The 51,121-nt window shown below is 65.3% G+C and carries 44 protein-coding genes and 3 pseudogenes; 22 read left to right on the forward strand and 25 right to left on the reverse strand.

Annotation, left to right across the window (positions count from 1 at the left end; all coding sequences use genetic code 11):
• Positions 1 to 147: 147 nt before the first annotated feature.
• The 3 genes from PQR02_RS27780 to PQR02_RS27790 all read right to left on the reverse strand — a co-directional run bounded on the left by PQR02_RS27780 (position 148) and on the right by PQR02_RS27790 (position 2,163).
• Positions 148 to 357, reverse strand: a complete 210-nt coding sequence (locus PQR02_RS27780) for a 4-oxalocrotonate tautomerase (RefSeq protein ID WP_408239055.1) — start codon at positions 355 to 357, stop codon at positions 148 to 150.
• Positions 358 to 381: 24 nt separating this feature from the next.
• Positions 382 to 1,158, reverse strand: coding sequence for a class II aldolase/adducin family protein (locus tag PQR02_RS27785; RefSeq protein WP_408238934.1), 777 nt, complete (start codon positions 1,156 to 1,158; stop codon positions 382 to 384).
• Positions 1,159 to 1,224: 66 nt separating this feature from the next.
• Positions 1,225 to 2,163, reverse strand: a complete 939-nt coding sequence (locus tag PQR02_RS27790; protein WP_408238937.1) for an urea transporter — start codon at positions 2,161 to 2,163, stop codon at positions 1,225 to 1,227.
• A gap of 260 nt (positions 2,164 to 2,423) precedes the next feature.
• Between PQR02_RS27790 and PQR02_RS27795 the strand changes: the two genes are divergently transcribed.
• Complete coding sequence (locus PQR02_RS27795; protein WP_408238940.1) at positions 2,424 to 2,978, forward strand: putative glycolipid-binding domain-containing protein; 555 nt, start codon at positions 2,424 to 2,426, stop codon at positions 2,976 to 2,978.
• 202 nt (positions 2,979 to 3,180) lie between these two features.
• On the opposite strand, the gene PQR02_RS27800 is transcribed toward PQR02_RS27795, so the two are convergent.
• The 3 genes and pseudogenes from PQR02_RS27800 to PQR02_RS27810 all read right to left on the reverse strand — a co-directional run bounded on the left by PQR02_RS27800 (position 3,181) and on the right by PQR02_RS27810 (position 4,993).
• The gene (locus tag PQR02_RS27800; protein ID WP_408238943.1) at positions 3,181 to 3,828 is read right to left on the reverse strand and encodes a GNAT family N-acetyltransferase; all 648 of its coding nucleotides are present in this window, start codon (positions 3,826 to 3,828) and stop codon (positions 3,181 to 3,183) included.
• A gap of 145 nt (positions 3,829 to 3,973) precedes the next feature.
• Positions 3,974 to 4,078, reverse strand: a pseudogene (locus PQR02_RS27805) (MurR/RpiR family transcriptional regulator); the annotation flags it as partial.
• A gap of 27 nt (positions 4,079 to 4,105) precedes the next feature.
• Positions 4,106 to 4,993 (reverse strand): DMT family transporter, encoded by an 888-nt coding sequence (locus tag PQR02_RS27810; protein ID WP_408238946.1) that lies wholly within the window; start codon positions 4,991 to 4,993, stop codon positions 4,106 to 4,108.
• A gap of 114 nt (positions 4,994 to 5,107) precedes the next feature.
• Here PQR02_RS27810 and PQR02_RS27815 point away from each other — a divergent pair, with 114 nt between their 5' ends.
• Positions 5,108 to 6,565, forward strand: a complete 1,458-nt coding sequence (locus tag PQR02_RS27815) for an aminotransferase-like domain-containing protein (RefSeq protein WP_408238949.1) — start codon at positions 5,108 to 5,110, stop codon at positions 6,563 to 6,565.
• A 30-nt stretch (positions 6,566 to 6,595) separates the two neighbouring features.
• Here PQR02_RS27815 and PQR02_RS27820 read toward each other — a convergent pair whose 3' ends face one another.
• The 3 genes from PQR02_RS27820 to PQR02_RS27830 all read right to left on the reverse strand — a co-directional run bounded on the left by PQR02_RS27820 (position 6,596) and on the right by PQR02_RS27830 (position 11,170).
• Positions 6,596 to 7,675: a TAXI family TRAP transporter solute-binding subunit gene (locus PQR02_RS27820; protein ID WP_408238952.1), complete on the reverse strand. Its 1,080-nt coding sequence runs from the start codon at positions 7,673 to 7,675 to the stop codon at positions 6,596 to 6,598.
• A gap of 192 nt (positions 7,676 to 7,867) precedes the next feature.
• On the reverse strand, positions 7,868 to 9,241 hold the full coding sequence (locus tag PQR02_RS27825) for a hypothetical protein (protein ID WP_408238955.1): 1,374 nt from the start codon (positions 9,239 to 9,241) through the stop codon (positions 7,868 to 7,870).
• 393 nt (positions 9,242 to 9,634) lie between these two features.
• Positions 9,635 to 11,170, reverse strand: a complete 1,536-nt coding sequence (locus tag PQR02_RS27830) for an MDR family MFS transporter (protein WP_408238958.1) — start codon at positions 11,168 to 11,170, stop codon at positions 9,635 to 9,637.
• 101 nt (positions 11,171 to 11,271) lie between these two features.
• On the opposite strand from PQR02_RS27830, the gene PQR02_RS27835 reads away from it, so the two are divergent.
• Entirely contained in the window at positions 11,272 to 12,024 is a 753-nt protein-coding gene (locus PQR02_RS27835) for a TetR/AcrR family transcriptional regulator (RefSeq protein ID WP_408238961.1), read from the forward strand.
• A 126-nt stretch (positions 12,025 to 12,150) separates the two neighbouring features.
• On the opposite strand, the gene PQR02_RS27840 is transcribed toward PQR02_RS27835, so the two are convergent.
• Positions 12,151 to 12,870, reverse strand: coding sequence for a ribonuclease activity regulator RraA (locus PQR02_RS27840; protein WP_408238964.1), 720 nt, complete (start codon positions 12,868 to 12,870; stop codon positions 12,151 to 12,153).
• A 530-nt stretch (positions 12,871 to 13,400) separates the two neighbouring features.
• On the opposite strand from PQR02_RS27840, the gene PQR02_RS27845 reads away from it, so the two are divergent.
• Positions 13,401 to 13,913: a response regulator gene (locus PQR02_RS27845; protein WP_408238967.1), complete on the forward strand. Its 513-nt coding sequence runs from the start codon at positions 13,401 to 13,403 to the stop codon at positions 13,911 to 13,913.
• Positions 13,914 to 14,088: 175 nt separating this feature from the next.
• On the opposite strand, the gene PQR02_RS27850 is transcribed toward PQR02_RS27845, so the two are convergent.
• On the reverse strand, positions 14,089 to 14,682 hold the full coding sequence (locus PQR02_RS27850) for a Fur family transcriptional regulator (protein WP_408238970.1): 594 nt from the start codon (positions 14,680 to 14,682) through the stop codon (positions 14,089 to 14,091).
• Positions 14,683 to 14,896: 214 nt separating this feature from the next.
• Entirely contained in the window at positions 14,897 to 15,523 is a 627-nt protein-coding gene (locus PQR02_RS27855) for a glutathione S-transferase family protein (RefSeq protein ID WP_408238973.1), read from the reverse strand.
• Between the two features lie 180 nt (positions 15,524 to 15,703).
• Here PQR02_RS27855 and PQR02_RS27860 point away from each other — a divergent pair, with 180 nt between their 5' ends.
• Positions 15,704 to 17,383, forward strand: a complete 1,680-nt coding sequence (locus PQR02_RS27860) for an ATP-binding domain-containing protein (protein WP_408238976.1) — start codon at positions 15,704 to 15,706, stop codon at positions 17,381 to 17,383.
• A 115-nt stretch (positions 17,384 to 17,498) separates the two neighbouring features.
• Here PQR02_RS27860 and PQR02_RS27865 read toward each other — a convergent pair whose 3' ends face one another.
• A complete protein-coding gene (locus PQR02_RS27865) occupies positions 17,499 to 18,446 on the reverse strand; it encodes a phosphoribosyltransferase (protein ID WP_408238979.1) in 948 nt (315 codons plus the stop codon).
• 300 nt (positions 18,447 to 18,746) lie between these two features.
• Here PQR02_RS27865 and PQR02_RS27870 point away from each other — a divergent pair, with 300 nt between their 5' ends.
• A complete protein-coding gene (locus PQR02_RS27870) occupies positions 18,747 to 19,289 on the forward strand; it encodes a putative pterin-binding protein (RefSeq protein ID WP_408238982.1) in 543 nt (180 codons plus the stop codon).
• The gene (locus PQR02_RS27875) at positions 19,259 to 21,109 is read left to right on the forward strand and encodes an ATP-binding response regulator (protein ID WP_408238985.1); all 1,851 of its coding nucleotides are present in this window, start codon (positions 19,259 to 19,261) and stop codon (positions 21,107 to 21,109) included. Before PQR02_RS27870 ends, PQR02_RS27875 begins: the two co-directional genes overlap by 31 nt.
• A gap of 106 nt (positions 21,110 to 21,215) precedes the next feature.
• On the opposite strand, the gene PQR02_RS27880 is transcribed toward PQR02_RS27875, so the two are convergent.
• The 3 genes from PQR02_RS27880 to PQR02_RS27890 all read right to left on the reverse strand — a co-directional run bounded on the left by PQR02_RS27880 (position 21,216) and on the right by PQR02_RS27890 (position 24,023).
• Positions 21,216 to 22,070 carry a helix-turn-helix domain-containing protein gene (locus PQR02_RS27880; protein WP_408238988.1) on the reverse strand — a complete coding sequence of 285 codons (855 nt, stop codon included), beginning with the start codon at positions 22,068 to 22,070 and terminating at the stop codon, positions 21,216 to 21,218.
• Positions 22,071 to 22,425: 355 nt separating this feature from the next.
• Positions 22,426 to 23,766: a type II toxin-antitoxin system HipA family toxin gene (locus PQR02_RS27885; protein WP_408238991.1), complete on the reverse strand. Its 1,341-nt coding sequence runs from the start codon at positions 23,764 to 23,766 to the stop codon at positions 22,426 to 22,428.
• A gap of 2 nt (positions 23,767 to 23,768) precedes the next feature.
• A complete protein-coding gene (locus PQR02_RS27890; protein WP_408238994.1) occupies positions 23,769 to 24,023 on the reverse strand; it encodes a helix-turn-helix transcriptional regulator in 255 nt (84 codons plus the stop codon).
• Positions 24,024 to 24,287: 264 nt separating this feature from the next.
• Between PQR02_RS27890 and PQR02_RS27895 the strand changes: the two genes are divergently transcribed.
• From PQR02_RS27895 to PQR02_RS27925, 7 genes and pseudogenes are all read left to right on the forward strand, one after another.
• Complete coding sequence (locus PQR02_RS27895) at positions 24,288 to 25,628, forward strand: NAD(P)/FAD-dependent oxidoreductase (RefSeq protein ID WP_408238997.1); 1,341 nt, start codon at positions 24,288 to 24,290, stop codon at positions 25,626 to 25,628.
• Positions 25,629 to 25,665: 37 nt separating this feature from the next.
• Positions 25,666 to 26,298, forward strand: coding sequence for a cysteine peptidase family C39 domain-containing protein (locus tag PQR02_RS27900; RefSeq protein ID WP_408239000.1), 633 nt, complete (start codon positions 25,666 to 25,668; stop codon positions 26,296 to 26,298).
• A 145-nt stretch (positions 26,299 to 26,443) separates the two neighbouring features.
• Positions 26,444 to 26,695 carry a hypothetical protein gene (locus tag PQR02_RS27905; RefSeq protein ID WP_408239058.1) on the forward strand — a complete coding sequence of 84 codons (252 nt, stop codon included), beginning with the start codon at positions 26,444 to 26,446 and terminating at the stop codon, positions 26,693 to 26,695.
• Positions 26,696 to 27,107: 412 nt separating this feature from the next.
• Positions 27,108 to 28,037: a bifunctional Delta(1)-pyrroline-2-carboxylate/Delta(1)-piperideine-2-carboxylate reductase gene (gene lhpI, locus PQR02_RS27910; protein ID WP_408239003.1), complete on the forward strand. Its 930-nt coding sequence runs from the start codon at positions 27,108 to 27,110 to the stop codon at positions 28,035 to 28,037.
• A gap of 246 nt (positions 28,038 to 28,283) precedes the next feature.
• Positions 28,284 to 29,765, forward strand: a complete 1,482-nt coding sequence (gene zwf / locus PQR02_RS27915) for a glucose-6-phosphate dehydrogenase (protein WP_408239006.1) — start codon at positions 28,284 to 28,286, stop codon at positions 29,763 to 29,765.
• A gap of 117 nt (positions 29,766 to 29,882) precedes the next feature.
• A complete protein-coding gene (locus PQR02_RS27920; RefSeq protein ID WP_408239009.1) occupies positions 29,883 to 30,407 on the forward strand; it encodes a Rossmann-fold NAD(P)-binding domain-containing protein in 525 nt (174 codons plus the stop codon).
• A 98-nt stretch (positions 30,408 to 30,505) separates the two neighbouring features.
• A pseudogene (locus PQR02_RS27925) lies at positions 30,506 to 31,647 on the forward strand (nucleoside hydrolase).
• A 43-nt stretch (positions 31,648 to 31,690) separates the two neighbouring features.
• Here PQR02_RS27925 and PQR02_RS27930 read toward each other — a convergent pair.
• Together PQR02_RS27930 and PQR02_RS27935 are read right to left on the reverse strand one after the other, a co-directional pair.
• Positions 31,691 to 32,647 (reverse strand): LysR family transcriptional regulator, encoded by a 957-nt coding sequence (locus tag PQR02_RS27930; RefSeq protein WP_408239012.1) that lies wholly within the window; start codon positions 32,645 to 32,647, stop codon positions 31,691 to 31,693.
• A gap of 772 nt (positions 32,648 to 33,419) precedes the next feature.
• Positions 33,420 to 34,472: an NAD(P)-dependent alcohol dehydrogenase gene (locus PQR02_RS27935; protein WP_408239014.1), complete on the reverse strand. Its 1,053-nt coding sequence runs from the start codon at positions 34,470 to 34,472 to the stop codon at positions 33,420 to 33,422.
• Between the two features lie 331 nt (positions 34,473 to 34,803).
• On the opposite strand from PQR02_RS27935, the gene PQR02_RS27940 reads away from it, so the two are divergent.
• Positions 34,804 to 35,772, forward strand: a complete 969-nt coding sequence (locus PQR02_RS27940; protein ID WP_408239017.1) for an AraC family transcriptional regulator — start codon at positions 34,804 to 34,806, stop codon at positions 35,770 to 35,772.
• 34 nt (positions 35,773 to 35,806) lie between these two features.
• Here the strand turns inward: PQR02_RS27940 and PQR02_RS27945 are convergent, their stop codons facing one another.
• The 3 genes from PQR02_RS27945 to PQR02_RS27955 all read right to left on the reverse strand — a co-directional run bounded on the left by PQR02_RS27945 (position 35,807) and on the right by PQR02_RS27955 (position 37,934).
• Positions 35,807 to 36,580 carry a molybdopterin-dependent oxidoreductase gene (locus PQR02_RS27945; protein ID WP_408239020.1) on the reverse strand — a complete coding sequence of 258 codons (774 nt, stop codon included), beginning with the start codon at positions 36,578 to 36,580 and terminating at the stop codon, positions 35,807 to 35,809.
• Entirely contained in the window at positions 36,577 to 37,209 is a 633-nt protein-coding gene (locus tag PQR02_RS27950; RefSeq protein ID WP_408239023.1) for a cytochrome b/b6 domain-containing protein, read from the reverse strand. The genes PQR02_RS27945 and PQR02_RS27950 overlap by 4 nt, the downstream gene beginning before the upstream one ends.
• Positions 37,210 to 37,304: 95 nt before the next feature.
• Positions 37,305 to 37,934: a hypothetical protein gene (locus PQR02_RS27955; RefSeq protein ID WP_408239026.1), complete on the reverse strand. Its 630-nt coding sequence runs from the start codon at positions 37,932 to 37,934 to the stop codon at positions 37,305 to 37,307.
• Between the two features lie 220 nt (positions 37,935 to 38,154).
• On the opposite strand from PQR02_RS27955, the gene PQR02_RS27960 reads away from it, so the two are divergent.
• The 3 genes from PQR02_RS27960 (at position 38,155) to PQR02_RS27970 (ending at position 40,664) form a co-directional block, all read left to right on the forward strand.
• Positions 38,155 to 38,826 (forward strand): heavy metal response regulator transcription factor, encoded by a 672-nt coding sequence (locus PQR02_RS27960; protein ID WP_408239028.1) that lies wholly within the window; start codon positions 38,155 to 38,157, stop codon positions 38,824 to 38,826.
• Complete coding sequence (locus tag PQR02_RS27965) at positions 38,823 to 40,250, forward strand: heavy metal sensor histidine kinase (RefSeq protein WP_408239031.1); 1,428 nt, start codon at positions 38,823 to 38,825, stop codon at positions 40,248 to 40,250. Before PQR02_RS27960 ends, PQR02_RS27965 begins: the two co-directional genes overlap by 4 nt.
• Before the next feature lie 111 nt (positions 40,251 to 40,361).
• Positions 40,362 to 40,664, forward strand: a complete 303-nt coding sequence (locus tag PQR02_RS27970; protein ID WP_408239034.1) for a putative quinol monooxygenase — start codon at positions 40,362 to 40,364, stop codon at positions 40,662 to 40,664.
• Between the two features lie 105 nt (positions 40,665 to 40,769).
• On the opposite strand, the pseudogene PQR02_RS27975 reads toward PQR02_RS27970, so the two are convergent.
• Positions 40,770 to 41,132: pseudogene (locus PQR02_RS27975) on the reverse strand (GGDEF domain-containing protein); the annotation flags it as partial.
• Positions 41,133 to 41,662: 530 nt separating this feature from the next.
• Between PQR02_RS27975 and PQR02_RS27980 the strand changes: the two are divergent.
• From PQR02_RS27980 to PQR02_RS27995, 4 genes are all read left to right on the forward strand, one after another.
• Positions 41,663 to 42,595, forward strand: coding sequence for a 2-hydroxyacid dehydrogenase (locus PQR02_RS27980; RefSeq protein ID WP_408239037.1), 933 nt, complete (start codon positions 41,663 to 41,665; stop codon positions 42,593 to 42,595).
• 274 nt (positions 42,596 to 42,869) lie between these two features.
• The gene (locus tag PQR02_RS27985; protein WP_408239040.1) at positions 42,870 to 45,791 is read left to right on the forward strand and encodes a molybdopterin-dependent oxidoreductase; all 2,922 of its coding nucleotides are present in this window, start codon (positions 42,870 to 42,872) and stop codon (positions 45,789 to 45,791) included.
• A 102-nt stretch (positions 45,792 to 45,893) separates the two neighbouring features.
• Entirely contained in the window at positions 45,894 to 46,637 is a 744-nt protein-coding gene (locus tag PQR02_RS27990) for a 4Fe-4S dicluster domain-containing protein (protein WP_408239043.1), read from the forward strand.
• 20 nt (positions 46,638 to 46,657) lie between these two features.
• Positions 46,658 to 47,608, forward strand: a complete 951-nt coding sequence (locus PQR02_RS27995; RefSeq protein WP_408239046.1) for a dimethyl sulfoxide reductase anchor subunit family protein — start codon at positions 46,658 to 46,660, stop codon at positions 47,606 to 47,608.
• On the opposite strand, the gene PQR02_RS28000 is transcribed toward PQR02_RS27995, so the two are convergent.
• The 3 genes from PQR02_RS28000 to PQR02_RS28010 form a co-directional block, all read right to left on the reverse strand.
• A complete protein-coding gene (locus tag PQR02_RS28000; protein WP_408239049.1) occupies positions 47,605 to 47,757 on the reverse strand; it encodes a hypothetical protein in 153 nt (50 codons plus the stop codon). The genes PQR02_RS27995 and PQR02_RS28000 overlap by 4 nt on opposite strands.
• A complete protein-coding gene (locus PQR02_RS28005; protein ID WP_408239052.1) occupies positions 47,748 to 50,321 on the reverse strand; it encodes an adenosylcobalamin-dependent ribonucleoside-diphosphate reductase in 2,574 nt (857 codons plus the stop codon). The genes PQR02_RS28000 and PQR02_RS28005 overlap by 10 nt, the downstream gene beginning before the upstream one ends.
• Positions 50,322 to 50,703: 382 nt before the next feature.
• Positions 50,704 to 50,991, reverse strand: coding sequence for a DUF3331 domain-containing protein (locus PQR02_RS28010; protein ID WP_094779583.1), 288 nt, complete (start codon positions 50,989 to 50,991; stop codon positions 50,704 to 50,706).
• Positions 50,992 to 51,121 lie beyond the last annotated feature (130 nt).

Below are 51,121 nucleotides of genomic sequence, written 5' to 3' on the forward strand. Positions count from 1 at the left end.
GCTACGCCGTCACGGCAACGCATTGGAGCAATGCGTTGCTGAGCAACAACAGTTACGCGCGCAATGCGCGTAACTTTTCGGCGGTGCGAGGCTTTTTCGGCCTCGCGCGCGTTGGTCCCGCCAGCGCGTTCAGCCGCAGGAACGTCACTATTCGGCGTCCGACCACAAACGTCCCCCGGTTGCCCAGTTTTCGCGTTTCACGTCGGTGAGGATGATATCCACCGAATTCGGTTCTACGCCGAGCGATTCGCAAGTTGCTTGGGTGATCGCTTCGACGAACTGGCGTTTCTGTTCCAGCGTGCGGCCTTCGAAGAGTTCGATATGAAACGTGGGCATGGCATGACTCCGTTGAGCAATGAGAGAGACGAGCGAGGCGCGGCTTCAGTCGCGGTAACCGCGATCGATCCGGTCGAGCTTGCGCAGCAACGCGGGCCATTCGAGCGCGCCTTCGATTGCGCCGCCATCGTACAGTTGTTCCGCCGTGCGCGCCGCGACGGCATGGCTCGGCACCACCAGTTGCGCGCCGCCTGCTTGCGCTTGCAGCTGGATCTCGCAGGCTTTTATCAGCGTCGCCATCAGCACATAGGCCTCTGCGACCGTGCGGCCGGACGTCAGTGTGCCGTGATTGCGCAGCAGCATCGCGGGTTTGTCGGCGAGATGCGCGACGAGCCGTTCGCCTTCGGCCGGCGTGAACGCGAGACCCTCGTAGTCGTGATACGCGAGCTGTCCGTAGAAACGCAACGCATGTTGCGAGGCCGGCAGCAAGCCGGCCGGTTGCGCGGACACCGCCACGCCCGCCGTATTGTGCAGATGCATCACGCAGAACGCGTCGGCGCGCGCCGCGTGGACCGCGGCGTGCAACGCGAAGCCGGTCGCGTTCACCGCATGGTCGCTGGCGCCGACGATGTTGCCGGCGATGTCGATCTTCACGAGATTCGACGCGCGCACTTCATCGAACGCGAGGCCGAACGGATTGATCAGGAAGTGGCCGGGTTCGCCGGGCACGCTGGCCGAGATATGCGTGTAGATCAGATCGTCCCAGCCGTTGAGCCCGGCGAGCCGATAGGCGGCGGCGAGGTCGACGCGCGTTTGCCGCTCCGCGTCGGAGAGCGGGCCGGCCTCGGCAATGCGGCCAGCCGGGGTGTGAGTGAACGACATGTCTGTCTCCTGAAGTTGCCGGCTTGCCAACGCGTGCGAACCGGCGTGCGATGCCACGGCACGACGTCAATTCGCGCGCGTGGCTGGAGTCGTGATCGGGCTTGCGCGCTTCGTGCGCTGCGCCGGTTCGGCTGCGATCGCGCGGCGCGTAACGCGCTGCAGGAGTCTTTGCATGCACCACGTGGCGAGTACGAAGGGCGCTGTCATGACCGGCCAGCCGAAGTCAGCGGCTGCCGCTTGCAGCACGACCGCAAGCGCGACGCCGCCGAGCATCGGCATGACGCCGCAATCGACGAGCGCGAGCGCGGTGAGCGCGCCATTGAATCCTAACAGGCCGGCGTCGAACGAGCCTGTGCTCGCGCCGAGCAGCAGGTGCGCGGCGCTCGCGAGTGCCGCGCCGCTCAGGGCGCCCAGCGCATGCCGGCGCGATGCGGCGGCAATGCCGATCAGCACGAGCAACCCCGCTAACGCGCCCGGCGCAAAGCCGGTTTGCGCGAGGCTTGCGAGCACGCCGCTGCTCCATTGCGCCGCGCCGTGCACGTGCAGCGGCACGGCGCTGGCTGGCGACGTGGCGCTCGTCATCGTGGGCAGCCAGAGCCACGTGACGATCAGGCAAGGGCTCGAACAAACGCCCAGTCCACGCGCACGCAGCCAGCGCGACCACGGTGCCAGAAGCCAGGCGGTGCCCGTCGCGGCGAGAATCGTCACGGCTGCGGCGGTCGCGGGGTCGGCGATGAAGCTGAAAGCAGCGAGACCCGCCAGCGCGCCGTTGAAGCCGTGCAGCCCGGCGCGGGTGTCGGCGTCGCGATAGCCGGCGAGCAGCGCGCTCACGTTGGCCGCGACCGCGCCCATCAGCGCCGCGCACGCGAGGCGCCCGTCGGTCAGCAGCCAGGCGGCGAGCAGGCATGCGCCGGTGAAGGCGTTCGGTTGCAGCACGATCTGGCCGAGGCTGCGCAACAGCGTGCGCAAGGCGGCGGATTGGGCTTCGGTCGCGGCGGCGTGCATGGTTTTACGGCGGCTCGATGATGGGCTTCCGATGACGCCGTGCCTGCCCGCAACGTAAGCGGCGGCGCGGCCCGGCGGTCGGTCCGGTTGAGGGCGAACCGCGAGCATAGGCCAGCTACGCCTTATCGGGCATCGTCGCGGGTTGATAGGGGATATTTGCGACACCCGCGCATCGCGCGCGCCACATCGCTGCGCGGCGATCTTTCGCGCTACGATAGTTGCCCGGCGCAGGCCGCGCCGTTTCCCGAGGAGACAGATCGATGCGTGAACTACGGTGGGTATCGGAAGAGGGCGACGGTATCGAACATCTGTCGTTCGACGCGCGCGCGGACGGCTTCGCGGTGGAGAGCGTGCTGGTCGGGCAGCGCTTTGGCAATGCGTACGGGTTGCACTACACCGTGCGCTGTGACGAGCAATGGCGCACGCGGCATGCGTGGCTGAAGATCGTCGGCGGCGCGGAACTGGAGTTGCACGGCGACGGCGCCGGCCATTGGCACGACGGCCACGGTCTCGTGCTGAGCACGATCGAAGGCTGCATCGACATCGACATTGCCGCGACGCCGTTCACCAACACGCTGCCGATCCGCCGACTGCAACTGGCCGAGGGCGAGCGTCAGCCGATTTCAGTCGCTTATATCTCGACGCCGGATTTGCAGGTCACGCGCGTCGAGCAGGCGTACTCGTGCGTCGCGTTGCATCGGGAGTATCGCTACGAGGGTATCTTCCGCAATTTCACGGCGAACATGCAGGTGGACGACGACGGCCTCGTGATCGACTACCCGACCTTGTTCACACGGCTGCCGCGCATGCGTTGACCGGTGCTGCGGCCTTTCCGATGTCCGGCGACGATGGTCGACGCCCGGTTGCGAGGTGTGACGCTTGCCGGTTCGATGGAGCCGGCGGGCGAAGGTGGAAAAAGCGCCGTCTCGGCGATGGCGGGATTTTCGGCGCGGTGGCCGATGTGGCGAATAACGCGGTGGCCAATGCGGTGGCGACGCGAGCCACCAGCGCGGTGCTTCAGCCGCGCCGCTGCGCCGCGCTATCGGTCACATCGCCGGCTACATCGCCGGCCGCATCATCGGGCACGGTGGAGTCGCCGCGGCCTAGCGTGCGTTGCATCAGCGTGGTGTCGAGCCAGCGGCCGTGTTTGAAGCCCACTGCCTTCAACGTGCCGGTCAACTCGAAGCCCAACTGCTGGTGCAGCGACAGCGAACCGCCGCTGCCGCCGTCGGCGATCACGGCGACCATCTGACGCCACGGCCCGGCTTCGCAGCGCTCGATCAGCGCCTGCAGCAACACGCGGCCGATACCGCATCCGCGATAGGCGTGGCTCACGTAGATCGAATCCTCGATCGTGTTGCGATACGCGGCGCGGGGCCGGTAGGGCGTCGCATAGCAATAGCCGGCGACCTCGCCATCGATCTGCGCGACCATGTATGGCAAGCCGTGACTACGCACCGACGCGAGCCGCGCGCGCAGATCGTCGACGGAAGGCGGCGTTTCTTCGAACGACGCGACGCCGGTCAGCACGTGGTGCGCGTAGATCGCCTGAATCGCCGGGAGATCGGCCTCGCTGGCGTCGCGGATTCGCACGGCGGCGAGCGGGGCGCCGCTGGTTGCGTGCATTGCTGCGCAAGGCGATGGCGCGGGGTGGGTGTGACTCATACGTGTTCCTGTCGTGGCCGGAGAATAGGACGAGACGTTTTACTATGCCTGCCGCCCGCGCTGATTTGAAGCGCGTCAAAAATCCGCGCCATGAGCGCTTGCCGTTATCGTGTAGCGATTCCCGTGTCGAACGAAGCGGCGCGCTTCACAAATCGAACTGATCGAATTCGCTTTGCAATTGCCGGTTTCGCGCGACGCGTTCGTCGATTGCCGGCCCGAGCCGTTCCACGATCGCCGAGATCAGCAGATTGCAACCGCGCTTCTCGCCCGGCTCTCTTCAGACCACCGGCCGCACCGGCGCGCTTCGCGAGAAACGCCGCGCGCCTGCCACGCAAGCCACCACCACGACGGTGACCAGGATCATCGCGGGCGGGACCTGCTCGTGCAGCAGCAGCCCGGCCAGCAGCAGGCCGAAGAACGGCTGCAGCAGTTGCAACTGTCCCACCGCCGCGATGCCGCCGAGCGCCAGCCCGCGATACCAGAACACGAAACCGATCAGCATGCTGAACAGCGACACGTAGGCGAGTCCCCACAGCGCCGCATGGCTGATTCCGTCGAACGAAGCGGGCCGGGTCCACCATGCGAGCGGCAGCATCAGCGGCAGCGACAGCACGAGTGCCCACGAGATCACCTGCCAGCCGCCGAGGTGCCGCGACAGGCGCGCGCCTTCGGCATAGCCCAGCCCGCAGACGACGATCGCGGCCAGCATCAGCGCGTCGCCGATCGGCGATGCGTCGAGGCCGTGACGCAATGCGAATCCGACCACCGCGCCGCTGCCGAGCGCCGAGAACAGCCAGAACGCCGGTTGCGGACGCTCGCCGCCGCGCAGCACACCGAAGATCGCAGTGGCGAGCGGCAGAAGCCCGACGAATACGACCGCATGCGCGGAACTCACATGGCGCAGCGCCAAGGCCGTCAGCAGTGGAAAGCCGACCACCACGCCGAGCGCGACCACCACCAGCGGAATCACATCGCGGCGGGCGGGGCGCGTTTGACGGAACGCCAGCAATAGCAACAGGCCGAGCGTTCCCGCAATCGTGGCGCGCGCGACGGTCAGGAAGACCGGGTCGAGTCCTTGCACGGCAAGACGCGTGGCCGGCAGCGAGCCGCTGAAGATCAATACGCCTGCGAGGCCGCTCAACCAGCCGTTGGTTGTCTTTTCCATCAGAAGAGTCCACGCCCATGAAATAGAACGTATAGCATCCGCTTTGCCGCCAAAAACGGTAAGCTACAGATCAGTACACTTTGTACGAACTGTACGGAACATGGAGCAGTACAGATGGCGGAAGGTGAGAACAGTCGAGCTGCATCGGGCACGCGTGTCGGCACGGTGATGGACAGCTTGCGCGAGCGCATTGCGAGCCGCCTGCTGATGCCGGGCGCCCGCGTGCCGTCGATTCGCGCCATGACCGCGACACTCGGCGTATCGAAGTCGACCGTGGTGGAAGCATACGACAGGCTGGTCGCGGAAGGGGTGATCGTCGCGCGGCGCGGGTCCGGGTTTTTCCTGTCGGGGCATGCGCCGCCGTTCGCGCTCGCCGATCTCGGGCCGCGTCTGGATCGCGAGGTCGATCCGTTGTGGCTCACGCGCCAGTCGCTGGAGACCAGTGCGAAAGCGTTGAAACCCGGGTGCGGCTGGATGCCGCCGTCATGGCTGCCGGAAGACGGCGTGCGCCGCGCGTTGCGCGCGGTGGCGCGCGATCCGCACTCGCCACTCGCCGACTACGCGAGCCCCGGCGGCTTGCCCGCGCTGCGCCAGCAGCTCGCGTGGCGGCTCGCGCAGCATGGCGTGGAGGCGCCGCCCGAGCAGATCGTGCTGACTGACGGCGGCACCCACGCGCTCGATCTGGTGTGCCGCTTCCTGCTCGAACCGGGCGACACCGTGCTGATCGACGATCCGTGCTACTTCAATTTTCAGGCGTTGCTGCGCGCGCATCGCGCACGTGTCGTGAGCGTGCCGTATACACCGTCCGGGCCCGATCTCGCGGCCTTCGAGCGGGTGCTGACCGAGCATCGTCCACGCCTGTACGTGACTAATTCGGCGATCCACAATCCGACCGGCGCGACGCTTGCACCGGCCGTCGCGCATCGGCTGCTGAAGCTCGCGGGCGAGCACGAGCTGCTGATCGTCGAGGACGATATCTTCGCCGACTTCGAAGACGAAGCCGCGCCGCGTCTTGCCGCGTTCGACGGCCTCGCGCGCGTGGTGTCGATCGGCAGCTTTTCGAAGACCTTGTCCGCTGCGGTGCGTTGCGGCTACATCGCCGCGCGCGCCGAATGGATCGAGCCGCTGATCGATCTGAAGCTGGCTACGACGTTCGGCAACGGCCAGCTCGCGGCGAGCGTCGTGCACCGCATGCTGGTGGACGGCACCTACCGGCGCCACGTGGAAGGAATGCGCGCGAAGCTCGCCGACGCAATGGGCGAGACGATCAGGCGCCTGGGCTACGCGGGCCTCGACATCTGGACGCGCCCGCGCGGCGGCATCTTCGTGTGGGCGCGTCTGCCTGGGTCGCTCGATGCCGCCGAGGTCGCGCGTCACGCGCTCGCCGACAACGTGGTGTTCGCGCCGGGCAACGTGTTCAGCGCGTCGCAATCGGCGGCGGGTTTTCTGCGCTTTAACGTGTCGCAATGCAACCGGCCGAAGGTGTACGAGGCGTTGCAACGGGCGATGGAAGCGTCGGCCGTGTCGGCCGTGTCAGGCGTGTCACGCGCAAGGGAACGGGCGTGCGCCTGAACGCGCGCGCGTCCCGCTATCGCGCCGAAGCTACTTGCACAGCAGAAGCAGGCGTTCCTGCTCGGAGCATGTGGGACGCGGTTTCGGCGTCCCTTGTGTGGCGGCCGTGGCGCTCATTGCCGCACTCCTGTTCGTCAGACACGCGCGCAAGTGCTTCTCGACCGGCCCGTAGTATTTCCAGCCGCGCACGAGCGTCGGCAATTCGAGCTTCACCTGCTTCCATTTCGGATGTCCGTGCTCCTGCAGATTGTCGAAGTTCGCGCACAGCGAGTCGGCAAAACGATTCAGATTGCCGACGGTGTCGCGCAAGCCGTAATCGTAGGTGACGAGAAAAGCCTTCACGGTCAGCGTGGGGACGTCTTCCTTGAGCCAGGTCGGATAGCTGGTCGCGCGGATCGTCGCGGGGAAGTAGGTCTGCTTGGCGCGCACCGTTTCGGGCGCGGCCGGATCGACTCGCAGCAGGCGGATCTGCTGCAGCAGCTCGGGGTTCATGTCGTTGAACAGCTTCGCCGGCTGCCCGACCACGATGATCGCCACGTCCACCTTTTTCACGATCAGCGCGGCCAGTGCGTCCTCGTTGTTCAGGTGCACGACGTTCTGCTCGGGAATCGACTGGCCGAACATCAGGTGATAGAGCGTCGTGGCCGACTGCGCGGTGCCGCTGCCGATCAGGCCGACGCTGATGGTTTTGTCCTTGATGTCGGCCAGGGTTTTCAATGGCGAGTCCGCGCGCACCACGACGTTGATCTCCTCGTCGTAGAGCGGCATGATGAGCCGCAGCGGCCGGATCGTGGTGCCCGCGTCGGGGTTGCCCGCGTTAGCCATGTCGATGTAGGCCTGGTACACGTCGGACTGCACCAGCGCGAGCTTCACGCCGGGCTCGAAGCGCATGCGCTGCACGTTCTCAGCCGAGCCCTTCGACGCCACCACGTCCAGATCGATCCCCACCGGCTGCGCCACCCATTTCGACAGGTCCTGACCGATCTGGATATACGTGCCGCGCTCCGGCCCGGTGACGATCTTGTAGTGCGCCGGCTCCGCCGCGCCACCCAGCGAAGACACGACCATCAGCGCCAGCCCCAGCCATCCTGCCAGAAGTCTCTTCAGCATGGTCTATCTACCTATTGGTCAGGTTTTTACAGCTTCGCGCGCGATGCGCACGAAGCGCCGGTGAGCCGGTTGCCATGTCATGTTCAATGCGCCGCGACGGCCGTGTCCGTGTGTTGCCGCTCAAAGAGCAAACGATATTGTGTGCAACGGGCGCCGTTAGCTGCTATGTAATTCGGTATCCAAACAATGTGTCTACTGGCTGGGTGAGGGGTTCGCGGCGAGCTTGCCGCCGGTCGACGGCGCGCGGTGCCAGCCGGAGTCCTTGATCGCGCGTTCGCGCGCGTCGAGGCCGCTGCCGTTTGCACCGCCGCCCGCGGCAGTCGCGCGCGGCGCGGCCGCGATGAGTTCGCTGTTTGCCGGCACGCCTGCAGGCAACGGTGTTTGCAGCTGGACCGCTTGCGACCCCGGGGCGGGCTGCGCTTGCGCGAGCGGATTGCCTTGAGCCGCAGCGGCGGCCCCGGCGTGCGGCTTGAGTGGCGCCCAGCCCGTCTCGCGGATCACGCGTTCGAGGATGAGCTTCGCCGCGTCGTTGCCGGTGTCGATGGCGAGCGCCTCGTTCGCGTGCTGCCGCGCGCAGGGCCACGACTGCTGCGCGACGCACGTTTGCGCCGCCTGCAAGGCGCTGTCGCGGCGCGCGATCAAGGGCCGCAAATCGGCTGCGAGATTCTGCGCGTCGGCGTTGCCTGGCTGCAGCGACTGCGCGGCGGCGAGCGAGGCTTGCGCGGCAGACAGATCGTTGGCGCGGAATGCGAGGCGCGCCGATTGCAACGCTTGCGACGCGTCGCGGAACTGCTGCCCCGGTTTGGCTGGCGCGGCGGCCACAGGCGGGGCGGTGACCACCGGCGGCGCGGCCATCACAGGCGGCGCGGTGACCACAGGCGGCGGGGCGGGCGTCGCCGGAACGACCGGTGTGGCCTTGACGGCGTTGTCCGGAGCGGCGGGTTTGAGCGCGACGGTGGGCGCGGTCTTTACCGCGTTGCCCGCGGGCGCGGGCTTGACCGGGGCGGCGGGGCGGTCCGGTTGGGCCGGTGCCGCGAACGGCGCGATCGTGCCGGTCGTCGAGCGGGCGTCCTGGGTTGCGACAGTAGTCTGATCGGTGACGATGTCATCCGTATCGCTGCTGTCGCTGAAGAGCACATACAGCACGTACCCGAGAGCGAGCAGGAAAACCACCCCAATGGCGAGCAGCACTTTGCGCGCGGTCAGTCCCGTGTTGTACGGAGGATAAGGCGGGTCGTCGAACTGCGGCGGCGGCGCAACCGGCGCACTGGTCGACACGAGCGAGGTGGCGTGCGCCGCTTCGCGAGGCAGCGCGTCGGCGGGATGCGCGGCGCGCGCCGTGAGATCGGCTTCGCTGCGCACGGCCGGTTCGTCGTCGAAGTGCTGCCCGGCCGGGCTCATCGCTTCGGCGCGGCTGCCGGAAAGCGCGCTGCGTTGAGGCTTGCTTTCGTCGAGCGGATGTACCGCGCCGCAATACGGGCAGTAGTCGACCTGCCGGTACAACGCACCACCACAACGTTTGCAGGGCGTAGGAAAGCTATGACCGAATGCTGTCTGGGTGGACATACCGTGGACCCACCTGTGGAAAACGATGCCATTACGGCATCCGGATCGTGTTGAGGCTGGAGCCTTGTCCGCGGAATCACGATCCACATGCGCCGGAGAGTCTTGGAGACGCAAGCGCTGGCTTGCGTTGTCGTCGCTTGCAATATGTGGTGTTTCGCTCAGAACGTCAATGTGCGTTGGCCCCTATTCTGTGTGCGTCAGCGCACATTTTGAAGTAGGACGAAACAGTGCCGATGCCCCCAGAACGAGTGGATGCGCCGTTTTTCAACGCAGTGCTTTTGTGCGGGTGCAATACGCGAAGGCGTGGCGTAGAAACAGCACGAGGCCGACGCGCATGCGTTCGACCCCGTCATTAAGCGCTTGCATCAAGCGCGGGAAAGAGCACGGCAGCGATCAGTGCTTGCGCAGTGGATGATCCTTCAGCAACCATGCGAGCACGAAAGCCAGCACCACGACACAGGCAGCCGCGAGATAGACCGTGTGCAGCGCGCCGGCGAACGCGTGCAGATAGTCGTTGCGCAACGCCTCGGGCAACTGGCGGATCGCGGCGGGCCCCAGCGCGTGGGGCAATTCGGTGTCGGGCGGGATCACCGTTTCGAGGCGGGCGGCCAGGCCGTTCGAGAACACCGCGCCGAAACCGGCCACGCCGATCGAGCCGCCAATCGAACGGAACAAGGTCGCGCCCGAAGTAGCGACGCCCATATGCCGGAACTCGACCGTGTTCTGCACGGCGAGAATCAGCACCTGCATCACCATGCCGAGACCGCAGCCCAGGAGACCCATGTAGAGATACATCACATGAATCGGCGTATCGATGTGCAGACACGAAAGCAGCATCATCGCTACTGCCACGAGCAAGGTCCCCATGATCGGAAACATCCGGTACTTGCCGATCTTGCTGATGATGCGGCCCGTCACCATTGACATCAGAAACAGGCCGCCCATCATCGGCAGCATCTGCATGCCGGCTTCCGACGGCGTCGAGCCTTTCACCACCTGCAGATAGAGCGGGATGAACGTCACCGAGCCGAACAGCGACACGCCGATGATGAAGCCGATCAGGCTGCTCAGCAAAAACGTCCGCTGTTTGAAGAGTTCGAGCGGCATGATCGGTTCGGCCGCACTGCGTTCCTCGTGAATGAAACCCCAGATCGCGACGAGGCCCATGCCGAGCGTGAACCACAGTTGCGGCGACGACCACGGCAGGATCGTGCCGCCCTGGCTCGTGAAAAGGATGATGCAGGTGAGCGCGCCGGCGAGAAACGCGGCGCCCATGTAGTCGATGGTGTGCTTCACATGGCGAACGTGCGGCTTGAACACCGCGCCGATCACGGCGAGCGAAACGATGCCCAGCGGCAGGTTGATGTAGAAAATCCAGCGCCACGTGAGGTGTTCGACGAGGAAGCCGCCGAGCAGCGGCCCGATCACGGTCGCGAGACCGAACACCCCGCCGAACACGCCCTGATAGCGGCCGCGTTCAGCCGGCGGGATCACGTCGGCGATCGCGGCCATCGTCACCACCAGTAGCCCGCCGCCGCCGAGTCCTTGCAGCGCGCGCAGGACGATGAGCTGGCTCATGTTCTGCGCGATCCCGCACAGCGCGGAGCCGACCAGAAACACCACGATCGCCGTCTGCAGCACGATCTTGCGGCCGAACAGGTCGCCGAATTTGCCGTACAGCGGCACGACGATGGTCGAACTGAGCAGGTAGGCGGTTACCACCCACGACAGGTTGTCGAGCCCGCCCAGTTCCCCAACGATAGTCGGCAGCGCGGTCGAGACGATCGTCTGATCGAGCGCGGCGAGCAGCATGACCAGCAGCAGCGCCGGAAACAGCAGGCGGATCGGCGGATGGTCTGCAGCTGGCGAGTTCGCCCGTGAATCCTGCGGCGCAGGCACGGCGGGGTGAGTCGGAGTCGATTGTTCCATGGCACGGGGCATTGAAATTAATTAATTCGGAGATTAATATATGCGACATCGCCTCACTCGTCAAATTGAATGCAATGGCAAGGATTCCAGCAGATGACCAAATGGTGAAGAATTCGCCGCGCGGCACGGCCGCAGTCAAAGCGGGCACGACGTCGAAACGCCCGGCGAAAGCCGCGTCAGTCGAATCGGCGAGCGCGGCCGCTGCCGTGCCCGCGCGGCGGCCGGGCAGGCCGACAGGGGCCGCGCGCGGGCCGGAACAGCGCAGCCGCCTGCTCGACGCCGCGCTGGAGCTGTTCGCGCGGCAGGGCATCGTCGACACCACGCTCGGCGAGATTGCGCGCGAGGCGGGCTTTACGCCGGCGATGATGCATTACTACTTCAAGACCCGCGATCAACTGCTCGACGTGCTGGTCGACGAGCGCTTCGGGCCATTGCGCGCGGGGCTCGGGGTGCCGTTCCAGGAGAATCCCGACGATGCCGTCGCGGCGATCACGCAACTCACGCAGCGGCTGGTGCGAGCGGCGAGCGAGCACCCGTGGTTTGCGCCGCTCTGGGTACGCGAGGTCATCAGCGATGGCGGCCTGCTGCGTCAGCGCATCCATGAGCGATTCGGCGACACGCATCAGAAGGCATCGCTGGCGGCCATCGCACGCTGGCAGAAGGAAGGGCGTCTGAATGCGGGGCTGGAACCCGCGCTCGTGTTCGTCACGTTGATGGGGTTGACGCTTCTGCCGCTAGCCACGTCGAAGATGTGGCGCAATGATCCTTTGCGGCGCAACATCGGCGGCGAAGAGATCGCGCGGCATGCAGTCGCTTTGCTGGTTCAGGGGATTGGTCCGGCTAAAGCGGGCTGAAGCGCTGCGCACCTCGCAATGCGCGGATGTTCGCCGGATTCCACGGCCGGCGCGCTCGCGACTTGCCTTCTTGCTTCTTCTCATCCTTGCGCAATCTTGCATGCCATGTTGAGACGCGTGATCGGCTCACGCCTTGCGGCGCTTCTTCCATTCCTCAAACGCCGCCTTCGTCGCTTCGTTCGGCGGATAGGTGCCGGGCAATGCGGCGCCATCACGAATCCGCCCGGTGAGAAACGTCTCCAGCTGTTCCTGCTCGGCGGCGGCTTGTGCGACATCGGCGGCCATCTGGCGCGGAATCACCACCACGCCGTCGGCGTCGCCTACGATCACGTCGCCCGGAAACACGGCGACGCCGCCACAGCCGATCGGCACATCGATATCCACTGCATGGTGGCGAATCAGATTGGGCGGCGCGCTCGCACCCGCGCAAAATACCGGCATGCCCAGCGCGGAGATCGTCGTGCTGTCGCGCACCGGGCCGTCGGACACCATGCCCGCGACGCCACGCACCTGCAACCGTAGCGAGAGAATCGAACCGAACGACGCGCTGCCGCGCTCGCCGCGGCAATCCTGCACGAGCACGTGGCCGGCCGGAATCGTTTCGACGCATTTGCGCTGGGCGTACTCGGGGTCCGCAAACAGTTCGAGCACGTCGATGTCTTCGCGTGACGGAATGTTGCGCAACGTGAACGCGGGTCCGACCAGATTCGCGCCGCTGTGCGCAGCGAGCGGCGCCACGCCCTGCATGAAGGTATTGCGCAAGCCGCGCTTGAACAACTGCGTGGTCAGTGTGGCGGTGCTGACATGACGAAGTGCTTCGAGTGTCGCGAAGTCGAGATCGGACATGGTGTCGGATGGCCTCTGGTTGGGGTCGGGCAATTGGCGCGCGCGCGGCGCGGCAACCCAAAAAGCGAAGCGGCAGATGCGGCTCATGCGCCCACGATGATAGCGCCGCGCACGACCCGCGCACGACCCGCTCACGCGCCGCTCGAGCGAAGCTCGCGCAAAGGGTGGCGATACCCGTTGCGCGATCGGGTCAGGCAAACTCACGTCCGGGCGCGGCACGCTACGTGCTGTGAAGCATGTGGATGTGTACGCCGCGCCCGCTGAACACGCCCGCCGGCGACGCAAGAAAAATGAATACGAATGACGGAATGACGCCGGACGGCACCAGTTGTGAACGGGGTTCACGTGTGTTGCCGCGAGGCATCGGGAGTCGGCGTCGGGTCTGCCAGGCCTGCCGGGCTGTGGCGCCGGAAGCCGGTTTTTTATCGGCGTGCAAATATGGCGCGTTACCGTGCGCGCGTGTTGCGCTCGGGCCGTGTTCTACAATTTCGGCCTGTTTGCAACTCGGCGCATCAAATCGAGTCGGAACCATGAACACCAATCTCGCAGCCGCGCAAATCGGCGGCCAGCAGCAGAATGAAACATTGGCCACCTCTGACGGCCTAACTGGTTTTTTAGAGCAACAACGGAAAATGAACGGAGCATTGAGACTCGATCAGGCCACGATCGTGCTCGTAGAAGACGACCCGGATAGCCGGGAGTCGCTGACCTTGTTACTCGAGGCGGAAGGCGCGCATGTCTGCGCCGCGGCGGATGCGGAAGAGGGCGTCGAAGCGGCGCTGCGGTTGTCTCCGGACGCCGTCGTCTGTGATCTCGACTTGCCGGCCATGGATGGCTTCTATCTGATCCAGCGGCTGCGCGACCACGAAATTCGCAGCGATCAGACGCCTTCGGTCGCGGTGGCGCTCACGGGCCACACTGACGACGCGTACCGCTTGCGCAGTATCGGCGAAGGCTTCCAGCATTTCATGACCAAGCCCGCTCTGCCGGATGACCTGGTGACCTTGCTGCACGACGCGATCGTCGCTCGAGCGGCGGGTTGAGCGCGGGTTGGGTGATGGAGGGTGAGCAGGGTCGATTCGCGCTGGGCTCGCGGCGCGTAAGGGCCGCGCGTTTGAAGGCGAATCCGGCTTCGCGAGCGTCGCGAGCGCGTTGAGAAGCCGGAGGTCATCAGCCGGACTCGCCCCGCGGCCGCGATCCGGGCCGCCGGCGACACCGTTACTTCGCGGTAGCCACAGGCGTCGCCGCGACCGTGCCGGCTTTGCCGCCTTCGCCGCTACCCGCCGCTTCGGCTGCCTGACAGGCGGCGCACAATCCCTTCAGTTCAATTTCATCGCTTGCGAGGCGGTAGCCCGCGTCTTCGATTTGCGCGACGAGCGCCTGCCGCAGCTTCGGCTGATGCAGCTCGGTGACGCTGCCGCACTGTTGGCAGACCACCAGGATGCCGTGCTGACATTGCGTCAGATCGTGGCACACAGTGAACGCGTTGATCGACTCGATCCGATGCACGAGCCCCGCCGACAGCAGGAAGTCCAGCGCGCGATACACCGTGGGCGGCGCCGAGCCCGGATGGATCTGGCGCATCTCGTCGAGCAGCGAATACGCTTTGGTCGCGCGCCCAGAATTCAGCAGCAATTCGAGCACCTTGCGGCGAATGGGTGTGAGCTTCTCGCCGCGTTCGCGGCAATATTCTTCCGCGAGGGTCAGTGCGCCTTCCTGCGAATCACCGTGTGCGTGCGCCGGCTCAGGGGCAGCAGCGGAGTGGGCGGAGGTGGCCTGAGCGGCGGGCGCGGTGGGCTTGGAGGTCTTCATGCGTCGATTATAAAGGCGCGCGGTTTTTGCTGTGCCTCGCGCGCCGCCCATGCGAGATGCGCGTTGCCGTCGCGCCTGCGCGCCTTGACGAGCCAGGGCGCAGGACACTTGCGCGGCCGTACGACAGATCGACAAGCGAGCAGGCAAGCGGCTCGACAGAAACGCCTGTCGAGCCCGTGCGGCCAAATCGAAACCCAAACGCTAACCGAACGACTCAGGTCAGCGGAAAATCGACGTACTTCTTGAACCCCGAGCGAGTCGCAATGCGCGAATACCAGCGCTCCAGATTCGGCAGCGACGCGCGCGCCACGCCGTTCAGTCCGAACCAGCGTTTCGCGTACGCCCCGATCACGATGTCGGCCAGCGTGAACATCTCGCCTTCGAGAAAGAAGCGGCCTTGCAGATGCGTATCCAGCGTCCGCCAGAGGAGGCTCACCGCGCTCACATCGGTGGCGAGTTTGGCGGTATCGCGTTGTGCATCCGGCGTGCGGACGACGGCCCAGAACACCGGGCGCTCGGCGGGTTGCAGTGTGGACAGCGACCAGTCCAGCCAGCGGTCGACGCTCGCACGCCGTTGCGGCTCGGATGGATACAGCGGGCTCGATTCGCCGTATTGCAGCACCAGATAACGCAGGATGGCGTTGGACTCCCACAGCACGAAATCGTCGTCGACCAGGGTTGGGATCTTGCCGGTCGGGTTCATCGCAAGATAGTCGGGCTCGTTATTGCGGCCGAACTGCATGCCCGCATCGATGCGCTCGTATGGCAGCACCAGCTCGTCGCAGCACCACAAGACTTTCTGAACGTTGACCGAGTTGGCGCGTCCCCAGAGTGTAATCATCCGGTAAATCCTTTTTCTCTCACGGTTGGCAAGCCGCGCGCGGCGCGCGGCGTTCAACCAGCAACGATACACGATGCGCGCGGATTGCGCGCCATGGCGCGCAATCCGGCACATTCCCGCGGCGCGCCCGGGCCTGCGCGTTGCGTACAATGACCGCACCCGAATACGACGAGGCACCGCATGGCCCGCATTGTCCCCGACGACTGGAAGAGCCTCGCCGCCACCGGCGCGGCGGCACGCGAACGCGAGACCCTCGCGTTGCTCGAGGAGGCGCTCCCGGCTGACTACACGGTCTATCACGGCGTCCACTGGACGCGGCTGAACCAGAACTTCTCGGTGTTCGGCGAGGCCGACTTCGTGATCGTCAGTCCCGCCGGGCGCGTGATGATCGTCGAGCAGAAAACCGGCTTCCTGCGCGAGACACCGAAGGGGCTCGTCAAGGTCTATCTGCAGACCGAGCGCAACGTGGCGATCGCGCTCGCGCACACCATCGAGGGTTTGCATCGCCGCTTTACCGCGGCGTTCGGCGCGGGCACCTATTTCATCGAGGAACTGCTGTACTGCCCCGACCACATTGTCCGGAATGCGGCGATTGCCGGTGTGAATCCATCGCGTATCGTCGACGCGGCGCGTCGGGACCGGCTCGCGGCGGTGATCCGCGAAGGGTTGCCGGCCGACGAGCCGCGCCTTGCTTGCGCGTCGAAGATCCATCATTTTCTCGCCGACGAACTCGCACTCACGCCGGACACGAGCGCGCTGGTCGGCCAGGCGGGCACGCTCGTCACGCGCCTCGCGGGCGGGCTCGCGACATGGGCGCGGCGGCTCGAGTTCGCGCCGTTCCGGTTGCGCGTGATCGGCACCGCGGGCTCGGGCAAGACGCAACTGGCGGTGCAGGTGATGAAGGATGCGGTGGCGCGCGGGCAGCGGCCGTTATACGTGTGCTTCAACCGGCCGCTCGCCGATCACATCGTGCGGGTCGCGCCGCCCGAGGCGAAGGTCGCGAACTATCACCAGCTATGCGACTGGATTGCGCGCGACGCGGGCCTCAAGCCCGAGTTCCAGTCCGGCCAGGTGTTCGAGCAACTGGAGACGATGTTCGCCGACACGCCGATCGAGCCGCGCTGGCAGTTCGACGTGCTGATCATCGACGAAGGGCAGGACTTCCAGCAGCCGTGGGTCGCCGCGCTCGAGCGGCTGTTGCGCCCCGGCGCCGCGTGGTGGTGGCTCGAAGACCCGCTGCAGAATCTGTATATGCGCGAGCCGGTGGCGCTGCCGGGCTGGACCACGCTGAAGGAGACCACCAACTATCGCAGTCCGCGTGACATTCTCGACTTCGTGCGCGACATGGTCGGCGCTTCGGTGCCGCTCGCGGCGGGCAGTCCGTTCGACGGCTCCGAGGTTTCACTGTCCGTGTACGACGAAGCGCATGCGGCCGAAGCCAGCGTCGAGGCGACCAAGCGCGCGATCACGCAGGCTTTGGCGCTCGGCTTTCGCAAGCAGGACATCGTGGTGCTGTCGTTTCGCGGCCGCGAAGGCTCGGCGCTGACCGCGCAGGATCAGCTGGGCCCGCATCGGCTGCGCAGCTTCACCGGCAAGTACGATCTGTTCGGCAACCCGGAGTACCGCGAAGGGGACGTGCTGTTCGAATCGATCTACCGCTTCAAGGGTCAGGCCGCGCCGTGCGTGATTCTCACCGAGGTCGACTTCGACGGGTTCCACGAGCGCGTTGCGCGCAAGCTGTTCGTCGGCGCCACCCGGGCGACGATGAAGCTGATCGTCGTCGCGTCGCAGCGGGCGGCGCGGCACTTGGGGTTGCGCGACGGGAAAGAGAGCAGGGAAGCGAGGGAGAGCGAGCGCTAGTTCAGGCCGCTTTGCTCACGACGGGTCATTCGGCCCAAGCCCAAATTAAAACCTGAAGGCGCGGCGTCCAACGCCCTCAAACCCGCGCCGAAACTTCAGTCCACCCGTCACTCGATCAACTCCACGCCCGCGCACCAACCAGCATCGCGGTGCGCGTCAGCGCATCCCACCAGATCACGCGCAACAGCGGCGCCTGCTGTGCGATCAGCAGCGCCTGCACCGGATCGCTCTCGACAAAGTGCGTGACCCCGCCGCGCAACGCCGCCGTGGCCTTGTGCGCGGCGGCGCCGGCGGGACTTTCGTCGTGCGCGCCGGGCGTGCGCATCACCAGTTGCATATGACCGAAGCCATGCCGCGCGAGCCAGACCTCGGTGCGCGCGCGATCCAGCTCCGGGCGGCCGGTGATGATCGTGCGAACCCGCTGCAGATCGATGCCGGGCAGCACGTCGAACGGCAGCAGCGCATCGCGTTCGGCGAGCGCGGCGGCCAGATCCTCGTCGTAGCGCGCGAGCGGCACGTCGGGCAGCAGAATGCCGTCGAGGTCGATCGCATACGTCGCGTATTCGTGGTCGTCCGCCATCGCTGGTGCACGGCCGGTTTCGACGCGTTCCCAATCCGCGCGATAGCGCTCGGTGTAAGCCTGGCGTTCCCACGGAAACAGCGCGAAGTAGCCGCGCGCATCGATCGCGTAATCGGGTTGCGTGCGGCTCAGGTCGTCCACCGCGCCGGCCAGCGTCCTGACGTCGAGTCCCTGCTGGCGCAGGAACGCGATGCAGTCGGTCAACGTGAAGCCGCGCCCCGCAATGTCCTCGCACAGCAGCACTTTCGAACCCGCGGGCGGGACGGGCAGCGTCGAATCCCACGCGACCGCGCGCGACTGGCGCTCATAGCGCAGAAACGCAACCGGCGTGCCGACCGCATGCGACACCATCAGCGCAAGCGGCGCACCGCCGCGCAGAATGCCGATCGCCATCGTGAAGCGCTCGGCCAGCAACGCGGGTTGCAGCGATTCGATCCAATGATCGAGCTGTTCATACGTGAGGGGCAAAACCGGCTTGGTCATGGCTCTGATGGCGCCGCGTGGCGCGCGTAGGGCGAGTGTCTTTTTACAGGCGCGGCCCGGCTCGATGGCCAGGCCCGGCGGCGAAGCGGCGCGGTGCATTTTTGGGATAAAGAATTTTTGGCGATATTATGCATGCGGTTCAAAGATCGCGTGTCGGGGTGACGCGCATCACCGTCGGACATCACGTGCCGGCAAGCCCGTGCGGGCAACGAATCGAGCCAGGAGCGGCGACGGACTGCCTCGGCGCAGCGCCGGACCCCGCCAGCAAGAGATTACAGATAAAACAACGGATAAAAACAGGTGACCACGGTGACTGCATTGCGGCATGACAGAAACAGCGCATCTAGCCGCGCACGCTCGGCGATCGGCGTGATCCTCGCATTGGCCGCGTGGGGGGCGCAGGCCCAGCCGGCGGCTTCGAAGCTGGAACTCGACGTCGAGGGCAAGATCGGCAAGACCAACGATGCTTCACACCATGCCTATCACTTTACCGAGGCTGAGCTGCTTGCGCTGCCGGTCCATTCGATCACGACCGCGACCACGTGGACGCCGCGCTCCACCTTCACAGGACCGCTGCTCGCGGATATCCTGAAGACCGTCGGCGCCTATGGCGCCCAGGTCGAGATTCGTACGCTCGACGACTACACCTACACCGTGCCCGTGTCGGACTGCGACCGCTACGGCGTGGTTGTCGCGTACAGCATGAACGGCCAGCGTCTGAAGATCAGCGATTTCGGGCCGCTGTTCCTTATCTATCCGCGCGACGCATACCCCGGTGAACTGACGGGCGCGTTGGGCGATTCGAAATTCGTATGGCAGATCAAGGCCCTCGTCGTCAAATAGCGCGCCGTCCGTGGCGCCGCGTCTTCTACGTGCTGATCTGGCTGACCGCGCTCGCTGCGCCGGCCGGCGCGATCGGCTATCTGCTGTACGCGAATCTGCTCAACCCGCGCGCCACCGAACAGTTGACCCGCACCTACGACGGCTTCTACTGGGACGCCGCGCAGTTGCAGATCGCCTACGCGCGCTTTGAGAACCAGTTGCTGCTGTATCAGTCGGGCGTCGACGACGACTATCAGCGGCTGATGCTGCGCTTCGAGTTGCTGCAATCGAAGCTGCACGTGATGGCCGGCTCGACGAGCCGGCTGACCACGCAACTGGCGCTGCTGCAACGGCAGCTGGACGAAATCCACTCGCTCGATCATCTGCTCGCCGACATTCAACCCGCGGTGGACGCCTTGCCGCAGGACCACGCTCGCGCGAATCAGATCGTCGCGAGCATGCGCGAGCACTGGAACGAGATCAACGATCTGGCGCTGAGCCGCCGCTTCGCCGATGTCGCCGACCGCGAGGCGATGAACCGCGACTTCATCGACAAGCGGCGCATGCTGTTTGCGGGCGGCCTGTTGCTGCTGTTGCTGTCGGCGGCTGCGACGCTGCTGCTGGTGCTCAACGGCCGGCGCCGCACGCGTCTGATGCACCAGCAGCACGCGGCGCTCGCCGCCGAACACCAGGCGAGCTTGGCCGCGCGCGAGGCGGGTCTCGCCAAGGACGCGTTTCTCGGCATGATCAGCCATGAGCTGCGCACGCCGCTGCATGCGATCGTGTCGTCGATCGAATTGCTGGGCTTCAACTATCACTCCGAGGCCGACCGCAAGGTGATCCAGCGGCTCGAAACCGCGGCGCGGCATCTTGAAGCGCAGATGAAAGACCTCACCGACTACGCGCGTCTGGGCGCCGGCAAGCTCGAGTTGCGCCACGAGCATTTCGAGCCGCGCGAACTGCTCGCGTCGATCGTCGACGAACACGCGATGTCGGCCGCCGCGCGCGGGCTGAAGCTCGAAAGCGACGCGAGCGGCATGAGCGGTCTGGTCGATTCCGATCCGCACCGGATTCGCCAGATCGTCAACAACCTCGTCACCAACGCGATCCGCTACACCGAGACCGGCACGGTGCGGGTGCAATTGCGGCAACAGCCGGCCGTGCTGCTATTCGTCGTCAGCGATACCGGGCCGGGCGTGCCGCAGGCGCAGATTCCGCTGATCTTCCAGGAGTTCACGCAACTGGACGCGTCGCGCACGCGCCGCTTCGAAGGCGCGGGAATGGGGCTCGCCATCGTGCAGGGGCTGGTGAAACTGTTCGGCGGCGAGGTCGACGTGGCGAGCACGCTGGGCGGTGGCACCACCTTCACCGTGGCGATCCCGGTCACGCCGGTCGCCGCCGCGCGGCCAGCCGGCGTGGCCGCGCAAGCCGAGCCCGGCGGCGCACGGCCGTGCGTGCTGATCGTCGACGACAACCGGCTGATTCGCGAATCACTCTGCGAAATGATCGTGCACATGGAGTTCGACGCGCACGCCGTCGCCACTGCCGACGCCGCGCTCGCATGGCTCGACACGCACCGCTGTGACGTGGTGCTGCTCGACCTGCATATGCCGGAGCGCGACGGTTATACGTTTCTCGCGGATTTCGCGCACCGCGGCGGGCCGTCGACGGGGGTGCCCGTGATCGTAGTCAGCGCTTATGCACCGGATGCCGGTCCGGCGGGCGATAGCGGGGACGCGCACGGCTCGCAGCCGTTCTTCGACGCGTTGTTAAAGCCGGTGCATTACGAGGATTTGCGCAGCGCGTTGCAGCGGGCGCTGGCTTCGCGGCATACGGTGTGACGCCTCGCGCGCGACGTGCGAGCGGTGCGTCTGGTGCGTGTTGACCTGAGCACGCACCTTCAGCCGCGTTGCAGCGCGCCCTTGACCGCCGCTGTAGTGACCGGCGTTACGGCCGGTTCAGCCGCTTGGACAGATCGGCAACCAGGATCGCCATGCGCGCGGGCTTCTCATAGCACGCGACGTCGTAATCGCGGATCACCTGGCTGATCTCCGATTCGCTGGCCTTGCCGGTCATCAATTCGCCGGTGAGCACGAAAATCGGCGCATCCGGATTCTCCGACGCGCGCACCGCCTGAATGGCGGCCGCCGAAGTCTGCGCGCCGAACAGCCAATCGATCACGACACCGTCGAACACCTGGCTTTGCAGCTGTTCCGCGAAAGCCGCGAGGCCATAGATCGCCACCGCCGCGAAACCGCTGCGCTCCAGATAGTCGCGCAGGTTGTCGGCGCTCGCCTGATCGTCGTCGACCACGGCGATGGTCGGCTTGTCGGTCTCGGCGCGGCGCGGATAGATCTCGATCTTGTGGACCTCGTACGCGCTCTGGTAGAGCGTGCCGTCGTGACGCGCCACGCGCCACTGCCCGAGCTTCGAATACGCGACGAATTCCGGGCGGCTGCCCGGTTCGAGCGCGGCACCAATCCAGGCGGTGCACGCCAGTTCGACCGCGCCGATGCAGAACACGGCTTCCTGGGCGATCGCGCCGACCATGCCCGGATCGAGCGATTGCGCGCCGAACAGCTGGGCGGCGGGTTCGCCGAACACCTCCGCGACTTTCTTGATCTGTGACAGCGTCCACGGGCTGTTGCCGCGCAGCTTGCGGTGCCCCTGAGAAAAGCTCAGATCGAGGATGCGGCAAAGCTCCGTGGTTTGCTGGCGCTTGCCGATTCCGTGCCGGCTCATCAACTCGCGCACGCGCTCGGCAACTGCGATTGAGTCAGGTGAGTTCGTTTCGTTGGCCATACTGCGTGAGAATCCGCCGTCTTAAAGTGTGCTGGGGAGTGCGATACGGCACGCGCAGCGCGAGCATGCATCGTCGATGCAGGCCGACCGGCTTTGCTGGGGGGCCGCAAATGTACCGCAATAGTTATCGCGATCTGGATTTTTGTGGGACCGCCGCTGGGGCGATGAGTGCAAGAGAACAACCGACATTCCATCGATTTTTATCTGTTTGGCATAAAACGCATTTTACCGGTGAAACGGTGCATATCTGTAAGGAAATGCGTTCGGCGGGTGCGGCGCACCATGGCCGGCGTGGCTCGCGGCGCTGGATCGTCCGCGCGGGCCGACTCCGTCGCTTGCTTCCGGGTGCATGAACCTACGCCGCCGGCATTTTTTCGAGCCTGGCCGCCGAGCTTTTCAGTCCTTTGAAAATCCGTTCGGCGACCTTGGCCGGAAAGCACGCGGGCAATTCCGCCGAGACCTGCGCGATCACGTCGGGCGTCGCATCGATCAGCCGCTGGATCAACGGCTCGGCGTGCGCGCCATACGAGCATTTCAACGCCATCGCGTTGAAGTGGCGCCGCTGCACGTCGCGAAACGCATCGTGCTTGCTGCGCGACCACATGCCCATCGCGAGTCTGGCCTTGAACCATGACCACTGATTGGGGCCGTTGCCCTCCACCGGCCAGATCGACATCACGTCGTAAAGCGGCGTCAGGCGGAACTGGCCGCCCGCCAGCAGGCGGATGCTGAAGTTCTTCGCGTGGCCGTCCGGCGCCGCCAGCATCCAGAACAGGATCTGGCTGGTCAGCAGCGTTTCGATATCCTGCCGTGCCGCGACCGATTGCTGGAGTATCCGCGCGAGGTCGAGCACGCCGGGGCCGCCTTCGTTTTCGTATTTGCGATGCGACGGCACGCCGTACACCTGGCAGAAGTCTTCCTGCGGCAGGCGCAACAGCCATTGCCCGCTCGAATGCATCTGCCGGTCGAAGCGCTCCACGCTCAACACGCGCTGCTTGCCGAACGTCATGATCTCCGTGTTCGCGACCGGCAAGCCATAGGCGCGCAGAATGCGCAGGCACAGCCACTCGTTTTCAACGGAAGTGCTGAGATCGGCCAGCTTGTTGCCGACGAGACCGAGCGGCAGCTTGAAAATATGCGTGGTGGGCGTGGCGCCATGCGGCCGCTGCCATTGACCGTCGTGCCATAGCAGCGCGGTTTTCTCCTGCGCGCCGGCGAGCGAGATGCGGAAGTCGTCGCTTGCGTCGCGCGCGCCGAGCGCGGGACTGCTGACCGTGCGCGCCAGCAGGGCTTCGATCTCGGTGTCCGAAAGCGGCGTCCCCTCGATCCGGTCGACGCCGGCCGGTGCGTCGTCTTCCGCGAGCAACTGGACGGCGCCCACGCAATCGCGGCCGATGGCTTGCAGCAGGTCGAACGCGTCGAGCGTTTCGGTCTGGTAGCGCTGGGCGATGCGCTTTCTGATCGCCTCGCTGTCGGGCAGCAGGTTGTCGAAATAATTGAGCACACGCGGCCCTTTGTGCGCCATGTTGCCCGGCGTGAACGGCAGCGACAGCGACAGCGGCCGCCCCGCGGGCGACGCGATCCACGCGGGATCGTAGGCGAATTCCATCGGGCCGCGCGCGGACAGGCGCCAGACGCCGACGCGTTCACCGTTCGCCCATACCGAAAGCGCGCGTGAATGGGTTTGCCGGGCCATGCTCACCACTCGACGCCGGGTGCAGGCTCGGGCGCCGGCTCGCTCCTGTCGCGTACTTGCAGCTGCAGGCCGTAGATGCCGCACAGCGCCAGCAGCTGGTTGAGCGTGAGGGGCTCGGCATCGGTTTCCAGGGCGGAAATGCGGCTCTGGCTGACGCCGATCCGCGCCGCGGCCTCGGCCTGCGTAAGGCCGGCTTGCCGCCGGCTGGCGGCGAGCAGCTGGGCCATCTGATCCGGTGTGGCGATGAGGTGGAGCATGGCGAATTATCTGGGAGACGAATAAATGCAATTTATGCGTATCACGAATATTTGTCAAATATTCGCCTCACGAATATTGTGCGTATATCTGCCAGACGAATATTTTGCACATATCTGTGTGACGCATGAAGGTCGATCACCTCACCACTCAATGGGCGCCCGCGCAATCCCGCGCTTCTCGGCCAGCTGCGCCCGGAGCGGCGGCATTGCGGATAACGCGGGTGCCTGCGAAGATTATGCCTACACTTAAAACCCACCCGTCCGATGACCACGACTTACCCGCTGCACGCAAGCTTCATCCGCGCCGATCAACCCTTCCCCAGTCGAGCCGACGTGGTGATCGCGGGCGCTGGCATCATGGGCTGCGCGGCCGCCTATTATCTGGCGCGCCGCGGCCTGTCGGTGGTGGTGCTCGACAAATCGCGGATCGCCGGACAGCAGTCGTCGCGGGCTTGGGGTTTCGTGCGCCAGCAGGGCCGCGAAGCCGCCGAAGTGCCGCTGATGATGGCCAGCATCCCGCTGTGGAAAGAACTCCAAAGTGAGCTGAATTTCGATCTGGAGTGGCGTCAGGGCGGCTGCCTCTACGTCGCGTCCGATGAAGAGGACTGGACCTCGTTCCAGCAATGGATGGACGTCGCGCGCCAGTACGGGCTCGACACGCGCACGCTCGATCGCAAGCAGATCGACACCGTCGTGACCGGCATGCAAGGCCCGGCGCTCGGCGGCCTATATACCCCGAGTGACGGTCAGGCCGAGCCGCGCCGCGTGGCGGCCGCTTTCGCGGCGCGGGCGGCCGAAGCCGGCGCGCTGTTTTTCGAAGGCTGCGGCGTGCTCGGCGTGGAACGGGCGGGCGGCGCGATTGCCGGCGTAGTCACCGAGCGCGGCACGCTGCGCACCTCGCGTCTGATTTGCGTGGCGGGCGCCAGCAGTTGGCGGCTGCTCGACACGCTCGGGCTCGAACTGCCGCAGCAGGCTGTGCGCGGCACCTGCATGCGCACCAACCCGCTGCCGCGCATCACCGCGTCCACGTTCTGGGGCCACGGCCTCGGCGTGCGCCAGCGCGCGAACGGCGCCATCAATCTGGCCGACGACATGCAGGTCGACGTCGACCTGACGCTCGGCCATTTGCGCGCGCTCAAGTGGTTTTTGCCCGAGTTGTGGAAGCGGCGCGAGAAGTTCAGCTTCCATCTGAATGGCGCGTATCTGCGCGATCTGCGCGAGCGCCTGCCGGGCGTCGTGCCGGCCGGCGAGCGCGTGCTGCAGCCGCGCGATCCGCATCCGCAGCCGAACGTCGGGCACGCGCCGCGCGCGCTGAAAAAACTGCGCACGCTGTTCCCCGCGTTGAAAGACGCTCAGGTGGTCGAATCGTGGGCCGGTCTGATCGACGTGCTGCCCGACGGCATTCCGGTGATCGATGCGCCGTCACAGGTGCGCGGACTGACGATCGCCACCGGCTTTTGCGGCCATGGTTTCGCGATGGGGCCGATCGTCGGCAAGCTGCTCGCCGAAATGAACGACGGCGGTGAGGCGTCGCTCGATCTGTCGGCGTTCCGTTTGCAGCGCTTCTTCGACGGTACGATGCAACGGCCGCGCAGCATGCTGTGAAAACGCCCCTCATCCAGACGCACGACCGATGAACGCCATGAACGAACCGACAGTCCGCCACGCGGGCGTCCCGTATTACACGCAATGGGGCAGCCCCGAATGGGTTCGGCACATCGTCGAGCAGCAAGGCGACCCGTGCGACGATCCGCACTGGCAGCGCAGCGGCTTCGCCGACGCGCAGCGCTACCGTTTCTGGGCCAGGCGCCTGTGCGGCCTGACCTGCCTCGAATCCGCACTCGACTACTGGCGCATCGGGCACGCGCCGCGCGCCGCGCTGCTCGACGAAGCGCTGCGGAATGGCGTGTACCGGATGCGCGAGGACGGCGGCGTCGACGGCCTGATCTACCAGCCGTTTGGCGACTGGGTCAGCGGCGCGTTTGGCGTGCGCGTCGAGGTGCTGCCGCAGGCGCCGCTCGAAGAGATCGCCGCGCGGCTCGCCGCCGATACGCTGGCGATCGTCTCGGTGAGCCCGGAGATCCGCTATCCCGACCGGCCGAATCAGCGCCAAGGCGGCCATCTGATTCTGCTGCACGGACGCGATCGCAACGGTGTGTGGTTTCATAATCCATCGGGCATCGCCCCGCATCAGGCCGACGTGTACCTGCCGTTCGCCACAATGGCGCGTTTCTATGCGGGGCGGGGGATGGTGCTGAGGCGGATCGTCCGTTAGGCGCGGCGACTGCGGGGTGGTCGGGGGCGCCGTCCGGCGAATTGTCGGGCAACATGTTACCCGCCAGGCCAGCGCGTCCCGCGCAGTGATCAGGCCCGTTTTCTGCTTCAATGTGTTCGTCGTCTTTCGCGATACCGGACCTGACATGAAACGATCCTACTGCCTGCTTGCTGTCGGCCTTTTCGCTCTTGGTGCCGCCGCCTCGTCGAACGCCGCCACCCAGGACGACCAGGCCAAAGCCTGTCGCGGCGACGCGATGCATTTCTGCGCAGCCGATATTCCCAACAAAGCCAAGATCACCGCCTGCATGAAGCAGCACATCGACGAACTGAGCCCCGCCTGCCGGGCGATGTTCAAGGGCGGCCAGAAAGGCGCCGATAAGGCCGCGTCGCAGTGACGGGCGCTCGGGAGGTTGAGCATTGACGCAAGCGCCGCGCGCAGGTGTTGTGCGCGGCTCGAATCGCGAGTTGACCGGGGCTTTGATGCGTGGCTTGGCTCGCGCGCTTGATCGCGGCGTAAGCGCCGCGCGTTCGCGTGCTGGCTGAGTTTCGTCTGGACCGGCCGCGAACTGCCCGCGACCGGCCGCGCTCCCTCATCCTCAAAACCCGTTGCCCCTTCAATCGAAAAACCGCTGGCATTTTCGGTGTGACTGGTCATCGGCGCCGCACTCGGTTACGGTGGCGTGGTGCCCGCAATGACTCGCCCGCGGTTATTCACGCTTCAGTCCGCGCGAACGCGGTCCACCGATTGGGTGGCCGTAGTGCGCCAAATCCGAACACCCCCTCACCAGGATTGGAACGACCTCGCTCATGACCCGCCCGACCACGCAGATTTTCGACGCCGCCGCGACCGCGCGGCTCATTCCGTATGCGGCGCTAGTCGACGCCCTGAAGCGCGCGAGCCTCGACTATGCGGCGCAGCGCATCGTGAGCCCCGAGCGGCTCGTCGTGCCGCTCAACGCAGGCGGCATCATGCTGTCGATGCCGGCCACCGCGCCCGATCTCGCGATCCATAAACTCGTCAACGTGTGCGCGAGCAACGGCGCGCGCGATCTGCCGACCATCCACGGCCAGGTCATGGCCTTCGACGCGGATACGGGCGAGACACTGTTCGTCCTCGACGGCCCAGCCGTGACGGGGCGCCGTACCGCGGCGATGTCGATGCTGGGCGTCGCGACCTTCGCCGCGAACGCGCCGCGCGAGTTCCTGCTGATCGGCACGGGCACGCAGGCGCTCAACCATCTGCAGGCGATCGGCGAACTGTTTCCCGACGCGCGCGTGCGGGTGAAGGGCAGCGCGCCCGCGCGAGCCGAAGCGTTTTGCGCCGCGCATGGCGGCGGCGTGTATGACCTGCAACCGCTCGGGGGCGCGGCGATTCCCGACTCGACTGACGTAGTCATCGCACTGACCACCAGCAAACAGCCCGTCTACGACGAAGCGGCGCGTGCCGGGCGGCTCGTGATCGGGGTCGGCGCCTTCACGCCGGCGATGGTCGAGATCGGCGCGCGCACGCTCGGCGCCAGCGCGCTTTTCGTCGACGACCCAGCCGGCGCGAAGCACGAGGCCGGCGACTTGATCCAGGCCGGCGTGGATTGGGCGAAGGTCGGCGGGATTGCCGGGGTGTTGGAAAACGCAGCGCTGTTGCCGGCGGCGACGCCGGTGGTGTTCAAGACCGTCGGCTGCGCGGCGTGGGATCTGGCGGCGTGCCGGGTCGCGCGCGCGGCGTTGTCAGGCGGCTGAAGGCTTTGGGGAAGGGGCGGCCCAGGGCGATGCGAATCGCGCAAATCCCCATGCAAACAGTCCCTTGGCGTCCCCGTTTGGCAACTTGCGCCAACCTGGGGCAGATGTTGCCGTGCAAACTATCCCAAAACGTTGCACCATAGGCATTTGCCAGAAAAAAGCCGGCCAGCCGGCGCGGGGTATCTTGCCTACGCTTTTTCTGTCCCCTTGACCGATGCCTCTTCATCACGACGCCGCGACCGCGCTATGACGACCCAACACGCTTCAGCCACACCCGACCTGCCGCTCGACATGATCATCTTCGGCGGCACCGGCGACCTGTCATTCCGCAAGCTGCTGCCCGCGCTATACATGGCGCATCTGCACTGCAATCTGCCACCCGAGACCCGTATTCTCACGATCGGCCGCAAGCCCTGGTCGCGTGACGAGTACATCGCCGAATTCATGGAGCTGAAGGCCAAGCCCTTCATCGAAAAGAAAGCGTTCGACGCGACGGCGTGGGACAAATTTCTCGCGCTGTTCGAATACGTGCGGATGGATGTCGATTCGGCCGACGACTACCAGCGTCTGAAGAGCGCGTCGCGCGACGGCGTGAGCCGCGTGTTCTATCTCGCGACCTCGCCGGATCTGTTCACGAACATCTGCGACCACCTGGCATCGGCGGGGCTCGTCGACGCCAATTCGCGCGTCGTGCTCGAAAAACCGCTGGGCCACGATCTGGCCTCCGCGCAGGAGATCAACACGGCGGTCGGCAAGCACTTCAGCGAAGCGCAGATCTACCGGATCGACCACTACCTCGGCAAGGAAACCGTACAGAACCTGATGGTGCTGCGCTTCGGCAATCCGATTTTCGGCCCGCTGTGGCAGGCGCCGTATATCAAGCGCGTGCAGATCACGGTCGCGGAAACGGTCGGCGTGGGCAGCCGCGCGGGCTTCTATGACAAGACCGGCGCGCTGCGCGACATGGTGCAGAACCACTTGCTGCAATTGCTGTGCATCGTCGCGATGGAGCCGCCGGTGTCGCTCGATCCGGACGCGGTCCGTGACGAAAAGCTCAAGGTCCTGCGCTCGCTGCGTCCGATGACGCCCGAAGACATCGCTCGCGACACCGTGCGCGGCCAGTACACCGCGGGCGCCGTGGACGGCGAGGCGGTGGGGGGCTACCTCGAAGAAGACAATGTGCCAGCGGGCAGCCGCGCCGAAACGTTCGTCGCGCTGCGCGCGCATATCAACAACTGGCGCTGGGCCAACGTGCCGTTTTACCTGCGCACCGGCAAGCGGATGCAGAAGAAGGTGTCGGAGATCGTCATCGAGTTCTCCGAACTGCCGTTCTCGATCTTTCCGAACGGGGGGCGCAACTATGGCAACCGTCTGGTGATCCAGTTGCAGCCGGAAGAATCGATCCAGTTGCAGATGCTCGCGAAGGAGCCGGGCAGCGGCATGCACATGCTGCCGGTGAATCTGAATCTGGATCTGCAGCAGGCCTTCACCGAGCGTCGCGCGGAAGCGTACGAGCGCTTGCTGATCGATGTGATCCGCGGACGCCTCACGCATTTCATGCGCCGCGACGAACTGGAAGCCGCATGGGCTTGGGCCGAGCCGATTCTGGCAGGCTGGGCCAAGTCGGGCGAGCGGCCGCGGGGGTATACGGCGGGCACGTTCGGGCCGGCGGCGTCGACCGCGTTGATGGCCCGCGAGAATGCGGTGTGGGCCGAAGAGACGCTATAAAGCATCGCAATCCTCGATGCTTCGACGGCGATGACGGATGCCGCAACGGGCTTTGCCCGATTGCGGCCCGGTCGTTAGCGATGCTGCATGGACTCGATCACGTCACGCACACGTTCCATGCGGCTTATCAGGACCGCCCGAGCTGGACTGAGCTGGTGCCCCCGAACCTGGCCATGGCTCGTCAACACGCTCGCCGCGATCGAACCGGTCGCGCCTGATTTGCAGCACGTGAGCCTGATGCAGGGCTACAAGGTATACGGCGGCCATCAGGGGCCGTTCAAAACACCGGCGCGCGACAACGACGCGCATTTCGTGCCGCCGGAGTTCGTGTTCGATCAGCAGCGCTTGCTCGAAACGCGTCAGGCGGGCAAGCGCTGGAACTGGTCGGCGCTTCGCCCCGCGGTGTTGGGCGGATTCGCGCTCGGCAATCCGATGAATCCGGCGCTGGCGATTGCCGTGTATGCGGTTGCGTACCAGGACGTCTCGTCATGGCGTTTTGCCGATTTCGTTTTCTCTTCGGACTACGATATGTTCGGCGACGGGTCGAAAGCGCGGCGCTTCGGGTTTCATGAGTTCATCGATACGGAGACGATGTTTATCGACATCTTCGATAATCTCCGCCGCCGCAAGCTGATTCCATGAATGAACCCATTGGGCATGACGATTTGATTTCACAGGGATTACGTCTATGATGACCTTCCTTAATCGCGTGGCACGGCGAGATAAAAACGGAGACATCAATGAGGCGAGTTCTCGTGGCATTGAAGTGCATGGCGATCGTCGTGGCTGTTCTGGCCATTCCGGCATGCGGCGGAGATAACCTCACCGCCGCCAACACACCAAAGTGATTATCGACAGCGACTACAACACGCTGAGCGACGACGGCCAGCTCGGCGTGATGGCCGTGCAATTGCAGGCGCAAGGCTCGCTGAAAGTACTGGGTATTACGGTCGTGTCCGGCAATCAGTGGTTGAAGCAGGGCACGTCCGACGCGTTGAAAGCGGTCGAGCGTCTCGGCGTCGAAAAGCAGATCGGCGTGTATGCGGGCGCCAATTATGCGTTGTCCCACGACTTCGCGACGATTCAGGCCGAACTGAAACAATTCCCCGGCGGCGACGGTTATCTGGGCGCCTGGAGCACGCCCGAGCCGACCTCGGATAGCGAGCTCGTTGCGCCGCCCGACGGCTTCGCGACTCACACCAAAGTGCAGAGCAAAAGCGCGGTCGATTTCATTGTCGATTCGGTGAAGCAGTATCCCGGCGAAGTGACGATTCTCGCCATCGGCCCGTTGACCAATATTGCGCTCGCCACGCGCCAGCATCCGGAGATCGTGCCGCTCATCAAACAGATCATCTACATGGGCGGCGCAATCGACGTGCCGGGCAACACCACGCCGACCGCGGAATTCAACTGGTGGTTCGACCCGGAAGCGGCAAAGACGGTGCTGCATCCGCCGATCAAACAGGTGGTGATTCCGCTCGACGTGACGGACACTGTGCAGATGGACAAGACGCTTTACGACCGGGTCGCGCACGACCCCACGAAGCAGACCATCATCACGCAACTGTTCAAGACCTTGAACGGTTATGGTTTCGACGGCAAGAACGGCTTCGAGACGAATCCTGACTACACGACGAACATCTGGGACACGCTGACGCTCGCGTATCTGATGCATCCTTCGTTCGCGACGCAGACCGTGGACGAGTGGGTGGATGTGGATACGAGCTTCGGCGCCAATGACGGCAAGGCAACTGGTTATACGAGTTCGCCGCCGGCGGGTTTGCAGAAGATGACGATCGTCAAACGCTTCGACAATCCGGGCTTTTTCAATTTCTACGTGGATCTGTTGACGCGGCCGGTGCCGGTCACGCTACCGAACTGACGCGTCGCGTCGCGGCGGGTTGCGCGCCCGCCTGCAACCCGCCTCAGGCGGGATGCAGGCCGCGCAACAATTGACGCACACGCGAGAGATCCTGATCGACGTGCTCCGTTTTTTCGAACAGCTCCGCGAGCCAGTCGACGAAGGCGCGCACGCGCGGCGACACACGGCGGTTCTTCACGTAGGCCACCGAGACCGGCATCGGCACCGGCTTCCATTGCGGCAGTACTTCGCGCAGCAGCCCTGAAGCGAGGTAGGGCTGCGCGGCGATCCGCGCGGGCTGAATCAGGCCGAGGCCTTGCAGTCCGCAGGTGAGATATGCCTGCTCGTCGCTGACCTTGACGAAGCCTTCGACCTTGACGTTTTGCGCTTCGCCGTCCACTTCGAAATCGAAGTCCATTTCGCGGCCGTTATGCGGCGACATGCAATTGACGGCGACGTGTCCGCGCAGATCGTCGAGCGCGCAGGGTGTGCCGTAGCGAGCCAGATAGGCCGGGCTTGCGCAGGTCACGTGTTCGATGGTGCCGAGTTGCCGCGCGACCAGATTCGAATCGGGCAAATCGCCGAGCTGGATGCTGCAGTCGATGGCTTCGGAGATCAGATCGACTGTGCGGTTGCTCACGCCGATCGCCAGATCGAGGTTCGGGTAACGGGCGTGAAAGTCGTCGAGGGCCGGCAGGACGATGCCGCTCGCCACGGCGCCCGGCATTTCGATGCGCAGACGGCCGGTCAGGTTGTCGGTTGCGTAACGGATGCTGGCTTCCATTTCGTCGATGTCGGCGAGGATCTGTGCGCAGCGTTCGTAGTACGCGGCGCCTTCGGGCGTGACGCTCAGACGCCGCGTGGTGCGGGCGAGCAGCGCTGTGCCGAGCAGAGCTTCCAGGTTCTGCACGATGGTGGTCGCCGTCGCGCGCGGAATGTTCAGTGATTCCGCTGCGCGGGTGAAGCTGTTGGTGTCCACGATTCGGATGAATGTGCGCATTGCAGTTATTCTGTCAATCACGGTGCAAACTCCAGTGGAGGTAAGGGTTGGGGTTTTGGTTTTTGCCTGCGGCGCTTTTTGGTTGTGCTCTTAGGGTGTTGGCTTTTCCTTGAATTCACGGTGGTCTATTAGCGTTGCCCCTGTGCGGGGCGGCACCTACTTTCTTTGCATGCCGCAAAGAAAGTAGGCAAAGAAAGCGGCTCAAACCGCTAACTCTTAAGCGGGTCCCCTGGCTTGGAGGGGGCAGTGGTGCATCTGGAATCTGTGTCATTGCGCATTCAGCGTCAGTGACAAAGCAGTCATTCTTCCGGCGGCGCTGCGCGCGCCGACGCGGTACTTCATCAAGTCATTGGTTTTTATTCGACGCCTCGCCGAGGCGAAGCCGATGGCCCCGCTGCACGACGAATCATCGACGGGTTTCCGTTGCAGACCCGGCCGCGACGCACGCAGTGCGGAGCGGGAGCGGATGACGGCTTTGTCACTAACGCGGAATGTGCGAGCGCACAGATTCCAGATGCACCACTACCCCCTCCGAGCCAGGGGACCCACTTAAGAGTTAGCGGTTTGAAGCCGCTTTCTTTGCCTACTTTCTTTGCGGCTTGCAAAGAAAGTAGGTGCCGCCCCGCACAGGGGCAACGCTAATAGACCGCCGTGAATTCAAGGAAAGGCCAACACCCTAAGAGCACAACCAAATAACGCAACACGACTAAAACAAACAAAGAAACAGTGCCAACAAAAACCCGCGCCGCAGGCGCAAAAAAAAACCAATCCGCTGCGCGGGCAAAAAAACCACTTACTTCCGCAAGGAATCCATATCAATCACAAACCGATACTTAACATCACTCTTCAGCATCCGCTCATAAGCGTTATTAATTCCCTGCATCGGAATCACCTCAATATCAGAAGTAATCCCATGCTCACCGCAGAAATCCAGCATCTCCTGCGTCTCGGCAATGCCGCCAATCAACGACCCGGCCAGACGCCGGCGCTTCATGATCAGATTGAACACCTGCGGCGACGGATGATCGTGCTCCGGTGCGCCGACCAGCGTCATCGTTCCATCGCGCTTGAGCAGATCCAGAAACGGGTTCAGGTCATGTTGCGCGGCGACGGTGTTCAGAATGAAATCGAAGCTGTTCAGATGCGCTTGCATCTCTTCCGGATTCTTCGAAATCACCACCTCATGCGCGCCAAGCCGCTTCGCATCCTCGATCTTCGACGGCGACGTGGTGAACAGCACCACATGCGCGCCCATCGCGCGAGCGAGCTTCACCCCCATGTGGCCGAGTCCGCCGAGGCCGACGATGCCGACTTTCTTGCCAGGACCCGCACCCCACGTGCGCAGCGGCGAATACGTGGTGATCCCCGCGCACAGCAGCGGCGCGACGCCAGCCGGGTCGAGATTGTCCGGCACGCGCAGCGTGAACGCTTCGTCCACGACGAGCTGCGTGGAGTAGCCGCCGTAAGTGATCTGCCCGTCGACGCGGTCAACACCGTTGTACGTGCCGACAAACCCGTTTTCGCAATACTGCTCCAGACCTTCCTCGCAACTCGCGCACGTGCGGCACGAATCGACCAGACAGCCGACGCCGACCAGGTCGCCCGCCTTGTACTTCGTCACGTCACCACCGACCGCGGTCACACGGCCGACGATCTCGTGACCCGGCACCACCGGAAACACCGTGTTCTTCCATTCATTGCGCGCCTGATGCAGATCGGAATGGCACACGCCGCAAAAGAGGACTTCCATCTGCACGTCATGGGCGCGCAGTTCGCGACGCTGGATTTCGAACGGGGCGAGCGGCGCGGTAGCGGCGGTCGCTGCATAGGCATAAGTCGTGCTCATGGGTAGCTCCAGCAAAGAGGGTGAGGGTGTAAGGCGCCCGCGATGGGCAACGCATGTTGCCGGTGCGGCGAAGCCTGGCATTGAACCGGGATCACGGCGCTGGCGGCGGTTGACGCGTGCTGGCGAATTCGCCGAAGCGTCGAATGGCCAACCAGGCCAGCGCGGCGCGGGGAAAAAGTTGATCCGGCAGGGTTCCCATGATAGGAGCCGGCAGCGAGTGCGGGAATACCTGAATGTCTTGAAGATTTGCCTAAAACTCCTGGCGAGAAGCGCGACAGGCTGTTTGATGCTAAATTTCAAGCATTATTCTCCTGGCCGTCACTATACCGTCATGTCGACCCGTTCCGCTGAACCCACTACGACCGATCCGGCGCAGCAGCGTGTGATCGAATTGTTCGATCTGCTCGCCCCCCTTCCGGGCATCACGCATTCGAGTCTGGAAGGCGTCAACCTGCTGCGCGCGAATAGTCCGATGTCGCGCAGGCCGGTGATGTACGAGCCGAGCATCGTGATCGTTTGCCAGGGCCGCAAGCGCGGGTTTCTCGGCGATCAGGTGTTCCAGTACGACGCGCAGCAGTACCTCGTGCTGTCGGTGCCGCTGCCGTTCGAATGCGAGACCGAGGCGAGTCTGGAGAGGCCGTTCCTCGGGATCTCCGTGCGCGTGGACCTGACCATGGTCGCCGAATTGCTGATGGCGCTGAACGAAACGCAGGGCGCCGCGCAGCACGAGCCGGTCGGCATCTACTCGACGCCGCTCGACCCGGCGCTGTGCAATGCGGTGCAGCGTCTGATGGAAGCGTTGGCTTCGCCGCTCGACGCGCGCATTCTCGCGCCCGGCGTGGTGCGGGAGATCTGTTATCGCGTGCTGACGGGTGAGCAGGGCGATGCGATTCGCGCGGCGCTCACGCATCAGAATCATTTCGGCCGCATTGCCAAGGCGCTGCGCCGCATTCACGCCGACTACCACGGCGAACTCGACGTCGATACGCTCGCCGCCGAAGCGGGTATGAGCCTCGCGGTGTTTCACGCGCAGTTCAAGGCCGTCACGGCGACTTCACCGATGCAATACGTGAAGACCACGCGCTTGCATCACGCGCGCCTGCTGATGGTGCAGGACGGTTTGAATGCGGGCGCGGCGGCCGCGCGTGTGGGTTACGAGAGCGCATCGCAGTTCAGCCGCGAGTTCAAGCGCCTGTTCGGCCTCAGTCCGGTCGACGAAGTCAAACGCATGCGCACCGTCTACGATGCGCCGCCGCCGCGCATGCAGAAGCCGGTGGCGCGCTACGTGACCGCCGTTTAGGCGCGTCGAAGGCAATGCCACGGCTGGCGAACCGTTATAAGCCGCTGAACCAGTTGTACCCCTGATCTTCCCAATAGCCGCCGGGATTCGTATTGGTCACGAAGATCGCGGCGATATGTTTGGGGTTCTTGAAGCCGAGCTTGGTCGGCACTCGGAGCTTGAGCGGATAACCGTATTTCGCGGGCAGCGGCGCGTTGCCGAAATCGAGCGTCAACTGCGTTTGCGGATGCAGCGCCGTCGCCATGTCGAGGCTGGAGTAATAGCGGTCCGCGCATTTGAATCCGACATATCGGGCAGTCAGATCGGCGCCGATGCGTTCGAGGAACGTGCGAAACGGCACGCCGCGCCATTGGCCGATCGCGCTCCATCCTTCGATGCAGATGTGGCGCGTGATCTGCGAAGCTTGCGGCAGCGCGCGCAACTGGTCGAGGTTCCAACTGCGCTTGTCAGACACGAGCCCCGACACTTCCAGCCGATAGGTCGAGCCGTCCATGTCGGGCGCGTCGAACTCCGGATAGAACGCGTTGAACGGAAACGGGTCGGTGATGTCGCGGGCCGAATAGGTCGGCGCGAGCCGGTTGCGGTCGAACAGCCAGCCCTGCACGCGATCGTTCCAGCGCGACATCGCCCACAGCACCTTGTCGACGGAATCGTTGTCCTGCATGTTGCAGCCGGAGAGCATCGCGAGTGCGCCGATCGAGAGCGAGGAGCGCAAAAACAGCCGCCGTTGCAGACGCTCGATTTGCGGTTGATGATCGGCGAGAAGGATGCGCGTCTTGCGCGCCGCGGCGGGTTTCGGTGCGCTCATGCCTGAGTCCCTTCATGCGCGGTGCGACGGGCGCGGCCCGTGAGCATCGGCGGCAACGTGCGCGGCACCAGCAGCACCAGCGCCAGATGCACGACGACAAAGCCGATTACCCCCGCCATGGCGATGAAGTGCACGCGTCGCGCGAAATCGAAGCCGCCGAATAGCGCGGTCAGCCACCAGAATTGCACCGGCTTCCAGATGGAGAGTCCGGACGCCACGAGCAGCACGCCCAGGCACAGCGCGAGCAGATAAAGCGCACGCTGCACCGCGTTGTATTTGCCGGTATCGTGGGGCAGGCGAAAGCGCATCGCTAACGCCGCATCGTGCGCGATATCGCGCGGGTGAACCGGCAACAGCTTGCGCCGGAAATGCCCGCTGCCGATGCCGTACGCCAGATACAGCAGCCCGTTTGCGCAGAGCAGCCACATCGCCGCGAAATGCCATGCAATCGAGCCGCCGAGCCAACCGCCGACGGTCGCCCACGTCGGGAACCGGAACGGAAAGAAGGGCGACGCGTTGTAGATCGCCCAGCCGCTCATCACCATGCAGACCATCGCGAACGCGTTGATCCAATGCGTCACGCGGACGACGAACGGGTGAACCAGCATGCGCGCTTGCGGTTTGGACATGGGGAGGACGGCGGGGCGAACGGAAAGTGGCAAGCCGCGTCATGACGCAACGCGGCTGTTCGAATGGTCGGACAAAGACTGGCTAAAGCGCCGCTTTACATCGGCGGCGTGACACCATGCTCGCCGGCCGAGATGAAGTTCGCCGCCATCGAGCCGTCCGCTTCCTTGTGCGCGAACAGCACGACCTTCGCGCCCGGCACCAGCAACGAACGGTCGCCCGGTTCGAGACTGACGATAGGCACGTCCTGCGGAATCAGGACTTTCTTCTCACCGTCCTTGTACTTCACGGTGATGGTGCGGCCGTTGCTGACCACGAGCGAGCCGACCGTGCCGTTGGTCATCGAGCTGTTCGAACCGAGATCCCACGGACGATGCCCTTCACCGGAGCCGCGCATGCTGGGCGGGAACACGTGCACTTCGAGCGCCTTCAGCGTGCCGTCGGCCTGCGGGATCGCGGCGGTGCCGACGTAGCTATCCGGCTTGATGTCGTTGACGTTGGCGAGCGTGACGCCGCGAATCGGCGTGTTGGCCTCGAGCTTCACATCGACATCCTTGCCGTCGCGCGTGTGGACCTTGAGCAGATCGCCCGTGAGCGAGGTCACCGTGCCGCGCACGCCGGTGGGCGCGGCGTTTTGAGCATGAGCCGCAACGGTTGTCACGAGCAAGGCGGCGGTGAGCGCGGGGGCGACGAGTGCGCGTAGTGCCTGCGCGGAAACGATCTTCATGAATCTGCTCCGGGGTGGTGAACGGTAGGGACAGATTAGGCGGCGAACTGGCTCGGCAGGGTGACAGATGAATGACAAAAACGTCATGAACGGGGCAGCGGCGCCACGTAAAATGACCGCGATAGTGAAGTCCCGCGTTGCTGCGCGCGCCGGACTGCGCCGCCGAATCACGGCCCGAGCCCAACCTCGGGCCGCAGCCTGCGTTGGAGCACCGAGAACCATGAGCATCCTCGTCATCGAAGACGATCCGAAAACCGGCGACTACCTGAAGAAGGGTTTGCGCGAGAGCGGCTATGCAGTCGATCTCGCGCGCACCGGCACGGACGGCCTGCACATGGCGCTCGAACATCCCTATGACCTCGTGGTGCTGGACGTGATGCTGCCCGGCATCGACGGCTGGGAAATCATGCGTGCGTTGCGCGCGCGGCGCGATCTGCCGGTGATTTTCCTGACCGCGCGCGATCAGGTCAGCGACCGCATTCGCGGCCTCGAACTCGGCGCGGACGACTATCTCGTCAAGCCGTTCTCGTTTACCGAACTGGTGCTGCGCATTCGCACGCTGTTGCGCCGCGGCGTGATCCGCGAAAGCGACCTGTTCGAGGTCGCCGACCTCAAGCTCGACGTGCTGCGCCGCAAGGTGACGCGCGAAGGCGTCGACATTCCGCTGACCAACAAGGAGTTCATGCTGCTGCATCTGCTGGTGCGCCGGCAGGGCGAAGCGCTCTCGCGTTCGCAGATCGCCTCGGAAGTGTGGGACATGAATTTCGACAGCGACACCAACGTGGTCGACGTGGCGATCAAACGGCTGCGCGCCAAGGTCGATCATCCGTTCGAAAAGAAGCTGATCCATACGGTGCGCAGCATCGGCTACACATTCGGCGACGGCGCATGAAACTCTGGACCGAACGCTCGCTGACCGTGCGCACCACGGTGCTGTTCGCGTTGATCGCGTGCGTGGTGATCGGCACGCTCGGCGCGTATTTTTACCACTCCGCGCAGGTGTCGCTGCAACGCCGCGCCGATGTCGTGCTCACGGGCCGGGTCGAGCATTTCAGCCGGATCGTGCACGATCTTTATTCGGTGAGCGAGTTGAAGAAGCGGCCGCTGCTGTTCGAGACCATGCTCGGCGCGGAGCAGGACGTGCTGCTGTTTCGCCGGCCCGGCGAAGCGCCGTTCGTCGATGTGAACCCGGCGCACGTGGAGGTGCCTGCGCTACCCGCTGGCACCGTGGACCGCCCGCCGAGCCTCGCCGACATCCGTCAGACGCGCTTGCCGGACGGCCTGCCGGTGCATTGGGCGATTGCCACCGCGCGAGCGCGTGAAGATGGCAGCGAGGTCGAAGTGATCGCCGGCCACCCGATGACGCAGGAAGTGCGGATGCTGGCCGCGTACCGCAATCGCATCGTGCTCGCGACGCTGACCGGCATGCTGGCCGCGACGCTGCTGGCCTGGTACGTGCTGCGCCGCGCGTTGCTGCCGGTGCGCGCGATTGCCGCGCGGGCCGCGCAGATCAGCCCGGCGAGCCTGTCGGTGCGCCTCGACAGCGACGCGGCGCCGGTCGAATTGCGGCAGCTCACGCACGCATTCAACGCGATGCTCGACCGTCTCGCCGACGGCTATCAGCGGCTCTCGCAGTTTGCCGCCGATCTCGCGCATGAGATTCGCACGCCCGTCGGCGCGCTGATCGGGCAGACCCAGGTGACGCTCGCCAAACCGCGCGACCCCGACGAATATCAGCAATTGCTCGAATCGAATCTCGAGGAGCTGAACCGCCTGAGCCATATCGCGGAGAACATTCTGTTTTTGGCCCACGCGGATCACGCGGCGTTGTCCGTCGAGCGGGAGCCGGTCGATCTGCGTGAGGAACTCGTCAGGATCGCTGACTATTTCGAGGGCCCCGCCGACGAACGCGGGATGCGCTTCGAAGTCGAAGCCGAAGGCACGGTTTCGGTCAATCCGCTGCTGTGCCGTCGCGCGATCAACAACCTGGTGGTCAACGCGGTGCGCTACGGCGCGAGCGACACGGTCGTACGTTTGCGCGGCGCGCAGGACGCAGGGGGCGCGACCGTGGCGGTCGAAAACGACGGCGAGCCGATTCCCGAAGCGCAACTGAACCGGCTGTTCGATCGTTTTTATCGCGCGGATGCGGCGCGCAGCGCGTTCACCGAATCGAGCGGACTGGGGCTCGCGATCGTCAAGGCGATCATGCACCTGCATGGTGGCACGGCGCGCGTGGTGTGTCCGGCGCGAGGCGTGGTGCGCTTCGAATTGCGTTTTCCGCGCGCCGATGCGCACCGCGAGCTGCGCCCGCAGTGAAGCCGAGGCCTATACTCGTTTGATGGCGAAGCGGCCCCGGCCGTTTCACCGCGCTTTGCGAAGGCTCGCAAAGCGTATCCACGGTCTGCGTCTCACATCGGGAGTCGTGTCATGGTCAAACTCGCTCTGTACGTTCATCTCGAAGCCAAACCCGGCAAGGAACAGGAGGTCGAGGCGTTCCTGCTGGGCGGCTTGCCGCTCGTAGAGCAGGAGCCGGCCACCGCCGCATGGTTTGCGCTGAAGCTGGGGCCGTCCGCCTTCGGCATTTTCGACGCCTTCGCCGATGAAGCCGGGCGCGACGCGCATCTGAACGGCAAGGTCGCGGCCGCCTTGATGGCGAAGGCGGGCGAACTGCTCGCGTCGCCGCCGAGCATCAACAAGGTGGATGTGCTAGCGGCAAAGTTGCCGGGTTGATCGAGCGGGTGGATGGGCTTGCAGTGCGCGGACACGGCGCGGCATGGCAGCCACGCCGCGCGCCCGACTATCGCCCGTCAGTACTTCTCGACGTGCGATCGCGCCTCAATTGCCGCCCGCGTCTGCCGCCGGGTGGGTCGCGTAGTGCGCGCGTTTTTCGTCGTACATCAACAGGTCGGCGCGCCGCACGCCCGCTTCGAGCCGGTCGCCGCGCTGGCACGTCGCCGCGCCCATCGAAAAGCTCAGCGGCGAACCCGGGTAAAACTGGTTGTTCATCTCCACCAGCTGCCGGATCGCATCGATCATCGCGGCGCCACCACGCTCGTCGGTGTCCGGCATCAGGATTGCGAACTCGTCGCCGCCAATGCGCGCCGCGTGAAACGGCGTTTCCATCGCCTTCGCGAGGACTTCGCCCGCGCGCCGCAGCAGCGCGTCGCCGGCGGCGTGGCCGAGCTGGTCGCGTCGACGTCGGCGGCCTCGAATTGCGTGAGGGTCTTCTGATTGACCTTGATCACGCGGATGCTGTGCGCGCATTGGGCGACCCGGCTCGGATCCGCGGCGAAATGCGCGCAGATCGGTCACGCCTTCGGCTCGCCATGCATCGAACAGCGCGCGCACGCCGCTGAAGTCTTCGAGCCAGAGCGAGACCGGCGCGAGTTCGAACATCACGGAGTGGTCCCCCGAGGGGACTTGCTTCGGGGCGTCCTTGATGGGCGCAGGGCCGCGCAAAACGGTATCCAGCATGGATTTCTCGGAGTCGAAGTTGCGGCTATCTTAGGGCGGGGTTCGGCGTCGGCTGAAAAGAAAAGGCACGACGCCTCTTCTCGCAGGGCCGTCCAACAGGATATCGGCCCGGCCTGAATGGACTTGAGGCGCTTGCGGCGTTGCGCTCGACGCGTAAGAGCGCAGGCGTGATCGTGGCTGCGAGCCCGCATGAGCCTTGCTACACTCGAAAGCCTCGAAGCCCGTCCATCCACGCCGCCGATACGAACCTCACCATGAAGCCATCCCTGCTGGTTTTGATCCACTTGAACGACGACAGCCGAGCCAGCATCGCGACGGTGCTCGACATCGTGTACGCGCCCGATGCCCCGCTGCGCGACGCTGCGATCGCCGCGCACGGCGCTACGATCCGCGCCGTGCTGACCAACGGCACAACCGGGCTAAGCGCCGCGGAAATCGACCGGATGCCGCAGCTCGAACTGATCGGCGCGTTGGGCGCAGGCTATGAAAATCTCGCCGTCGACCACGCCCGTGCGCGGGCCATCGTCGTCGTCAACGGTGCGGGGACCAACGATCACTGCGTCGCCGATCATGCGTTCGCGTTGCTGCTCGCGGTCGTGCGCGACGTGCCGCAACTCGACCAGGCCACGCGCGCCGGCGTCTGGCGCGATGCGCTGCCGCTGCACCCGAACGTTTCGAACAAACGCCTGGGGATCGTCGGGCTCGGCAATATCGGCGAGAAGGTCGCGCGGCGTGGCGCGGGCTTCGACATGGAGATCGGCTATCACAATCGCAAGCCGCGTGAAGGCTCGCCGCTGCGTTACTTCGACCGCGTGGAAGCGCTCGCGCACTGGTGCGACTTTCTGGTGGTTTCGACGCCGGGCGGAGCGGGCACGCGGCATCTGATCGGCGAGCGCGTGCTCGACGCCCTCGGTCCGCGGGGGTTCGTCGTCAACGTGTCGCGCGGCAGCGTGGTCGATACCGCTGCGTTGGCGCGGACGCTGAGCGCGCGGACGATCGCGGGCGCAGCGCTCGATGTGTACGAAGGCGAGCCGCATCCGCCCGAGGCCTTGCTTGCGCTGCGCAACGTGGTATTGACGCCGCATGTGGGCGGCCGCTCGCCGGAGGCGATCGCGGCCTCGGTCGACAACTTCATCCGCAACGCGAAGCGGCATTTCGCGGGCGAGCCGGCGTTGACGCCGATCTGATGCGTGCGATGCATGCGACGCCGGCCGCGCGCGTTGCGGTGGCAGCCGGCTCGCCCCTGCGCGACGGCCAGCCGATCCCCGAAGACACGATTGAACGCGCGCGGCTCGCAAACCGCTGATTGAAAAAGCGTCCCACTGAAAGCCAGACCGAAACTATCGGCACCGCCGATAGTTCCTCTTGCAAATCGCGATTTCTCTTCCGACGCCGGTGCGCATAGGATGGTCGTCACTGCATCCCGCTTCGACACCCTCCCAGCAGCGACGGAGATTCCGTATGGAACACCACCCCCGCACCCAGAACGAACGGCTCGACGTCAAAACCACCACCTGCTACATGTGCGCCTGCCGCTGCGGTATTCGCGTGCATCTGCGTGACGGCGAGGTGCGCTACATCGACGGCAATCCGGAGCATCCGCTGAACCAGGGCGTGATTTGCGCGAAGGGCGCCTCGGGCATCATGAAGCAGTACTCGCCCGCGCGCCTGACCCAGCCGCTGATGCGCAAGCCTGGCGCGGAGCGGGGCAGCGCGCAGTTCGAGCCGGTGTCGTGGGAAGTCGCTTTTGACGTACTCGAAAAGCGCCTCGCCGCGATCCGCGGCACCGATCCAAAAAAGTTCGCGCTCTTCACCGGCCGCGACCAGATGCAGGCGCTGACCGGCCTGTTCGCGAAGCAGTTCGGCACGCCTAACTACGCCGCGCACGGCGGCTTCTGCTCGGCCAACATGGCAGCCGGCATGATCTATACGATAGGCGGCTCGTTCTGGGAATTCGGCGGCCCGGATCTGGACAGCGCCAAACTGTTCTTCATGATCGGCACGGCGGAGGACCATCATTCGAATCCGCTGAAAATCGCGATCTCGAAGTTCAAGCGTGCGGGCGGCCGGTTTATCGCGATCAATCCGATCCGTACCGGCTACGCGGCGATTGCCGACGAGTGGGTGCCGATCAAACCCGGCACCGACGGCGCGCTGTTCATGGCCTTCCTGCACGAACTGATTGCCGCCGACGCGTGGGATCACGAGTTCGTGCGCCGCTATACGAACGCGGCGGAACTCGTCGATCTCGACGAGACCAGCGAAAATTTCGGGCTGTTCGTGCGCGATCCGCAGCGGCCCGCCGGCAATCCGCTGTTTCCGCAGAATCACCTGTGGTGGGATGCGCAAGCCGGGCGCGCGGTGCCGCATCACGCGAACGGCGTGACGCCCGCGCTGGACGGCCGCTATACGCTCGACGACGGCACGCCCGTCACGCCGTCGTTCGCGTTGTTGCGCGAGCGCGTGGCCGGATGCACGCCCGAGTGGGCCGCCGCCATCACCGGCATCGCGGCGGACACGATTCGCCGCCTCGCTGGCGAAATGATCCAGACGAGTCGCGAGCACCGCATCACGCTGCCGATTCGCTGGACCGACGCGTGGGGCGAGACGCACGAAACGGTCACCGGCAATCCGGTCGCGTTTCACGCCATGCGCGGACTCGCCGCGCACTCCAACGGCTTCCAGTCGATCCGCGCGCTCGCCGTGCTGATGTCGCTGCTCGGCACGATCGATTGTCCTGGCGGCTTTCGTCACAAGTCGCCGTTTCCGCGCGCGGTGCCGCCGTCGGCGAAACCGCCGAACAGCCCAGACGCCGTCAGGCCGAACACGCCGCTCGCCACCGGCCCGCTCGGCTGGCCCGCCGCGCCCGAGGACCTGTTCATCGACGAACACGGCGGCCCGGTGCGAATCGACAAGGCGTTCTCGTGGGAATATCCGCTCGCGGTGCACGGCCTGATGCACAGCGTGATCACCAACGCGTGGCGCGGCGATCCCTATCCGATCGACACGCTGATGATTTTCATGGCCAACATGGCGTGGAATTCGTCGATGAATACGATGAAAGTGCGCGAGATGCTGGCCGACAGGCACGCGAACGGCGAGTACAAGATCCCGTTTCTGGTGGTGTGCGACGCGTTCCAGTCGGAGATGACTGCGTTCGCCGATCTGATCCTGCCGGACACGACCTACCTCGAACGGCACGATGCGATGTCGATGCTCGACCGGCCGATCTCCGAATTCGACGGCCCGGTGGATTCGGTGCGTGTGCCGGTCGTGCCGCCCACGGGCGAGTGCAAGCCGTTCCAGGAAGTGCTGATCGAACTCGCGTCGCGGCTAAAGTTTCCCGCGTTCACCACGGCCGACGGCGCGCGGCGCTTTCGCGACTATCCCGACTTCATCATCAATCACACGACCGCGCCGGACTCCGGCGTGGGCTTTCTGATGGGCTGGCGCGGCAAGGACGGCGACAAGGCGCTGGTGGGCGAGCCGAATCCGCGGCAATGGGAGCAGTACGCGAAGAACAATTGCGTGTTCCATTACCGGTTACCCGAAACCTTGCAGTACATGCGCAACTGCAACGGACCGTACCTCGAGTGGGCGGTCAGCAACGGCCTTCGCAAATTCAGCGAGCCAATCCTGATCCAGCTTTACTCCGACGTGATGCAGAAGTTCAGGCTCGCCGCGCAAGGGCGCACGAGCGGCAGGCAGCCGCCGGACCATTTGCGCGAGCGCGTGGCAGAGTATTTCGACCCGCTGCCGTTCTGGTACGCGCCGCTCGAAAGCGCGGCCACCGATCTCGCGCGCTTCCCGCTCGTCGCGGTGACGCAACGGCCGATGGCGATGTACCACTCGTGGGACTCGCAGAACGCATGGCTGCGGCAGATTCACGGCGAGAACTATCTGTACATGAATCCGCTGATGGCCGCCGAACACGGCATTGCCGACGGCAGCTGGATCTACGCCGAATCGCAATGGGGCCGCGTGCGCTGCATGGCGCGCTTCAGCGAGACCGTCGAGCCGGGCACGGTGTGGACGTGGAACGCGATCGGCAAGGCGGCGGGCGCATGGAATCTCGGCCCTGACGCAAACGAAGCGCGGCGCGGCTTCCTGCTCAATCACCTGATCACCGACGAACTGCCCGGCCACGACCACGCGGCCTCGCGGGTGTCGAACTCCGATCCGGTGACCGGCCAGGCCGCGTGGTACGACGTGCGCGTGCGCATCTATCCGGCCGAGGCGGATGCGCGGCACACACTGCCCCAGTTCGCCGCGATGCCCGCGCTGCCGGGATCGACCGGCGTGATCTCGCGGATCGTGCAGACCTACTTCGCGGGACGCGGCGAGTTCGCGGCGCGGCTCTCCGGCGCGAACCGGCGCAAGTAGCGAGTCACCGGTGGCGGCGATGAATGCAGGCAGGGTGGCGGCGAGCGTTGCAACAATCGCGGCGCAAGTGCTGTCAGTGTCGACAGCAGCAAGGAGATTTTGATGACCCAGATGGCGTTGGTGATCGATCTGAACGTGTGCGTGGGCTGCCAGGCGTGCGTGACGAGTTGCAAGGAGTGGAACACGTCCGGCGAATCGGGCAGTCTCGCCGACCTGAACCCATACGATGCGGACCCGTCCGGCACGTTCTTCAATCGCGTGCAGACTTTCGAAGCCGGCAGTTTCCCGAATGCCGAGACGATCCACTTTCCAAAATCGTGTCTGCACTGCGAGGACCCGCCATGCGTGCCGGTCTGTCCGACCGGCGCGAGCTACAAGCGCAAGGAGGACGGCCTGGTGCTGGTCGATTTCGACCGCTGCATCGGCTGCAAGTATTGCGCGTGGGCCTGTCCGTACGGTGCGCGCGAGCTCGACGAGGCGCGCAAGGAAATGACCAAGTGCACGCTGTGCGTCGATCGGATCCATGATGAAAATCTCTCCGAGCGAGACCGGCAGCCGGCTTGCGTGCTGGCGTGCCCGACCTCGGCGCGGCTGTTCGGCGACATTCACGACCCGCAGTCGGTGGTGTCGAAAGCGATCGAGGAGCGCGGCGGTTATCAGTTGATGCCCGAGTGGAACACCCGGCCCGCGAATCACTATCTGCCGCGCGTGCCGACCGTGGCTTCGGGCTGCGGCGGCGACGCGTGCTCGTGCAAAACAGCCGACGCGGCCGAGCCGCCGGCTTCGCTCGACGCACAACTCGAGCGCGGCACACTCCATCTCGCGTCGATCGCGACGCGCATCTAGCGAACCCACAGGACCTCAAGATGAATCCGGCATTTTCCGTAGTGTTCCTCACTACTTTAAGCGGCGCGGCCCAAGGCCTGCTGATCGCGCTCGTCGGCGTGGAGAGCGCGGCTCAACTCGGGGTGCTCGCGCCGCCTCCGGCTGCGTTCTACATTATCGGCAGTGTGGTGTCGGTGCTGTTGGGCGGACTCGGACTGCTCGCGTCGTTCTTCCATCTCGGTCATCCCGAGCGCGCCTGGCGCGCGATAGCGATGTGGCGAACCTCGTGGCTGTCGCGCGAATGTCTGTGCCTGCCCGCGTTTCTCGCCTGCGCGTTTTGCTACGGCGTTGCGCATTGGTTCGGTTCGCCTTGGTCGCTCGCGCTCGGCTGGCTCGGCGTGCTGGCGAGCGCGACGCTGTTCGTCTGCACCGCGATGATCTACGCGTGCCTGCGCTTCCTGCAGGAATGGGCGACGCCGCTCACCCTGGTCAACTTCGCGCTGCTCGGCTGCGCGTCGGGCTTCACGCTGGCCACGGCGCTGAGCGCATGGTGCGCGCCCGCGTTGACCGCGGGGCTCGCGATCTGCGCCTGCGTGCTGACGCTCGCGGGCTGCGCGAGCCGCACGGCGTCGCTCGTGCGCAATGCGCGCCTGCGGCCGAAGTCGACGGTGCAGAGCGCGACCGGCATCCACAATCCGAAGCTCGTCCAGGTGTCGCGCGGCTTCACCGCCGGCGCGTTCAATCTGCGCGAGTTCTTTCATGGCCAGTCGGCGGGGACGCTGCGGGGCGTCAAGTGGGGCTTCCTCGCGGCCGCGTTCGTCGCGCCGGTCGTGCTGATGGCGCTCGGCGCGAACCTGCATTCGATCGGCGTCTCGCTCGGCCTGCTGGCCGCGGCTTGTCTCGTGCAGTACGCGGGGCTCGTCGCGGAACGATGGTTTTTCTTCGCCGAAGCGAAGCACCCGCAGAACCTCTATTACGCGAGAGTCGGCTAAAGCGCGGCCTCGGATGGCCGCGCGGTCGTGCCGCGCGGGATCGGCCCGATTGGCAGCCGCTCGCGCGGCGGCGATTCGCCGTCGGCCAGCCAGTTGGCGAGCGCGCGCGGCGCGCTCGCCGGGTTGGCAGGCGGGCGGCTTATCCGCATGCGCCGACTTCTCCACACGCCGTGCAGAAATCGCACCCATCCTTGCGAATCACCGCATTCGCACCGCACGAGCCGCACTTGCGCCCAAGCATCGTGAACAGTCCGTGCGCGCCGCCGGACTGCGTCAACGCGGCGTCGTCAGCGGCGTCGGCGGGATGCGCACGGATACCGAAATCCGCCGACAAAGCCGTCTCCGCCTTCCTCTGCCCGCGCGGCAACCGCGCCAGCATGCGCGAGGCCACCTGATTGCCTTCAGCGTCGAGAAAGCCACGCCGATACAGAATCTGCTGGATCGCGAACGCGAGCGCGGCCACTTCCGAATCGTGCCAGCGCGGCGCGCGATGTCCGTCCAGACGTTGCACGTCGCCGAGCCGGACCTGCCCGCGATCCCACGAGACCTTGCGCATGTCCTGCAAATTGCGCGCGACAAATCCGCCGCGCGCGGCGAGCGACAGCGAGCGCATCGTCGCCGTGATCCATTGCTGCGATTCGTCGCGCTGGCCGGTGGGAATGAAGAACTCGATAGGCCGCTCGATCGTCACGTCCTCGCCGCCCAGGCGTCCGGTCACCTCGATAAACGATACCGCCACGTAGAGCGACTTCTTGCCGGCCTGGGTCAGATATTCGACCTTCTCGATGATCGCCGGCAATTCGCCTTTGGGCCGATGGTCGATTGCGATGCGCAGCGGATCGAGGTCGCTCTCGGCGAGCGTGTCGTCCGCCTGCGGCGGGCTCACGCTGAGCACCGCGCCGAGCGTCTCGTTCGGCCGGTACGTCGCGAGGCCCTTGAGGCCGCTTTTCCACGCGTCGAAATAGAGGCTTTCGAACGCTTCGAACGGATAGTCCGCGGGCACGTTCACCGTCTTCGAAATCGACGTGTCCACGTAAGGCTGCACGGCCGCCATCATGTCGAGGTGATCGCGCGCCGACATCTGCAGCGCGCTGACGAAATACTCCGGCAGCTTGCCGACATCACCGCCCAGTTCGCGGTAGAGCCGGTACGCGTGGTCCTCGACTTCGAACGATTCGCGGCCGCCGTCGGCCATCACCTTCATGCGCGTGTAGGTCCACGAGAAGGCCGGCTCGATGCCGTTCGACGCGTTGTCCGCGAACGCGAGGCTCACCGTGCCGGTCGGCGCGATCGACAGCAGATGGCTGTTGCGGATGCCGTCGCGGCGGATCGCCTGCTTGATGTCCTCGGGCAGGCGCGACGCAAAAGTGCCTGCCTCCAGATAGCGCTCGGCGTCGAAGAGGGCAAACGCGCCGCGCTCTTTCGCCAGTTCCACCGACGCCCGATATGCCTCGTCGCGCATCAGCCGCGCAATGCGCACGGCGAAGTCGCGGCCTTCCTGCGAGTTGTAGCGCAAGCCCAGCATCACGAGCGTGTCGCCGAGTCCGGTGAAGCCCACGCCGATGCGCCGCTTCGCGCGCGACTCCTCGTATTGCTGCGGCAGCGGCCACAGCGTCACGTCGAGCACGTTGTCGAGAAAGCGCACCTGGGTGCGGGTGCGCTGCGCGAGACCGTCCCAGTCGAACGAGGGCTGGCGGCCTTGCATCTGCGCGAACGGATCGACCACGAAGCGCGTCAGGTTCAACGGCCCGAGATTGCAGCAGCCGTACGCCGGCAGCGGTTGCTCGCCGCACGGGTTGGTGGCGCGAATCGTTTCGACGGCGCGCAGATTGTTGTCTTCGTTCATCCGCGAGATGAACACGATGCCCGGTTCCGCGACGTCGTAAGTGGAGCGCATGATGCGATCCCAGATCTCGCGGGCGGGGCGCTCGCTGTACACCCACAGGCCGTCCTCGCGTTGCCGCACGTCGCCGGCCGAGCGCAGCGCCGGCGACGGCTCGGCGCGATGCACCAGTTGCCAGGGCTGATCCTGTTCGACCGCGCGCATGAATTCATCGGTGACGCCGACCGACACGTTGAAGTTGTTCCAGCGGCCCTTCGAATGCTTGGCCTCGATGAATTCGAGCAGGTCGGGATGGTCGCAATCGAGCACGGCCATCTGCGCGCCGCGCCGCGAGCCGGCGCTTTCGACGGTGCGGCACGAGGCGTCGAACACGTCCATATAGCTGCACGGGCCGGACGCCGACGAACTGGTGGTGTGCACGCGCGCGCCCTTGGGCCGGATCGCGGAGAAGTTGTAGCCGACGCCGCCGCCGCGGCGCATGGTTTCGGCCGCCTGCAGCAGCGCGACGTAGATGCCGGGCAGGCCCTGTTCGTCGACACCCTGGATCGCGTCGCCGACCGGCTGCACGAAGCAGTTGATCAGCGTGGCGGCGATCCCGGTGCCGGCCGCGCTCATGATGCGGCCGGCGCCGAGCGCGCCGTGCCGCAGATTGTCGACGAAGAGCGCTTCGACCGATTCGCGCAGTTGCGGCGGCTCCGCCTCGGCGACGCCGCGCGCGACGCGCTTGAAGACGTCGTCGGCCGATTGTTCGGCGCCCTTCGCGTATTTTTCGAGCAGAACGTCAAGGGAAAATTGCTGGGGTGCGACGGGAACAGCGGGGGGAGCGGGAGGCGCCGATGCCGGGCGGGTTTGCGCCGTGTCTTCTGCCATGATGGGCCCTCAAACGGCGCCGCAACGGACGCGGCGCGGTGGTGGAACGGCGGGTCGTTGCCGTCGCGCGGGGTGCGGGCGGCTGACTTCACGCAGCGAGGTCCACCTTAGCGCAGGCGGCGCAGAGCCGCAATCGGAGGGTGCGGGAGGCGCGGCGCTGCACGGCCGTGCAGGTGGCCGGGTGCATTTCGTGCGGGGTATGGCTTGCGGGGCGGGTGCGCGCTTTGTGCGCCGTGCGCCGCCGGCAAGGATGCCGGCAAAAAAAGCGGCCAAAAGGGGTCAATCTGGGATCAGAAGATCGAAGCGGGTTGCAAGCGTGGTCGAAGCGTGGTCAGGCGGGTTCAAAACATGGCCGAAGCGGCAAGCGCGGTGTGCCGCCGCGTCAGGCGGCTTCTGCCAGCGCGCCCAGAATTTCGGCACAGATCATTGCGGAAGCATTGGACGGCGCCGGCCGTTCCGCCGGCTTGAACACCGCGTCGCCGCGGCGGATCTTGCGGCGCGACACCGCGCAGGTGCCCGACGTATGCGCCGACCTGCGCCGCCAGCGCTGCTCGCCGTAATGACAGCGGCCCGGTTCGACCCAGCGGATGACCAGCGTCGTGTCGGAGCGCTCGAGGATTTCGATGCGTACGCCATTGGTACCGTCAAGGGGGATGGACTCTAAGGTCATCATCGTCGGCTCCGTATTGTGGAGAGCTGAATGTAGTCCTGCGAGCGCCGGATAGCCATTCTGCCCCGGTTGAAACACTGTTCTCCGAATAGCAACAATGCCGCTTGACATTCGCGATCGCCCGAAATGA

The sequence above is a fragment of the Paraburkholderia sediminicola genome, assembly GCF_046026895.1.
In the GTDB taxonomy this organism is placed as follows: Bacteria; Pseudomonadota; Gammaproteobacteria; order Burkholderiales; family Burkholderiaceae; genus Paraburkholderia; species Paraburkholderia sediminicola_C.

Coding starts and splice junctions, on each gene's coding strand:
- PQR02_RS27895 (WP_408238997.1), top strand. CDS start 24,288: ATGACCACGACTTACCCGCTGCACGCAAGCTTCATCCGCGCCGATCAA.
- PQR02_RS27900 (WP_408239000.1), top strand. CDS start 25,666: ATGAACGAACCGACAGTCCGCCACGCGGGCGTCCCGTATTACACGCAA.
- PQR02_RS27990 (WP_408239043.1), top strand. CDS start 45,894: ATGACCCAGATGGCGTTGGTGATCGATCTGAACGTGTGCGTGGGCTGC.
- PQR02_RS27880 (WP_408238988.1), bottom strand. CDS start 22,070: ATGGCCAACGAAACGAACTCACCTGACTCAATCGCAGTTGCCGAGCGC.
- PQR02_RS27995 (WP_408239046.1), top strand. CDS start 46,658: ATGAATCCGGCATTTTCCGTAGTGTTCCTCACTACTTTAAGCGGCGCG.
- PQR02_RS27810 (WP_408238946.1), bottom strand. CDS start 4,993: ATGGAAAAGACAACCAACGGCTGGTTGAGCGGCCTCGCAGGCGTATTG.
- PQR02_RS27985 (WP_408239040.1), top strand. CDS start 42,870: ATGGAACACCACCCCCGCACCCAGAACGAACGGCTCGACGTCAAAACC.
- PQR02_RS27970 (WP_408239034.1), top strand. CDS start 40,362: ATGGTCAAACTCGCTCTGTACGTTCATCTCGAAGCCAAACCCGGCAAG.
- PQR02_RS27860 (WP_408238976.1), top strand. CDS start 15,704: ATGGCCCGCATTGTCCCCGACGACTGGAAGAGCCTCGCCGCCACCGGC.
- PQR02_RS27950 (WP_408239023.1), bottom strand. CDS start 37,209: ATGTCCAAACCGCAAGCGCGCATGCTGGTTCACCCGTTCGTCGTCCGC.
- PQR02_RS27890 (WP_408238994.1), bottom strand. CDS start 24,023: ATGCTCCACCTCATCGCCACACCGGATCAGATGGCCCAGCTGCTCGCC.
- PQR02_RS27840 (WP_408238964.1), bottom strand. CDS start 12,870: ATGTCCGATCTCGACTTCGCGACACTCGAAGCACTTCGTCATGTCAGC.
- PQR02_RS27845 (WP_408238967.1), top strand. CDS start 13,401: ATGAACACCAATCTCGCAGCCGCGCAAATCGGCGGCCAGCAGCAGAAT.
- PQR02_RS27820 (WP_408238952.1), bottom strand. CDS start 7,675: ATGCTGAAGAGACTTCTGGCAGGATGGCTGGGGCTGGCGCTGATGGTC.
- PQR02_RS27795 (WP_408238940.1), top strand. CDS start 2,424: ATGCGTGAACTACGGTGGGTATCGGAAGAGGGCGACGGTATCGAACAT.
- PQR02_RS27830 (WP_408238958.1), bottom strand. CDS start 11,170: ATGGAACAATCGACTCCGACTCACCCCGCCGTGCCTGCGCCGCAGGAT.
- PQR02_RS27965 (WP_408239031.1), top strand. CDS start 38,823: ATGAAACTCTGGACCGAACGCTCGCTGACCGTGCGCACCACGGTGCTG.
- PQR02_RS28005 (WP_408239052.1), bottom strand. CDS start 50,321: ATGGCAGAAGACACGGCGCAAACCCGCCCGGCATCGGCGCCTCCCGCT.
- PQR02_RS27800 (WP_408238943.1), bottom strand. CDS start 3,828: ATGAGTCACACCCACCCCGCGCCATCGCCTTGCGCAGCAATGCACGCA.
- PQR02_RS27790 (WP_408238937.1), bottom strand. CDS start 2,163: ATGCACGCCGCCGCGACCGAAGCCCAATCCGCCGCCTTGCGCACGCTG.
- PQR02_RS27980 (WP_408239037.1), top strand. CDS start 41,663: ATGAAGCCATCCCTGCTGGTTTTGATCCACTTGAACGACGACAGCCGA.
- PQR02_RS27885 (WP_408238991.1), bottom strand. CDS start 23,766: ATGGCCCGGCAAACCCATTCACGCGCGCTTTCGGTATGGGCGAACGGT.
- PQR02_RS27865 (WP_408238979.1), bottom strand. CDS start 18,446: ATGACCAAGCCGGTTTTGCCCCTCACGTATGAACAGCTCGATCATTGG.
- PQR02_RS27835 (WP_408238961.1), top strand. CDS start 11,272: ATGGTGAAGAATTCGCCGCGCGGCACGGCCGCAGTCAAAGCGGGCACG.
- PQR02_RS27960 (WP_408239028.1), top strand. CDS start 38,155: ATGAGCATCCTCGTCATCGAAGACGATCCGAAAACCGGCGACTACCTG.
- PQR02_RS27825 (WP_408238955.1), bottom strand. CDS start 9,241: ATGTCCACCCAGACAGCATTCGGTCATAGCTTTCCTACGCCCTGCAAA.
- PQR02_RS27940 (WP_408239017.1), top strand. CDS start 34,804: ATGTCGACCCGTTCCGCTGAACCCACTACGACCGATCCGGCGCAGCAG.
- PQR02_RS27935 (WP_408239014.1), bottom strand. CDS start 34,472: ATGAGCACGACTTATGCCTATGCAGCGACCGCCGCTACCGCGCCGCTC.
- PQR02_RS28010 (WP_094779583.1), bottom strand. CDS start 50,991: ATGACCTTAGAGTCCATCCCCCTTGACGGTACCAATGGCGTACGCATC.
- PQR02_RS27875 (WP_408238985.1), top strand. CDS start 19,259: ATGGCAGATCAAGGCCCTCGTCGTCAAATAGCGCGCCGTCCGTGGCGC.
- PQR02_RS27850 (WP_408238970.1), bottom strand. CDS start 14,682: ATGAAGACCTCCAAGCCCACCGCGCCCGCCGCTCAGGCCACCTCCGCC.
- PQR02_RS27955 (WP_408239026.1), bottom strand. CDS start 37,934: ATGAAGATCGTTTCCGCGCAGGCACTACGCGCACTCGTCGCCCCCGCG.
- PQR02_RS27905 (WP_408239058.1), top strand. CDS start 26,444: ATGAAACGATCCTACTGCCTGCTTGCTGTCGGCCTTTTCGCTCTTGGT.
- PQR02_RS27945 (WP_408239020.1), bottom strand. CDS start 36,580: ATGAGCGCACCGAAACCCGCCGCGGCGCGCAAGACGCGCATCCTTCTC.
- PQR02_RS27855 (WP_408238973.1), bottom strand. CDS start 15,523: ATGATTACACTCTGGGGACGCGCCAACTCGGTCAACGTTCAGAAAGTC.
- PQR02_RS28000 (WP_408239049.1), bottom strand. CDS start 47,757: ATGCGGATAAGCCGCCCGCCTGCCAACCCGGCGAGCGCGCCGCGCGCG.
- PQR02_RS27785 (WP_408238934.1), bottom strand. CDS start 1,158: ATGTCGTTCACTCACACCCCGGCTGGCCGCATTGCCGAGGCCGGCCCG.
- lhpI (WP_408239003.1), top strand. CDS start 27,108: ATGACCCGCCCGACCACGCAGATTTTCGACGCCGCCGCGACCGCGCGG.
- PQR02_RS27920 (WP_408239009.1), top strand. CDS start 29,883: ATGCGGCTTATCAGGACCGCCCGAGCTGGACTGAGCTGGTGCCCCCGA.
- PQR02_RS27815 (WP_408238949.1), top strand. CDS start 5,108: ATGGCGGAAGGTGAGAACAGTCGAGCTGCATCGGGCACGCGTGTCGGC.
- zwf (WP_408239006.1), top strand. CDS start 28,284: ATGACGACCCAACACGCTTCAGCCACACCCGACCTGCCGCTCGACATG.